Raw genomic sequence first — 53,341 nt, forward strand, 5'->3', positions numbered from 1 at the left:
TGAATTTGTCCGGCGAGGTCGAGAAGATTTTTCTTGCGACGCGATCGCACAAATTCTTGCAGCGCTAGGCTAATTAGTTCTTCTTGGTTGGAAATCTTAGTAAGCTGTAAGGCTTCATTGAGAAGAGATTCGTCCAGATTGAGAGTAATTTGCATAAGCTGACTATGGGAGAATTAGCTTCAAGCGCAATTGGTCTTAAATCTATCGTATCTTTTCGAGAAACTTGATATCACGTTTAACTAGCGCAGTATTGTACTTTATATTAATCTCAGTGACTTCTACCATTCGCCATGTCTAACCCATCACCTGCTGAACCTCAACCAAAGCCACTCAGCGAATTTGAATTAGAGTTGCTCAAAGAAGAATACTTTTTTATCCAAAATACTATCGAGGACTACAATCAGCAGATTTGGGTAATCATAGCGCTGGGAATTACGGGGACTGGGGCTGTTTTAACATTGATGATACAGCAGAAAGCAAATGCAAGTGCGATAAGCGTTAGCTATGCCGTCAGGCTTATCGCTCTCATTGGTTGTGCTATACCTGCATTTTTCTGGATTTTAGAAAGTCAATGGAAACACTTTCAGCGCGGTTTCTATCCCCGTGTGTATAAGATTGAGTCTATTCTTACTAATTAGTGTGGTTTTAAGGGCCCTGGTATTTACGGTAGCTGGACTCATGCTTTTAAGCGGATCGCTACGCCGAAACGTCAAGGCTATCTCTGGGATGGGTTATTAAATAGAAGTGTTTTTATCAGCTATGTGCGAGAAATTGGTTTTTTGTTGTTTATGGCTGCGATCGCCCCTACCATTTGGAAATAATCAACACTGTCAACAAAAAAATACGCGATTTCCTTACAGAAGCCGCGTATCTGAATTAGTTAATATCAGCGAGATATAACAAATTACCTTTTATCCCCATTCGTAATAACGAATTACGAATTACGAATTACGAATTACGAATTATTTACACCCCAACCGCTTGACCAGACTTTGGCATCATCGATGGATCAATCGCAATTCCCAAACCTTGTGCCACACGACGGCCGTAATTCATATCTGCACGGAAGAAGTGGCAGAGTTGGCGCATCTGAATATCACTTCGTGCTTGACTCAAACTGCCCACAATGTTTTGGATGAGACGCTCTTGTTGATCGGGTGTCATGAGTCGATAGAGATCGCCGGCTTGGGTGTAATTGTCATTTCCTGCACGGTGATCGAAGCGATCGGCTTTGACGTTGCCTAAGTCTAAAGCTGGCTCTGCATAAGCACAATTTTGTTTTGGCGCGTTCTCATAGCTATTAGGTTCGTAGTTGGGTGCATTGCCGCCATTGTTACCCAACGCCATAGCACCATCGCGCTGGTAGTGCATTACTGGACACTTCGGTTGATTGACTGGCAATTGCTGATAGTTCGCACCGATCCGATAGCGGTGAGCATCAGGATAAGACATGATGCGAGCTTGCAATACTTTATCTGGAGAGAAGCTGATACCAGGAACGACGTTAGAAGGAGAAAATGCTGCCTGCTCAACTTCAGCAAAGTAGTTTTGCGGATTGCGGTTGAGTTCGAGAACACCCACATCTATCAAGGGATATTCGGAATGCTTCCAAATTTTCGTTAGGTCAAAAGGATTATCCCGATGACGTGCTGCTTGTTCTTCAGTCATCACCTGAATGCAGACTCGCCACTTCGGATAGTCGCCGCGCTCGATCGCTTCAAATAAGTCACGGGTTGCATGGTCTGCATCTTCTCCCTTAACCCGTACTGCTTCTTCTGCGGTAAAGTTTTCAATGCCCTGGATGGTTTTGAAATGAAACTTGCACCAAACCCGTTGTCCTTGGGCGTTGATCAGGCTGAATGTATGGCTACCATAGCCGTTCATGTGGCGATAGGTTTTGGGAGTACCGCGATCGCTAAATAGAATCGTAACTTGATGCAGAGCCTCTGGACTGAGTGACCAGAAATCCCACATAGCGTTGGCATCTTTGCAATTCGTTTGCGGATTACGCTTTTGCGTATGGATGAAATCAGGAAACTTCAGCGGATCGCGGATAAAGAAGACTGGCGTATTATTACCTGCCAAATCCCAGTTACCTTCTTCTGTATAAAACTTGACTGCAAAGCCTCTGGGGTCACGTTCGGCATCGGCTGAACCTTTTTCGCCTCCCACTGTAGAGAATCGGAGAAGAACCTGGGTTTGCTTACCAATCTCTGAAAAAACTTTGGCTTTACTGTAACGAGTAATGTCTTGAGTGACAGTGAAGGTGCCAAATGCAGCGGCTCCTTTCGCATGAACAACCCGCTCAGGAATTCGTTCTCTATTGAAGTGAGCTAGCTTCTCCATCAAGTGAAAATCCTGCATTAGCACAGGGCCACGCTCACCTGCTGTCAAAGAGTTCTGGTTATCCGCAACTGGAATACCATCAGCGGTTGTCAATGTTTTGGGGTCTGCCATACTGGGTGATTTCTCTATTAATTTACTAGGACGTCGCAATATCTATCTGTTTAGGAAGCCGAGCTTGAACTAACTCATCAACAGGGGATTTAAATGTAGTCGTTATGAGTTTGCTTTGTTATCGTAGTCGAAATGACTTCAACTTGACAACCCTTAAAGCAGAGATTGCAATGAACTGTAATATTTCCCCATTCCTGAAAAGGAACTCGCGCCACCAGTATCTGCTTGAGAATGGGATTTGGCAGAAAAAAACAGAAAAATTTTAAGAAAGTGATTGCAAATCTTATGCCTCTTAATTACGAATTGTCGCTAACCAAGCGCGCAAAACTTCTGCAACCGTCCAAGCTTGGGCAATACATCCCCGTGGAGTCATGGGAGGATCGCCATCAAAAATTTCGCTGAGGCTACCAAGCCCATGAGCCGTGAGATGATTGGCCATGGGCTGGAGAAATTGGCGAGCTTGTTGAGGATTTTGATAAACGCGTAGATGAGCTAGAACAAACGGGCCTAATAACCAACCCCAGACTGTTCCTTGATGATAAGCTCCATCTCGTTGATACTGATCGCCTCCGTAAATTCCTTGATATTGGGAATGATTGGGAGCAAGCGATCGCAATCCATGAGAAGTTAGGAGCATTCGCCCACAAGCATCAACTACATCCTTTTGTTGAACAGGCGAGAGGGGACTTTCTAGTAATGAAACTGCAAATATTTGGTTAGGACGCAAGGATGCATCATTGCCATCTGGACTGTCTATAACGTCATAGCAATAGCCTGTTTGCTGATTCCAAAAGCGAGAAAAGTTGCTTAAGCCACGATCTGCCATTGCCTCATACTCTTGATGTGGTTTACCAAGCTGTTGAGCAAACTTTGCCATTGACCGTAGCGCATTATACCACAGGGCATTTACTTCGATGGGCTTACCAATCCGGGGCGTGACTACCCAATCTCCAACTTTGGCATCCATCCAGGTAAGTTGTACACTTGTTTCCCCGGCGTAGAGCAAACCATCAGTTGCATCGAGGTGGATGTTGAAGCGTGTACCGCGAAAATGGCAATCAATGATATCTGCAAGTACCGGAAATAGTTCGTTAAGCAAATCATCATCGCCTGTGGCACTGTAGTAAGCGCGGACTGCTTCAAAGTACCATAAAGTAGCATCAACTGTATTATATTCTGGTTGCTCACCTGCATCAGGAAAGCGATTTGGTAACATTCCCTGGTCTACATACCGAGAAAAAGTGCGAAGAATAGAGCGTGCAACCTTTGGACGACCAGTAGAAATTGTCAGACCAGGTAGACTAATCATGGTGTCGCGTCCCCAGTCGCTAAACCAGTGATAACCAGCAATAATACTTTTGCCGTCGCTATCTTCTGGTACTGAACGATTGACAATAAACTGATCAGCAGCGAGTATCAAGTGATTAATCCAAGTGGGTGAGTCTTTAGATTGTAGAGGTTCGAGCAGTTTTTGCTCATAAGTGCGACGTAGGTTGATTGCTGCTTCACCATTCAAATCTGGTTGCTTTTCTGTACTGGCAACAAACGTAAGTGATTCTCCAGGTTGGAGTGTAACTTCAAAGCTAGCAGCGTGGAGGTGGTCTTCCTTGTCGTTCAGTCCGCGATAACGTTCAACCGCCAAGTCAAAGCCATAATACCAATGGTGGACGGGAGCAGCATCGCCTTTGTCACTTAGTAAATATAAGGGTACAGCACCTGGATAAGCAGTAATAGAAATTCCTTGCGTAACTCGATTAACACTCATCTGCCAACCATTACTTTGGGTATCACCATGATAATCGCGGTAGTTGACCATTGCTTTGAGCGTCAACTTTAACGGTTGGGTAGCACGACGCAGGAGATATTGTACATAAGTTGTGTTAGCTGCCTGCTGCATCCACACGCGTTTTTCTAACAAAGCATCAGCCAAGGCAAAACGCCAGGCGGGAATTGTCCCTTCTAAAGAAAAACTTTCGATGTGTCGATAACCTTGAGGACTGACAATCCCATCCACCCAACGGTTTGTGTGTAAAGAATAAGAGCGTCCATCATATACGGCAGTTTCATCAAGTTTGGCCAGCAACAAAGTGCGGCCCAGAGGTGGTTTCAATGCCGCTACCAATAAACCGTGATAGCGCCGGGTAAGTAAACCTGCAACTGTGCCAGAAGCATAACCACCAATACCGTTGGTAACTAACCATTCTCGTAACTCTGCGATATCGAGATTACCGCAGATTTCTCGTCCAAATTCAATACACATAACTCAATATACTTCCTTGAAATTGATATTTTGGAGTATTGATTATGAAACCTATGATGTGCTAAAAGTTTTATCAAAAGTTGACAAGAGCGCAAGTATTGCACAATCCACGTTAAATATTAACTCCCAATCAGGCTGATAAGTAGTGGAGATAATTAAACAAACGTATTACAGCATCGACTTGCTTCTAGCACTGGGTCGGCGTGGGGTCAGTCTATCGACGCAATGGCAAACCAAGGCTGCTGATCAAAGCAGATTGATGGCAGCTTGTTGAACTGAGAAAACTTCGTAGTTGAAAAAACTCAGCTAAAGAATTTGGATGATCACTGACTTTTTTGCACTAGGATAATGTGATTTATAAATAAAATTTTTTAATATATTAAATCGTATATTAACTGTAGTTAATAAAGACAAATTTTTAGTTATTTTTAATTTGATTAAAAATATATCTTTACGAACCTTGCTATTTTTGCTTTTTGTATACAATATTATATTTTAACTCTTATATAAAACTCCTATTTGATTTTTGCGGAACTAGGTACACATTTATTCCTTCTTTCCTGTTAAGAGTTCCCTGTCTCTACGAGCGATTCAGGAATCAAATCGGATTGCTATAATCTTCATTTAATTAGCCTGCGTAAAAATACTGGTACTATATAAAATAGTTAATAATATAACAATGGACTTAAGTGATACTGTTTTAGCGTGAGAAAAAATCATAAAAAATCAGGTAAATAATTAAAAAGTGAATCACTAAAGTAAATAGACTTAAAATCAGCTTTATAAAGTAAACCCCATAACCAATACTGGGATAATCTATTTTTGACAACCTGTGGGAGCCATAGATTTGACTTTTGAGCAAGCAATGCTGATTTTAGACATAGCTTTACAGCAAAAGCATTTAACTAACATTCAAGAGTTAGTGCTCCGTCAGTCGTGGGAAGGATACACTTATGCACAAATTGCAGAAAGCTCAGGTTATGACGATGATTACATCCGAGATGTAGGTTTTAGGTTATGGCAGACGATCTCAAAGGCACTAGGAGAGAATGTTAATAAAAGTAACATCAAATCTGTCTTGAGACGGCGTTATTCGAGTCTCTCGCCAGTAGAGTTAGAAGCTTATACCACCGCCCCTAAAGGGAAGCAGCGTCAAGACTGGGGAGAAGCAATTGATGTCTCTATCTTCTATGGACGCAAGGCCGAACAGGCAAAGCTGCAACAATGGATTATTAATGATAAATGCCGTTTGATAGCGCTGTTAGGTATGGGGGGTATTGGTAAAACAGCTTTATCTGTGAAATTGGCAGAACAGTTACAGGGCGAGTTTAATTATGTAATTTGGCGCAGTCTCCGAAATGCCCCACCAATAGTTGATCTTTTAAGGGAAATAATTTTATTTGTTTCCGATCAGCAAGAAGTGAATCTGCCAGAAACTGTAGACAAACAAATTTCTTGCCTGATGAAGTATTTACGCTCCCAACGTTGTCTGATTGTACTGGATAATGCCGAATCGATTTTGGAGAGTGGGAAAAGATCCGGTCGCTATCGTTCGGGATATCAAGAATACGGTCACCTTTTCAGGCGAGTGGGAGATGAACGCCATCAAAGTTGCCTAGTATTCACCAGCCGGGAGAAACCAAGTGGTTTCACAGCAAGGGAAGGAGCAACTTTACCCGTGCGATCACTGCAACTAACTGGTCTACCGCAAGCAGAAGCACAGCAAATTATCACAAGCAAAGGACTGGTGCATTCTGCGACTGAATACGACAACTTGATTCAGCGCTATACAGGTAATCCCTTGGCTTTGAAAATTGTAGCAACCACAATCCAGCGGCTATTTGACGGGGATGTTAGGCAATTTTTGCAGCAAGGGCCTATTGTTTTTGGTGATATTTGGGAGATTTTAGAGCAACAATTTAATCGCTTGTCTGCTAACGAAAAGCAAGTGATGTACTGGTTAGCAATCAAACGAGAATGGGTGAAGCTAACGCAATTGCAAGAGGATATCGTACCCAAAATATCCAAGCGAGAATTGCTAGAAGCGTTGTTATCTCTGCAAGGGCGATCGCTAATAGAACAGCATTTAGCTGGCTATAGCCAACAACCTGTAGTCATGGAATATGTGACTGACAAACTAATTAAACAGATTTGCCGTGAAACAATAACTGGGGAGATTGAATTATTTAATACCCATGCATTAATTGAAGCTACTGCTAAAGACTACGTTAGAGAAAGCCAGAAGCGGGTAATTTTAAAACCTATATTAAACAAGTTAAAAACTAGCTTGAGAACCTCAGCAGCAATTGAACAACGGTTAAAAAAAATCATTGCTAGATTGCGCGATAATTTTTCAGCAATACCAGGATATGGTGGTGGTAATGCAATCAACCTGCTACGTCAGATGAAAGTTGATTTGACGGGCTACAATTTTTCTGGCTTAACGATTTGGCAGGCTGATTTCCAAGGCGTTAATCTGCATCAAGTCAACTTCAGAAATACCGATATCAGGAAATCAACTTTTACTGAAGCTATAGTTAATGTCCTGTGGGTAGAATTCAGTCCAGATGGTAAATTGCTGGCTACTGGCGATGCCAATGGCGGAGTGCGGTTGTGGAATGTCATAGATGGTAGACAATTACAGAATTTTGACGGTCATATTGGCTGGGTTCGGGTAGCAACCTTCAGTCCTAATAGTCAAACTCTTGCAAGTTGTAGTGATGATGGCATCATCAAACTCTGGGATGTCAGCACAGGAATGCTTTTGCACACTTTAGAACAAGATAATGTACGTTGCTGGTCTGTGCGCTTCAGTTCGGATGGAACTCTGCTGGCTAGCGGTAGAGCAGATAACATCATCAAGCTCTGGGATGTCAGTAGCGGTCATTGTCTGAAAACATTGCAAGGACACACGGATATGATCCGCCAAGTTGCCTTTAGCAAAAATGGCGCAATTCTGGCAAGTGCAAGTCTCGACACAACAGTGAAGCTATGGGATGTTAGCACGGGTGAATGCTGGAAAACTTTGCAAGGACACACTCAAGCAGTTTGGTCTATTGCTTTCAGTCCAGATGGGCGTACCCTAGCCAGCGGTAGTAAAGATAACACCGTAAAGCTATGGAATGTGAACACAGGTGAGTGCTGGAAAACTTTACAAGGGTCGCAAATTGAATTTGTTTGGTCGGTTGCCTTTAGCCCCGATGCTCAAATTTTAGCGATCGCCAAAGAAGCGTCTTCAATTAGTTTTTGGGATGTGCAAACAGGACAATGCATCCAAACTTTGTCTGGTCATACAAGTCGTGTTTCCTCAGTGACGTTTAGTCCAGATGGGCGGTTTCTGGCCAGTGCTGCTGAAGACCAAACTATCAGGTTATGGGAGGTTGCTACCGGACGATGCATCAAAACTTTTCAGGGATATCCAAGTTTTGTTTGGGCTGTAGCCTTCAGCCCAGATGGAGAGTCTTTAGCTGCTAATACAAGCCAGTTAGTTAGATTGTGGGATATAGCCACTGGCAAGTGCTTAAAAACTTTCCATGGGCATAGGAGTAATGTGACAGCCCTGGTCTTTAGTTCTGATGGACAGACTCTTTTCAGTAGCAGTCTTGATCAAACAATCCGCGTCTGGCATATAAGTAAAGGCCAAGGTCTGAGAACATTAGAGGGGCATACAGGTTTTATATTTTCATTGTTTTATAGTCCCGATGGTAAAACTCTGGCTAGTGGCAGTGCTGATAGTACGATTAAGTTATGGGATGTAAAAACTGGACAATGCCTAAAAACTTTACAGGAACATACAGGTTTTATATTTTCATTGTCTTATAGTCCCGATGGTAACACTCTGGCCAGTGGGAGTGCTGACAGCACAATTAAACTATGGAATGTCCCAACAGAAAAAATTATTCAGGAATTCAAAGGGCATCAGGGTTGGATTTATGCGATCGCCTTTAGTCCAGACGGTCACACACTGGTTAGTGGTGGTATAGATTTAACTCTCAAGTTATGGGACATTAAAACCGGGGACTGTCGGCAAACTTTGTCGGGACACAGCAAAATGATAACCAGTGTCAAATTTAGCCCCCAAGGTGATCAGGTTGTTAGCGTTAGCCAAGATTTGACGATTAAAATTTGGGATGTTCATACGGGCGAATGTCTGAATACACTTCATGGACATACAAATTGGATCTGGGACATCGCCTTTGACCCTAACGGACAAATCTTTGCTACTGGTTCTCAAGATGAGACGGTTAGGCTTTGGGATATAACTACAGGAGAGTGTTTGCAAATTTTGCGATCGCCCCGCCCTTATGAAGGAATGAACATTCAAGGTGTAATAGGTTTAAGTAAAGCTCAAAAAGCGAGTCTGAAAATTCTCGGAGCAGTGGAGTGAGTGCTGAGTCCTGAGTCCTGAGTCCTGAGCAAAGAAGTAAAGAATTTATACCAATTCTCTAAAATTCGGCAACAGCTTCAAACCTAGAACTCTAGATGCTATTCATTAATTCGTAGCGAATTTACCAGGACTTACGCAAAATTATGAAAAAACGAACCGCAAAGAACACAAAGGACACTAAGTTATAAGAGTTTCAGAGAGTTATTGCGTAAGTCCTATTTACTTTAAAAATACTCTGCGTTACTCCGCGCCCCTCTGCGTTTAAAAAAGCTACGAACTTATTCCAAGCGGTACTAAATTTAGTTAAAAAAATGGGGATGATGAAACATTCACCTAATCCCCTCTGTTTTATCTTTGCACTTTGTAGTTCGCTTTAATATTCAGGAACTGACGGATCGACTTCCCGACTCCAAGCGGTAATTCCACCTTTGACGTTTGTTCCGGCAATACCAGCTTCTTTGAGGATGCCAAGGGCTTTTGCCGATCGCCCGCCCATCTTACAATGAGCAATTAAGCGATGACCATTGAGTATTTCCTTTACCTTGTGAACGCCATCCCCATTTTCAATATCTGGCAATGGCACTAATACGGAGCCAGGAATCTTTGCAATTTCATACTCATGGGGATTGCGGACATCTAACAGCACGAAATCTTTCGCACCGCTATCCAGCAACTGTTTTAACTCCGTTACAGTCATTTCTTGAATTTCCATCTGCTGTTTCGCCTCCTCTGCCTTAGCTTGTGGGATACCGCAGAATTCTTCATAGTCTACCAGCTTTTCAATCACTGGGCGGATGGGGTTGGGACGCAACTTCAACTCCCGAAACTTCATGTCTAAGGCGTTGTATAGCAGCAGTCGCCCGCTAAGAGTATTACCCTGCCCAATAATAATTTTGACGGTTTCTGTGGCTTGAATTACGCCGATAATTCCTGGCAATATTCCTAGCACTCCACCTTCTGCACAAGAGGGAACCATTCCTGGTGGTGGTGGTTCGGGGTACAAGTCACGATAATTGGGCCCACCTTGGTAGTTAAATACAGTGGCTTGCCCTTCAAAGCGGAAAATTGAACCGTAGACGTTGGGCTTGTTGAGTAGCACACAAGCGTCGTTGACGAGATATCTAGTGGGGAAGTTATCGGTTCCATCCACGACAATATCATAAGGCTCTAAAATACTCAGAGCATTTTCGGAACTGAGGCGAGTTTCATAGAGATCAACCTGACAATAAGGGTTAATTTCGAGAATTCGCTCTTTGGCCGATTGAATCTTGGGTTTACCTACCCAGGATGTACCGTGAATAACTTGGCGTTGCAAATTGGAAGTATCGACGACATCAAAATCAACAATACCGATGCGTCCGATACCGGCGGCTGCCAAATATAACAGTAATGGCGCACCTAGTCCACCTGTACCGATACACAGTACACTGGCAGCTTTCAGCCGTTTTTGTCCCTCCAGCCCAACTTCTGGCAAAATTAGGTGGCGGGAGTAGCGTTCGTAGTCGTCTTTTGTCAACTGGATTTCATCCAGATTGGGATTGAGCATAGCAGTTTAATGTGGAGAGCGGACTATTAATCGTAGCGAAAAATGATATCCGTATATATCAGTTGTTTAAATTATGTTTTTAATTGCTTCTGGTTGGAACTGATGACTATCATCAAGACTCCAGCTTTGAAGTGTGGTGGCTTTGCCATTTTGAACGGAAACTATTATATACGAGTATTCTGGCCAAGCATAGAGGCGATCGCATTCTGAGGGAATAGCGGGATGATCGGGATGGGAGTGGTAAATACCAATAATATTTAGTGAGCGATCGCGTGCTTTTGTTTGAGCTTGTAACATAAATTGAGGTGCGATCGCATATCGTCGCCTTTGACTCTCTACGCCATCATTTGGAAAATCAACTGTTGCTTCTGTGTTCCAGGCGTTTTCTGCTGGCATAACTTCTACTACAGTTTTGCCTTCACTGCCCAGATGACCCAGTATTATACCGCAACACTCGTCGGGATAAGCGGTTTCAGCATGGGTACGAATGATTTGCAGGTGTTCTGGGAGGAGTTGGAGAATCATCAAAAATTCCGACTCAGCTTGTCAATAAAATAGTCAAGCAGTTCTTTGACTTCCACTACATGGCTGATTAGGCGATCGTAATCGGATGATGCGAGCATATTTAACTCATAGCAGAGCAGAAGGTAATATTCCACCTCAATTGTTGCATCCTTTGCCAATTCAAGATAATCAACTTGTTCTTGGTGATCATCTTCGCGATCGCATCCCTGAGCAATTTTAATCGGAATAGCAGCACAAGCTAAACGAATTTGTTGCGTTAATCCTAGTAACTCCTCTTCTGGAAAAGTTTTAGTAACCTCATAAACTGCAACTGTCAGTTCATGGGCTTTTTCCCACTCTTTATTTTCTCTGAAGTCTGTCATTTAGATACTGATATCCCTGAAGAATTTATAGTGTGAGCAATGCCCACTTTATTACTATGCCACTAATTGTTAAAAAGATTTCTTAGATTATCCGTCAAAACTCAACAACTCACTACAAAACAAGATTTTTTGTAGCAATTTAAATATTTACAGACACAATAGCCAAATTCATTTAATAATATTAACTTTGCCAGTGTTGATATCGTAACAAGCACTAACAATTTTTAGTTTGCCTACACTAATTAGTTTAGCTAATATCGTTGAGCTTTTCTGCAACTGTTCAGCTTGATATTTAATGTTAGCTGTTACCGCATTTACATAAATATTGCCAGTACTTAAATTTACTTGAGCTAGGGCTGGTTTGATGCCCTCAACAACAAAGTTAATTTTGCCAGGGTGTGGTTCATTTTTGATAGCCTCTACCACTGCACCGCAACTTATATGGCCCAAAACTACAACCAATTGCGAACCTAACACAGCGGTAGAATATTCTAGACTACCTATAATCATGTCACTAGCTACATTACCAGCCACTCTGACGACAAATAAATTTCCCAGCCCTTGATCGAAGATGATTTCCGCAGGTACTCTAGAATCTGCACAGCCCAATATTGAAGCAAAAGGATACTGAGCTTTAGTTAGTAATCGTAGGCGTTCTAGTGATTGATCGGGATATTGCCGTTGCTGAAGTAAAAATCTTTGATTACCATCCAATAAACGTTTTAAAGCTTGATGAGGATTTACTGGATAAACATCAGCAACTGCAACTTGTTGTTTACTCCACAGTAGGCTACCGCCAAAACTAGCAGATGCAATACCGACCAAACCTGCCAATTTCAAGAAATCACGACGTCCTACAAATCCGTTAATTCGAGCCATTAATTTACCTGACAACAGTTTCGTCGTTGCCAGGAAGATATCAGAACTCAGCAGGATCTAAGAGTACCCTACTACACGGTTTAACAGTCATTTAATCATTAATAAAGAGTGCTGAGTGCTGAGTGCTGAGTGCCTAGTTGTGAGTAGTGAGGAGTCTAGTTTTCTGCACTGCTTCCCCAATGCCCAATGCCCAGTCCCCAATCCCTTAATGACCCTTCCCTGCGCCTAGATACAGTTCCCCCACTTTAGGGTCATTTAATAATTCTTGACCAGGCCCGGAGATGGCATCGCGTCCAGACTCCAGTACATAACCACGATGAGCCATTTCCAGTGCTTTACGGGCATTTTGTTCTACCAGTACAATTGCTGTACCTCCCTGGTTAATTTGCTGAATCTGCTCAAACACTTGTGTAACTAGGATGGGCGATAAAGCAGCAGAAGGTTCATCCAAGAGTAATAAGCTAGGTTCCAACATCAAAGCTTTGCCCATAGCTAGCATTTGACGTTCTCCTCCAGAAAGAGTGCCAGCACGTTGACGACGGCGATCGCTTAGTCTGGGGAACATGGTAAATATTTTATCTTTCAACGGTTTAAGGGGAGTATTAAGTACAAACGCCCCCATTTCTAGGTTTTCTTCAATACTCAGCGAGGGGAAGACATTGGCAATTTGCGGTACATAGCACATTCCCCTTTGAACTATTTGATTTGACTTAAGCCCAGCAATATTCTCACCTTTAAAAGTAATTGTGCCTGTATGGGGTGTTAAAAGTCCAAAAATAGTTTTCGCCAAGGTAGATTTTCCAGCGCCGTTAGGGCCAATCACTGTGACTAATTCTCCCGGTTCTACCCGGAAATTTACACCTTGCAGGATATCTACATCTTTAATATATCCAGCGTGAACATTTTGAACTTCTAGCAAATAGTTATTAGTCATTAGCCAATAATTAATTAGTTAATAGTCATTAATCAATTAAAAAATAAGTCTAGATCACAGAAGGATAAACCATGAAGCAATATAGATAAAATCCATAACTATTTGTGAATAGATAGGCCTTTCATCTTCATGCTTCATCCTTTATCCTTCTCCTATCGCAGACGCTGTGCGAATACGTTTCAGTTAGGGTGTTTTTTGCAATTCGGGTCTTTCTTCAGGAACAATCGCTCCTTCAACTGGGCAAACTTGGATACATATACCACAATCAATGCAAGTGGCAAAATCAATCCAGTACCAATCAGTTCCCTTGACATTCTTGCCTGGGCCTTCGTGAATGCAAGCTACTGGACAGGCATCTACGCAGTCAGCAATGCCTTCACAGACATTAGTAACAATTGTGTGTGGCATATTCTTGATTCCCTCTGTTTTGATCGGCTATTTCTAGCCTAGCAATTAGAAAAATTTCCTACGAATTTAATGGTTCTATTGTTGGTGAGCCATCAGCTTGAATCCAAGCAATTTGGGCAATGCTGCGATCGCGTGCATATTGCCGGATCGCATCTGGGTTTCTTCCTCCCAAATCCATTTCTACCCGTACTAGTTCGGTAGAATATCGTAGTTTTTGCGCGTAGGCAAAAGCAGCAGCCTCAGCACTAGCAGTCTCTGGTACTACTAACCAATCACTCGCTGGGGGAGCCTGCGGTAATTGCTGAGTAGACAAGATAATTTGGTATAAATCTTCAATGTTGAGGGCAAAGCCTATGCCAGGAATATTTTCTCCTTGGGGATGATATAGCCCCAAAAGCTGATCGTATCGACCACCTCTTCCTAAAACCTGGGCTTGTCCTTCAATATCACTGACGACTTCAAACACAATACCGGTGTAGTAATCTATGGTTTGAATTAGGCTGAGGTCGAGGATTAAAGGAACATTTCCTTTTGATTCGAGTAACTCAACTAAAGACGTGAGGTTTTTGACAGCTTCTTGTTGCTCTTTGTCTAAATCTAGATTATTGACTTGTCGCAATACTTCGGTACTCGTACCACGCAAATCCAAAATCATTTTGGCACGATCGCGCAGTTCGCTGCTGAGGGGTAAATTATCTATGGTAATGCGGTCGAGATTGGCGATCGCACTGCGAATTTTACCTTGTAAATGACTCGGAAAAGCATTCAATAGCGATCGTGTGATTCCCGCCTCACCTAAAATTAAATGCCACCCCTGCAACGAAAGCGCGGCTAAACAGTCTGCCACTAACAACAGCACTTCGGCGTTTGCTAGTAATCCAACAGCTCCCAGCAACTCAACTCCAGCTTGATAAAACTCTTGCTGACGATTATGCCTGTTTTCCCAAATCCGGCGAAATACATTGGCATTGTAGTATAGCCGTTGCGGATAAGTAGCACCTGCCATCCGAGTGACAACAGTGCGAGCAATAGAAGCTGTGAGTTCTGGACGTAGCCCTAATTCTTCATCTTCAGCATTTTGGAGTTGAATTACCGTTTGACGCTGAATTGCTTCCCCCGCCATCAGGGTATCCATGCGCTCCAGCGTCGAGGTGATAATTCTGTGATATCCCCAACGGTGAAATACTTGCTGCAACCTATCTTCAATCCAGCGTTTTTGAGCCACATCCAAAGGTAATAAATCCCTGGCTCCCGCTGCTGGTTGATACACCATTATTTTTTCTTCCCACCAAACAAACCACCAAACAAACCACCATTCCCAGAGTTATCTGATTTACCAACTGTCTTGGATGGTGAATTAGTGTTAGAACCACTAGATTTTTGCCCCAAAGCCTTGTCTAATTTGGGTTTCCATTCCAAAGCTATTTGGTCTTTGGGGTCTAACTTCAGCGCATTGTCAAAGTGAATTTTTGCCATTTTCAGCTGATTTTGCTTTAAGTACACCAATCCTATCAGGCTATGGCAACGACTATTCTTTGGTTCTAGTTTGAGAGCATCTTGCAACTCTACCTGAGCTGGGGCGAATTGGTTTTTGTCGATCAAACTTTGAGCGCGACGAAAATAGTGTTCTAGTGCTGAATCTTCTTTGACAGGTGCTGGTGGTGGTACATCCTGATTTTTTTTTGTCGGATTTGATGTTGGCGTAGCTGAAGTACTCTTGGGTTGAACAGGTGGTGGCGCTGCTAATGATTTGGCAGCAGTTCGCATTAAGTAAACTAAATTCAACTCACTAATTTGGGCAATAATTTGCGGTACTGGCTGCAATGAATCATATTGGGTTTCTGCAATTTTCGCGATCGCAGTTTTATAAAGGTGATCTATATTTGCTTCCGGGGCAGTAGCTAGCTGTTTACCCAACTCAGTGTGAATTTCTACCGAAGTAGCTTCTTGTACTAAACGCTTACCCATTTGAGACAGAACTATAATATACTCTGCGCGATTGCGTTCCACAGAAAGTTTTTCATAAGCTGGGTTAACCAACTTTGATAAAAACTCGCTAGATGCCTCCTTGTCCGCAGCATTTGCAGCAGCATTGGTATCAGGATGCAAGCGACGGGCAATTTTGAGATAGCGTTTGCGGATCTCTGTGATATCCGCATCAACGGGAACGCACAAAACTGCGTGATGATCTGTCAAATCATATTTAAAAAGTCCGCGCTCTATTTTCAACAACATATAGGGGTATGCACCAAAGGAGCAAAAAGATTCTTTCTAGTTTACTTCGGTGCATTAGTGATTTGTCAGTAGGCAATTGTTAAAAGTCATACAATTAATTAGTTATTTTTCCATCACCTCATTTCCAAGTTGATAGTGGTGGAATTTGCATCAGTTCACGGCTGAGGGTGTCGTGAATATAACCATTCGTAGCGAGAATTCTACCAGACTCAATTTTTAAGGGAGAACCATCGTAAGCGGTGACTTTCCCTCCAGCCTCTTGTAATAAAATGACACCCGCAGCAATATCCCAAGGAGAAAGTCCCCTTTCCCAGTAGCCATCAAAACGCCCACAGGCAACATAAGCCAAATCCATTGATGCCGAACCACTGCGCCTGACTCCTTGAGTCAGATGGGTGAGGTGACAAAATTCTGCGTAGTTGTTGTCAGAAGTTTCGCGGCGATCGTAGGCAAATCCTGTTACTAACAGACTCTTACCTAATTCAGAAGCCCCTGAAACTTGAATAGGGCGACGATTGCGTGTTGCTCCTAAGCCAGCAGCAGCACGGAATAACTCATCATGAAAAGGGTTATAAATTACACCGACTTGTGGAACGCCATTAATTAATAGCCCGATGGAAACAGCAAAACAAGGATATTGGTGGGCATAGTTAGTTGTGCCATCTAGAGGATCAATTGCCCAAAGATATTCATTGTCTTGATTTCCTAGTTTCCCTGATTCCTCGGCCAAGATGGAATGCTGAGGAAAGTGACGACGCAAAATTTCTAAAATCACAACTTCCGCAGCTTTATCAGCCGCTGTGACTAAATCACCAGGGCGTCCTTTTTCTGTAATTGCATCTTCTAATTTACCCCAGTACCCCTGCAACACAGCACCCGCAGCTAACGCCGCTTCGGTCGCAATGTCTAGAAAAATTTGTAGATTAGTCATTAGTTATTAGTTCTCTTGTAACCCTTGTCTACCCAGTCCCCAATCCCCAGCCCCTAATCCCCCTTTAACGATATTGGCGACGAAACTCAGCAGGAGTAAGACGCATGGGTTTTTCTGATTGCCAAATTCCTTGCCCCATGAGTCTAGCCCATTGTTGAGCGCGTTCTAAACGCTGGTCATATTTATGATTAGGCGATCGCCCGACAAATAGTGCATACCCTTGTTTCACTATTTCTTCGTTCAACAACACCTTATCTTTCCACACATAGGCTAAAGTCCGGTTAACTTTGTCTTTTGCCTCTAGATCAAACTCCAGCGTTACAACTTGTTCTGCACCGCCAATTAGCGTTTCTAACGCTTGTCTGGCGTTCTCTCCCCAAGGACGCTGACGTATATCTGGTGCATCAATACCAATTAACCGCACTTGGGAAATCAAGTTTGGTTGTTCAGCTACACCTAGAACTTCCAAACTTTGCCCACTGACCACCCGCGCTACTTTCACCTGTATCTGATTAGCTGTAGGCTGATTTTTGGCTTGGCAACTGACTAGCAGTAATAGACAAGCCAATATAATTATTCTGCGCGTCCAAATGCCAAGACGCTTCACCAAAGCCTGAATTTGCATCTTTGCGCGAACCAAATCTTAATCCTCATCTAACGGTAAACCCGCCTTAACTTTCCCCCTAGCAAAATAGCGCCCAAACTGGAGTTCATAGACTTCATCTTCGTCTTGTGTCTCCACCTCCAAGTCAGAACGGGGATAACTCACACATAATAGGGCATAACCTTTCCGCCGTAACTCAGGCGACAATCCAATTGCCTCTGGTTGGTAAATTTCTCCTGATAGCACCCTGACAGCACAAGTAGTACAAGCACCATTGCGGCAAGAAAATGGCAATTCTGATCCTTGTTGTTCAACACTGTGCAGGATGTAGCGGTCTTCTGGCACTCTTAGGGTGTATTCTTTGCCTGTAGTGCGATCGTGAACTTTAATTGTGTATGTTTGGGACATCTTGATTCGGGATTTTAGCTTTACTCTCAAATGTCTTCTTTTATCTTTGCATTTTCTGCGATTTCATTGTAGAATTGTAAATCGTGGCACCTGGAGAGGTGGCCGAGTGGTTGAAGGCGCAGCACTGGAAATGCTGTTATGCAGCAATGTATACGAGGGTTCGAATCCCTCCCTCTCCGTTTAAAAAGCTTGTTTAAATATATACTTTGAACCCATGTTCTACAAACATTAGGGTTTATTTGCACTATTAGCTATCAGATAATGACAGTAAATCACTAGAATCGATAGACTGGAAAAAGCAAAAGCACTGAACTGTCCGGCTTAACTGATATGGTTTTAGGTATTCGCCTGTTAACAGTTCAAGACTATCACCGCATGGCGGAGGCTGGAATTTTTCATCCAGAAGAACGGGTTGAGTTAATTGCGGGGCAAATAATTCGGATGGCAGCCAAGGGAACCGCCCATGAGTCAGCGATTACTCGCACGGAAAGATTATTGCGGAACCGCTTAGGCGATCGCGTTTTATTGCGATTTCAGTCTCCTGTGCAATTGAATGATTATTCTGAACCAGAACCAGATGTGGCTGTGGTAATTCCCGATTCCTTGGATTACGATGACCACCATCCCACTCCATCTGAAATATTTCTGATTATTGAAGTAGCTGATACCAGTCTCAAATATGACCGAGAGGTGAAAGCATCTATCTATGCCAAGTCGGGTATTTTAGATTACTGGGTTTTAGATGTAAATGGGCGGAAGCTTCATGTTTATCGCTTACCGAGCCAAGAAGGTTATCAAAGTGAGACAATTATTGCAGAGGATGTGCAAATTTCACCCTCAGCTTTTCCTGAATGCATAATTACGGTGCGGGAAATGTTAAGACCCATGATTTAAATAATTTTATTAGCGATCGCCTGAATATTTGCGAGTAATAAAAATAGGCGATCGCACTTGACATCAATATAAAAAAATCAGTGCGATCGCTACATGACAAACTTATTTAATAATCCTAAAATTTTTGTTTGCATTCATCATTCATGCGGCTTTTCCTTATCAAATTGTCCATTCATGCTGTGGATTGTCGAGAGCCGCTCTCACTGATGTCAAATCTGCAAAGTCTTTAAATGGACTAGATTTTGCTAGTTCAGTGATGGAATGCAGGAATAAACTTAATTGCTTATTATCACCCTGTGCAATTGCCTGATCGACTTTCTCAAACAGAAAACGAAAATTATTTGCTCGTTCATCAAATGAGCTTTCAAGATACTTTATCAGAACATCACGATTAGCTTGAACCTGGGCAATTGTTGTTTTTTCCCAGGCTTCGATATCACGTCGTTTAGTCTGTTCTTCTTGTGCAACTTTCTTGTAATCAGTGTAGGCTTCAATAATAGCGTGTAAGCTTTGAAGAGCATCTGCACCTGTTCCCAATACTTCTACATGAACTTTCTTAGCTGTCATGTTTATTTACCTGGTAGGGTGCGGTATTTTTCTAAAATGGTGACAGTGCCAAGATTAAGTTTTCCTTCACTGTTCAAGACTGGGGTTTTCAGAATTTCTACAAGTGCTTTCATCAGAAGTCCTACCTGTTGAAACTTCTCGGCATCTCTGTTTGAATCAAAAGCTTGAAATTCAAGTTCGTTCAGTCCTTTAACAGCAAGAGTGTTTAGGGATTCAAAAACAGTTTTTAACTCAGTAATGCGCTGTTTTACTTGTATTGCATAATCATCGGCAGCGTAAATTTCAGTAACTGCTTCATTGACTTTGGCTACATATTCTTGCGCTTTGGTCATGGCTTTTTCACCTTCACAAGCCGCAAAAAAGCCACCAATAGCCAAAGCTGGAATAGCAGTGATACCACCTAGCACCCACACACCAAGAGCCATACCACCGCCGAACCATGCCAACATTGCATTAGTGGCTGCGGCTCCACTGAGGCTTGAGATAGCTGTTCCGGTGCTTGCCACTCCTATAGAAGTAGCAACACCTATAGCACTCCCATAACCTGCTGCTGCGGCTCCAGCGGCTTTAGCACCAGCCATGAAATACTGTTCTGCTGCTATGGCAGCAGCTTTATATTCTTGTATCTGCTGAACTGAAAAGTCTAGACCTTCTAAAAGCCGCTTCTCGCTTTCGGAAGCTTTTCTACCAGTGCGTTCAAGAAAATCAACAAAACGCTTAATCGTGTCTTTAATGACCTTGAGTTGGAGTTGGCCATACTCAGCTGCTAACTTGTTAGTAGCTTCTTCCTCTTCTTTCAACCATTCAACAGCACGTTCATATCGCTCTTGAGCGCCTTTGGCAAGTTCATTAGCTTTATGACCAAGGTAAAATGAAACCATCAAATGCTCCTTAGTGTAATTTTTAGTAATGTATTATCACTGAAGCTAAACGGCTAACAAGTGTTAGTGGTTAAGTTAGCCTAGCTGTAGGAATCAGCCATAAAAAGCTTTTGTGGAACACAAGCAAAACTCGCCCATAACATAGCGCCATCAATTTTTATACGTATTATTACGCATTTAAATTTAAAACTAATATTTTTTAATGCTAAATTTAAAAATAATCAGAATGTACTAGCAACAATTAGAGCTTAGGCTAGGATAAGGCTAGGAACTTCTATATCAAGAATCAGAGCAATGACATCTATTGATCAGCAATTCACCCAGGCTGCAAAGTACTGGGATTTGGAAACGCTGTACACAGACATTTCATCCGCCAAGGGAAAGCGTTTGACACCAGTCGAAAAACTACACTTGCGCGGGTTGCTTTGTGGTTACAGTCCGGCTGAAATAGCTGAAAAGCTCAATAAGAACATCAAAGGTGTCGAAGTTGACCTTTGTAATACTTTGTATAAGTATGTGAAGAATTTAGTGGATAAATCTGATGAAAAGGTAGAAAACTGGCGAAATATTACTGAATGGCTTGAAGAAGCAGGATATAAAAATCAAATATCTAATCAAATTAAATTAAGTGATAATCTACCAGTAGAATTATTAGTTAAAAAAACAAATATAAGTTTCGACAACAATAAAATAATAGTTGACATTAATCTTAGAATAGTAGCCTCATCAATTTCAGAAGAGCTAATCATAGAAAAATTTAACACCAATGGCAAGAGTTGATATTCAAAAAACACGAGTTTTACAGAGTATCCTAGAAATAAAATCACAACTAAAAGGCATATCTTATGGCTGTACATGATGAAACTATTGCAAAGATTCGCCTTCTTCCAGATTCTCTGGTTCAAGAGGTCAGTGATTTTATAGACTTCCTTGTTTGGAAGTATGGCACTAAAGACTCTTCATCATGGTTTCAATCTATGGAATCTTTAGATCTAGTAGAATCAGACTTTTCTGACTACCTATCCAATTTAGAAGACTATGAGAATCGTTTAGCCCGTGGGGAAATCAAGTGGTAGAAATTATGCGGGGGGATGTGATTCTTTGCGATCTAAATCCAGTGATAGGTACAGAACAAGCAGGAATTAGACCTGTTGTGGTTCTACAAATTGATCAAGCGAATGCTGTTAGTCCTCACACAATAATTGCACCTTTTACATCTAAGATTCGGCGTGCTCTTTTACCATCTCATGTATTTGTTTCTTTAGGAGTTGCTGGATTAAACCAAGACTCCGTAATACTTTGTGAGCAAATTCGAGCCATTGATAAATCCAGAATCATTAGAGTTATTGGTCATCTAGATCATGATTATATAGAGCAATTAGCATTGGCATTGTGTACAATTCTCGGTTTGCAGTAGATGTAAGATGCGTTAACGACAGCGTAACGTACCCTACAAAAATTGCAGGTTCCCAAGTGATGATATTAAATAGCTTTGTCTATCATTCCATGCCCTTTTCCTTAAATAATCCCATCAATTTACGCTTGCGTCCGTGGATTTCCATCAACTCGGCTTTATAGCTAGCCCAATCTGCTTTTCTCCCAGATTCTAAATAGGCGGCGCGTGCCTTTTTTAACCACTGAACTGCATGATCATAATATTCTGCCTTACCTGCATCTATAATTAACTCGGCACGGCGACAGGCATTAGAAATCACCCAGTCAGGATTGTGAGATATTGCAGCATCCATGACTCGATAAATTAACTCAGAATTGTAGGAACTAAAATCATTTACAGTTGCGATCGCATCATCAATTAGTCCTTCATGTAAATAAATATTCACCTTGGCTGACTCCGTTCCCCAGCCATTATAGGTGCGGATGATTTGCAACAATTCTGCTTTGACACTTGCCCAGTTTTCCCCTGCCAATTCTTCTAACTTCTGGTAGTCAAATAAAGAAGGCTTGGCTTGAAAAGCAGCCTTTCTTGCTAATAAAGCAGCCTCCCGATTACCCAACTCTTCAGCTAAATCACTCATCCATAGCCCCAAGCTATACTGACAATTTCCTGGTAACTTTAATCCACTTTCAGCAATGTCTAATGCTTGTGGCAACGATTTCTGTTCTGTGAGTGTTTTCGCTAGGGCAAAAGCTTCTTCCATTGTGTTCATCTGCGTTTGAGCAGCCTCAACTGCTTCCTCTACCCTACCTAAGCGCCCTAACATGGTCAAATATTGTTGAGTTTGTCCTTCCGCTTCTGCCAGATACAAGTATTCTTGGTAACGTTCCTGACGTTCGAGAATTTTTAGCCGAATCAATGCCAAATCATCGGCATAGTCTGGTATTTCTCCTTCCCAAACTCCTCTTTCTGTGATGTTACCCTGGAGAACCTGCACCAGTGGCGGGTAATCCCAGCCTTGGCGCAAAGCTTCTGAAACTAATCCAAAATCAGCGTCCCACTCATCTTGCCATGCTTCCAAATTTATTTGGATATCAACTTTTTCTTCTGGGGTGAGTTCGGCGGTGAGAATTGCTTCACACCAAGCATCATTTAATTCCTGAACAATCTCATCGTTATCAGCACCGTACTCTGCAACATCATCCCAATTTTCTACACACGCAGAGGTAATCGCTTCTAAAATAGCGATCGCATTATTACCATCTCCCCGTTCGCTCAAATCTACAGCAGTTTGCACAACACCGAGCAATTCTTCGGTAATCGGGTCATCATCATAACCATCTTCCCAAGCACGCACCGCATCCCGAAGAATCTGGCGCACTTGCTGCCCAAAAGGTTTGGGATTAATGGTAGCTTGGCGTACAGGTTTAGCTTTTTTGGCACTTTGTTGTTTGGCAACAGGATGTACAATCAAATTGACATGGCGATCAATTGCCTCTATCAGTCTGGGGTATTCTGCCACCAACTCTTGCAGTAATCTTTGGGTTTGAAGATGATCCAGACGATTCAGGAGTTGCTCTAAAGTAGGACGCTCCTCTACAATTTCTGGCCGACGCATACAGACGAGCATTGTGGCTACGATATGTTTACACCAACCATCTAAATCGTAGGCACAGGTGCAGTTGGCAGAATTCAGCCCCTCATTATTGAGACAAAGGCGGACTTGATAGGGCTTAACTTCATTCCCTTCTACTTCTGCTTGTAGCAGATTGCCACGTTGGGTGAGGGAGATGACAGCATCTGCTTCATAATATGCCTCGCCACGCTGAAAAGATTTGGCGTTGGCATTGCGGCGGATAGTAAATTCACTAAAATTAGGAATTAACATTGAGCGATCGCTTACTTCAATCCTGTGCGTGCCAAGATTTTAAACCCTGGTTGAGCGTGAAGTTTAAACGTTGCAAACAAACTCAAAGGTTGGGGATTGGGTATTGGGGATTGGGGATTGGGGACTGGAGATTGGGTATTGGGTGAAGAGAACAAGGAGCATGGGGGATGGGGGAACAACTTGGAGCAAGATTTAATCATAGTTCTTTCCCCTTGTCCCCTTGTCCCCTTGTCCCCTTGTCTCCCCTGCACCCCTGCTTTTTCCCAGTCCCCAGTCCCCAGTAACTGGTAAATTTAAGTATTAAATGAAGTGAGTATACAAGTTTGGCTATGATACTGAAGATATTCAGTCTCTTTGCCTGCTAGCGTAAATCATAAATTTGATTTAGCAATAGCCGAACCTCAAAGGGGTTGCACTGGTTGCTAGTCAAGTTGAGAATAAAAAGGCGAAGCACACGGGGAAACTAACGTGAGTCATGGATTCGATTACGATTTAGTTATTATAGGCGCTGGTGTAGGTGGTCATGGCGCAGCCCTACACGCCGTAAGCTGCGGTCTCAAAACAGCGATTATTGAAGCAGCTGACATGGGGGGAACCTGTGTCAACCGGGGTTGTATTCCGTCGAAAGCGCTGCTAGCGGCATCAGGACGTGTGCGAGACTTACGTAATGCCCACCACCTCAAGTCGCTGGGAATTCAAGTCGGAAATGTGGAGTTTGATCGGCAAGCGATCGCCAATCATGCCGACAATCTCGTTGCCAAAATCCAAGGCGATTTAACAAATAGCCTCAAACGTCTGGGAGTCGATATCATTAAAGGCTGGGGAAAAGTAGCTGGCACACAAAAAGTTAGTGTCAGTGGTGATGGTGGTGAAAAAACTATCACAGCTAAAGACATCATCCTTTCTCCCGGTTCAGTACCCTTTGTTCCTCCGGGGATTGAAGTAGACGGCAAAACTGTTTTTACTAGTGACCAAGGTGTAAAGTTAGAATCGCTACCAAACTGGGTGGCAATTATTGGCAGTGGTTACATTGGCTTGGAATTTTCTGATATTTACTCGGCTTTGGGCTGTGAAATCACGATGATTGAAGCCCTAGATCAGCTAATGCCAGGATTTGACCGCGACATTGCCAAACTTGCCGAACGGGTGCTGATTACTCCCCGCGATATTGAAACTAAAGTGGGAATATACGCCAAAAAAGTCATACCTGGTTCTCCGGTGGTGATTGAGTTAGCAGATTTCAAAACCAAAGAAGATGTAGATGTGATCGAGGTGGATGCTTGCTTAGTAGCTACCGGACGCATCCCAGCTACTAAAAATCTCGGTTTGGATACTGTAGGTGTGGAACTTGATCGGCGCAATTTCATTCCCGTCGATGACCGCATGGCAGTGTTGTCATCTGGTGAAGTTGTACCGCATCTCTGGGCTATTGGCGATGCCAACGGTAAAATGATGCTGGCTCACGCTGCTTCTGCTCAAGGCATTGTTGCGGTGGAAAATATAGTTGGTCACCAGCGTGTCGTAGATTATCACAGCATCCCAGCAGCAGCGTTTACTCACCCAGAAATTAGCTATGTCGGCATGACGGAAACAGCAGCTAAGGAATTGGGTCAAGCTGAAGGCTTTGAAGTAGGAACTAGTAGGAGTTACTTCAAAGGTAATTCTAAAGCGTTGGCAGAAAATGAAGCAGACGGTATAGCAAAGGTAGTGTATCGCAAAGACACAGGAGAAGTCTTGGGTGTTCACATTATGGGAATGCACGCCTCAGACTTAATTCATGAAGCGTCAGCAGCGATCGCCAACCGTCAATCTGTTAATACCCTCGCTCATTTGGTTCACGCCCACCCAACACTTTCAGAAGTTCTGGACGAAGCCTATAAACGAGCGATCGCCAGTTAGGTATTGGGCATTGGGCATCGGGTGAAGAGGACAAGGAGCATGGGGGATGGGGGGACAAGGAGCAAGAGAGTTATTTATAGTTCTTTCCCCGTGTCCCCCTTCGGGTACTCTTCGAGAACCCCTTCGGGGAACGCAGTCGCCTGCGGAGGAGCCAGCGCGGTCTTGGGGGTCTCCCCCATGAGCGACTGGCGTTGGAAACCCTCCCCGAAGTTGCCACAACGCGGGTTCCCCGCGCAAGGCACTTCTCTTCGCAGCGCTGTCTCACCTTGTCCCCTTGTCCCCTGCCTCGAAGCTGCCCCCTGCTCCCCTGTTTTTTCCCAATCCCCAGTCCCCATCATGCAAATCCGTCGCCGTTCACCTAGCTCAACTGTTTCTGTCTCCGTTATACGCTATGAGGTTGCTATGCCAGATGCCACCCCCAACAACATCTTGGAGGAAATTGTCTGGCAAAAAGAAATAGAAGTTGACCAAATGCGCGAAAGAATGCCTTTGCGAGAATTGCAGAAGCAAGCACTTACAGCACCGCCAACTCGTGATTTTGTGGAGGCGTTACGACAAGGTAAGACAAAACCAGCGTTAATTGCAGAAGTCAAAAAAGCTTCTCCTAGTAAAGGTGTTTTACGAGAAGATTTTGACCCAGCAGCGATCGCTCTTTCATACCGACAAGGTGGTGCTAGTTGTCTTTCTGTACTGACAGATGTGAAGTTCTTTCAAGGCAGTTTTGACAATTTAGCTAAGGTTCGTACTGTCGTAGATTTACCGTTATTGTGTAAAGAATTTATTATCTATCCTTACCAGATGTATTTAGCCCGAATTAAGGGCGCAGACGCAGTTTTACTGATTGCGGCTATACTAAGCGATCAAGATTTGCAATACTTTATCAAAATTGCCAAGTCTCTCAATATGGCAGTCTTGATTGAGGTTCATAGTTTGGCAGAACTTGACCGAGTGTTAAGTTTAGATGGTGTCTCCTTAATAGGAATCAATAATCGCAATTTAGAAGACTTCTCCGTTGACCTGCAAACAACTTGCCAATTATTAGCTGCAAGAGGTCAGCAGTTGCAAGAACGGAACATCTTGGTGGTTAGCGAGTCAGGATTACATAACCCAGATGACCTGAGTTTAGTAGCAACAGCTGGCGCATCCGCAGTACTCATTGGTGAATCTTTGGTAAAACAACCAGATCCAGAGTTAGCGATCGCCCGTATAATACCGAGGGATTTATAAAATGCCTCTTTTGTACCTTTATAGCCACCTAATGGCGCTTAGTGCGATTGGGTACTAGGGCACGTTACAGACTCACCAATGACTTTGCTAAATCTTCATAGCCTAAACTCCCACAGGGATCAACAAATACTTGTTGCCTATGTAACAATTTACTTAGAAACACAACAACCTTGGCTTATCTAAAAATCACTAATTTGAAAAACAAGATTAACTTCATGGAGCAAATTCCTCTGCCCTCACCTATCCATTACGAACTTATACTGCAACTTTTAGAAAGACAAACTATGTCAGCAGTAAATCAAAATCCGGATTTGCGGCATCAGGTAAATCAGCTAATTATTACTCTGCGTAAAGCGGCTGTCCAACAAAAGCGCCTAGAAGAAATTTGCAAGTTTTCGTCTGTAGCGATTGACCATCGTTGGTCTATTAACCATCATGCTGAAAAAGCTGCCGCCCCCGATTGATCGGTGATAGCTTGATAGCCATTCCCAACCTCTACTTCGACATCTTTGTTCGATTTGCCTACGATTTTTGTTGAGATGTTTTCCTCAATTCTTAATCCCAGAAGTGGCAATCAGCAAGTAGACTGAGTAGGGGTACGGAATTATGAATATTATTCGCCTAACCTATATATCTCGCACCAAGCCAAATCTATAGTTTTTCTACAGATAATGCTCCTGGTAACGGAGGCAAAATTTAAACTATCCATCTATATTTTTATTTTTGAATTTTGAATTGTTAATCTGGCGCTGACTTGCAAACAAGCAAGTTTTTAGCATTGTTTATAAAAAAGTATATCCTCTTGGCTACTTTTATCTCAAAAAAGAGCTTTTTATATTAAAGTGCATTGCCATAATTTGCTTTTCATGCCGACTGTTTCGGTTGTGTGTGAATAGGCTTTTCTTTAGACTTAGACGGAGTAAGATATGCCGCCGTACCAAGCCCAACCATTCCCGCACCCATAGCATACATAATATTTTTATTGAAGTATTGAGAGCCGACATAGCCAAAGGCAATTGCCGCGACAGTTGTGACAATCAATTGAGGTAGTTTCATTATGCCGCCCTTATAAATGCATTGATATTAATAATGGTCACATAGTAAACTTCCGCCAGAGCTTGTACTACATTCCACAGATAGGGAATCAAACATCTTTGGGTAGAAAAGCAAGAGCGAGCGCTTACCAAACAAACATGAATTGAACTACCTTGGTCAACAGGTACGCAGCAAGGTAAAATTTGATAACTCATTGTAGCTGTACCCACATTTGTGAGATTCTAGATAATCGTTCTTACAGAAATTAGACAACCTGGACAATAATTTTGATGTCTCCCTTACGCTCGCCTACGATCAGCTACTGCTCTAGGGGATTAGAAGCCCAAAGCGCGTCTATGGGTTTGGTGATATTCCTTCAGGTAATATCAGGTAAGCCGGAGTGTCAACAAGTTTAGCTCCAATAATCCTTTTCCTCTGAATGGGGAGAATATGCGAAACAACTGGTGACAAACTTAATTGTGTATATAGACGAATGTCTAGAATTTACTACCAGAATTAACCATCCCCAAAATTTTGACTTTTATTTAATAGGACAAACACATGGACGATAAGTTGATGCTGATGATTCCTGGCCCTACACCAGTGCCAGAGGCTGCCTTACTTGCATTGGCCAAGCACCCAATTGGACACCGTACTGGTGAATTTAGCAACATCTTGGCAGAGGTAAACGAAAACCTCAAATGGCTGCACCAAACTCAAAGTGATGTGCTGACGCTGAATGTCAGCGGTACGGGTGCGGTAGAAGCCGGAATAATTAATTTTTTGTCTCCAGGCGATCGCATTTTGGTAGGCTCTAATGGTAAGTTTGGCGAACGCTGGGTAGAAATTGGTCAAGCCTATGGTCTGAATGTCGAACCAATTATTGCTGAATGGGGACAACCTTTAGATCCAGCAGTGTTTGCAGAAAAATTAGCAGCTGATAAAGAAAAACAAATCAAAGCTGTCATCATCACCCACAGCGAGACTTCAACGGGTGTACTCAATGACTTAGAAGCCATTAACAGTCATGTCAAAGCCCACGGTGAAGCTTTAATTATTGTTGATGCTGTCACAAGTTTAGGCGCGTTCAATTTGCCTGTAGATGCTTGGGGATTGGATGTAGTCGCTTCCGGTTCGCAAAAAGGTTATATGATTCCCCCTGGATTGGGATTTGTCTCTGTCAGCCCCAAAGCTTGGGAAGCTTACAAAACCGCTAAATTGCCGAAATATTATCTGGATTTAAATAAGTACCGTAAATCTGCGGCGAAAAACACTACTCCATTTACTCCGCCTGTGAACCTAATCATGGCACTGCACACCACGTTGCGGATCATGAAAGAGGAAGGATTAGAATCGATATTTGCCCGACACCAGCGACTTAAGAATGCTACCCGTGCTGCTATTCAGGGGTTGAATTTACCGCTGTTTGCGGATGATAGTTATGCTAGTCCAGCGATTACGGCTGTAGCACCTCAAGGTATTGAAGCGGATAAAATTCGGTCGTTTATGAAAAAGCGCTTTGATATTGCCCTAGCAGGTGGCCAAGACCATCTGTCAAACAAAATTTTCCGTATTGGTCACTTGGGCTTTGTCAGCGATCGCGATATTCTCAGCTGCATAGCATCCTTGGAAGTTGCCCTTACTGAACTCGGCTACGAAAACTTCACCCCAGGATCTGGTGTAGCGGCAGCAGCTAGAGTATTTAGCCAGTCGTGAGTATTGTCAGTTTAAAATTCAAAATCTCAACTTGGCATTGTGCTAAGGAAAAAAACCATCCTCAGCACTAAATTAAAAGAGCGAGTTAAACTTTTAACTCGCTCTTTTAATGTGAATGTCATCAAGTAGTAATGCTGAAAGTCTGTTTCCCTATCTATTAGCCTTTGTACAAGGCATAGTTGATTTGACATACCTCAATTCTCCTGCTTGAGCTACTCATTACTATGCTGTCTCCAGCCAATCATAAATTTGTTCCAACTGATCGAGAGTAATCAATCCATACTGCCAAAGAATCATTGGTAAAGGGCCTGGATCTTGTTCTCTGTGTCGCAGCGCCACTGCCAACGACGCTGTAGAAATTGCCAAATCTTCTTGCAAAAAATGAATCAGCCGAGAATATGTTGATGGTGCCATTTGTATCTCACCTCCTAGCGCAGAGTGTATTGTCATATATCAGTTCACCGTTGCTCAGTAGCTAGTTGCCAGTATTTAATCTGTCACTGTGGCATTATTACTGAAACACCGCAGTAGATTTAGTCTCAATTTATCTCGAAGAAATTGACTTCTTCAAAGAGGGGAAAAGGTTAAAAATTTATCGCTACTTGTCTGCCCAATTTTCCAAACTAGACTTTCCCCAAATCAAATTGGTTTCGTCTTTATTTACGGCAGCGTTTTATTTAATTGCACATTTGGTAACAAAGTTACCATAGCTTATAGTCTCTTATTAGCAAATATTTATCCGTACTCCAAAAGGAAGATTTTCTGTAGATAAGCTTGAAAGCTCTGATTCTACCGTGGATACAAAAATATTTCCCATTTATTGGCAATATCTTAAATAGTAGGTTTGTGATCCGACATTATATCACGGTACTTAATACTTTTTTTACAAAAAAATAATTGAGTGAAATTAAGGATTATTGAAATAGTAATCAACCCGATTGTGAGCTACGCAAAGCTTCGGACTTTAATAACTCAATTTTGACACGGTTACCTACCTGCAAATTTAATTCGGCAGCTCGTCCAGACCGCAGTTCAATTACTGTATCAATTGGTGTATTGGGCCCATAGGTAGGGCAAGGCTCACTAGCGCAGGGAGGAGCAGAAGCTTGAATATACTTTATCACCCCATTTTGGAGAAATATCATATCTAGCGGTATGAGTGTATTTTTCATCCAAAAGCTAACTGGTTGTGCTGAAGGGAACTTAAACAACATTCCCTGGTTATCTGCCAAATTTGTGCGATACATCAACCCCATCGCTTGCTGTTCCGGTGTCTTTGCTACTTCCAATTGAATCTTTGTGCCGTTGGGAATAGTTGCTACAGCAGAAATTGGTAGTTTTTGACCAGCAGGTACTGGTGCTTGAGTTTGAGAGCCGGAAGTGGGAGTAGGAGGTTTAGCTGTTGTTGGTGGAGAACAACCCATTAACAAAACACTCAGCAATATTGAGAACAAATTTAGCCTACGTAGCATATAGTTATCGATTTTGTAATTTAGATTTCGATTTTACAAATTTTAAAGAAGAAAGCCCACAAATTATACTATTTCACTTTTAATTAAGAATCCCACCCTGTTGAGAGGTGGGATTGTCGAATGTTGCTTTGTAGCTTTTGTTGCTCCTGCCATTGGCTTCTAGGACTCTCTTAGAACGTACCCTACACCTCGCACTGTTTGAATTAGGCGCTTTTGACCTTCATCTTCGATTTTCAGGCGCAAATAGCGTATGTACACTTCAATCACATTCGACTCACCCATAAAATCGTAACCCCAAACATTTTCAAGAATTTGTTCACGAGTTAACACCTCACGGGGGTGTTCCATGAGGAACTTTAAAAGTTCAAATTCTTTCATAGTTAAGTCAATTACCCGTGCGTTATGTATAGCACGACGAGTTGCTATGTCTAAAACCAAGTCTCCAAAGCGTAACTGCTCTGTGGTATCGACATCGGGTTTTAAGTAGAGGCGAATCAACTTCAAAAAGTCTTCTGAACGGTAAGGCTTGAGGATGTAATCATCAGCTCCAGCTTCTAAACAAGCAACACGATCATCAACTGTATCACGTGCCATAAGTACCAGCACAGGCGATCGCATACCCGCACTTCTAAGATTTTTGCACAACGAGAGTCCTGATTCTCCTGCCAGCATCCGGTCTAAAACAATTAAAGCCGGTTGGCGATCACGACTGTATTGTAAACCGCTGGCTGCATCATGAGCCAAAATGGAGTCATAGCCAGCCTCTTGCAAATCGAAAGAAAGCTGATTGGCTAGGCTCTCATCGGTTTCAACCACCAAAACACAGGGACTGTGAGCAACTGTCATATTAATTTGCGATGTAGGATTTGGAATTTTGGATTGTACTAACGTTCTAGAGAAAGTCTGTACATGAGTTAGAGATCTAATTTATGAGTTTCTGATACGGGAGCAATTCTGACTTGATACCAAGAAAAAATTGTAGCTCTGAACTTTATTTTGCTATGAGATGCTGCTTCGGATGTTTTAGCACGTTCAGGTATCGCCCATCAAATTCCCAGATGCAATTTTCATCACTAATTCCAAATACCATTACTACAACAACAATTCTGGAAGAAAATCTTTCAAAAGCAAAGATCAGTGCTGAGTACTGAGTTGTAAGTTATGAGTTGTGAGTGCTGGGTGTGGACAGTAAAAAAGAAAAAATCAAACCATTTCTTCACTGCTCTTTTTTAATTTTTCATACTTTCTTCATTACTCAGCACTCAGTACTCTTAACTTCATTTAAGGTAATTCTACAGAAGTAGGTTTAGCAATATGCGGTAGACCCCAGCCTAATTTTTCTCGTAAAATTCTAAAAAATTCTGGCGGTTGCAGGCGAATAAATCGAACGCTGTAGTGCGATCGCTCTATATGTACCCGATCCTCTGGTAGCACATAGCATCCTCCATTCCCATCCACTACCATCACCAACCGTGGAATATTGACTGGGTAGATGTTTACTGGTTCCGTATCTGGAAACACTAATGCCCTAGATGCTAGAGAATGGGGACAAATTGGTACTAGTTGCAGCACGGGTACGCCAGGGGTGACTACCGGGCCACCAGCACTCAAAGAATAAGCTGTAGAACCAGTTGGTGTGGAGATAATTACACCATCTGCTGCTATATCAACTGGCGCATGACGCCCTACGGCAATTTCAAAATGGCACATAGAGGTCAATGGTTCCCGATGCAGTACCATTTCATTCAAGCAGAGTGCTTCCCAAAGCACTGATTCTCCCCGCAGCACTTTGACGGTGAGCATTGCTCGCTCTTCAATTTCATACTTACCCGACATCACCTGCTCCATTGCTTGGGGCAGTTGATTGAGGTAAGCTTCTGTCAAAAACCCCATGTGACCGGTATTCACCGTTAGCAGTGGAATACCACAGGGGGCTACTTGACGAGACGCTGCCAAAACAGTGCCGTCTCCCCCTAATACCACAGCAAATTCCATGTCTGAGTCAAACCCAGGTGGCGTCAGACCATCAAGTGGGGTATGGCATACAGGACTATCGGGGTTAGAGTAGCCCAGTATGCCACCGATACTTGTTGTGATGCATACATTCCAACCGGCAGCGGTTAGTTTGTCTTTCAGTTCGATAGCGATGCGACCCGCTATCGGTTTGAGGTCATTGTAGATAATGCCTGCTTTCGGCACATTCAAATATCCAAGTTTAGGCGATGCTCTGTATTATGTTAATCGTGACACATTTTGGACAATGTAGTCATTAGTCTCGAATCTATTGACTATTGACTTTTGAAGATTGTTTAAACGGAGTCTTTTTAGATTTCTGCTTTTTAGTTTTATTTTTCTCGTAGTCTAGCTCTTTAAGTTTTTTCATAATTCTGCTGAAATACTCTTGCAGATAGCTTTCTAGGGTTGTGGTTTGTTGTTGGTCTAACCCAAAGACTTGGTACACCTGCTCCATTGAGGCATTTAACGGTTTCCCGCTTGCCAAAACTTCTGTAAATGCCAGTCTATCTGCTACGTTCCATCCCCACTGAAAGAACCGCATGACGTGCCGCACAGTACGCAGCAAGTTTATCGGCATTCTTGTTACCCTGGCTTCTTTTCCAGACAAGCGCTCGCATAAACTAATAATTTCTTCTGCACTCCAAGCACGAGTACCCACTACTGGGAAAGCTTGTCTTTCTGTTTCTGGGACATTTAAAGCACGAATAGCAAATTTAGCAATGTCTTGAGTATCCATATAGGCAACAGGAGAAGAATTACCAGTTACCCAAACAGGCTGGTTTTCTAAAATGGGAATTCCGTATTGACCAATTAAGCCTTGCATAAAACCAGCTAGGCGTAAGATGGTGTAATTTAAGCCAGACTCAGCTAAGAAAAGTTCTGTACATCGCTTAATTTCCATCAGCGGTACTTCTGGGTACTTCTCAGCATCCAGAATCGAGAAGAAAATAAAACGCTCTACACCCGCAGCCTTTGCTGCTTGAATCAATGCTACCTTGCCGTCCCAGTCCACCTGTTTAATGCTTAGTGAATCTGTAGGACGAGAGGTTGCTGCATCAATGATTGCGGTTATACCTTCTAGCGCTCCTGTAAGGGTTTGGGGATAACATAAATCTCCCGATACAAGTTCTGCACCCCACTCTTTAAGAAAAGCAGCTCTTTTGGTACTCCGGACAAGACAGCGTACCTTATACCCCTCATCGATAGCACGACGAGCCACTTGTCTTCCCAAGGTGCCAGTGGCACCGACGATTAATAATGTCATGAGGGTTGTAACAATTTTTTAAGTTATATGATAAAGAATCTTATCAGAATCGCCAAGTAAACAAAAGTTTACATTTTTTTTTTAGAAACTCAATTGCCACAGGCAAGCTAGCAAAAACAGCATTGTCCGGAAACCGGACAAGCTATTTACCGAAAAAGTGCTGAACAAAATGAAGCACATTAGTACTTTTTGAACAGCAATTTAGTCTCAAGGAAGCGACTTTAGTCGTGGGATACTACTTATACTCAGGTTTCAGGACTATTGATACAAAAGGATTATTCTTCTGCACCCTGAATTTTTAGCAATAAAACACCCAAGGCCCAACCTACGAAGATTAAACCGAAGGACAACAGAGCTGCATTTAAAATTTCGCCGCCCATAGGTGTGATTCTCCTTAGCGAATGATATGTTTAACATTTTTCGCCGTTAAAACCTGCTTGCATTCGGTTGATAACGGCGGCGGATTCTAAAGGATGATCTTTAGATTTCCTGCTTTTCGGTCTGCTTAAGTAGACTAGACTGAATTGCTCTAATCTCATGTTGGCCAGTCCAAAAAACAGGTATTTTAGTTTTGCGTTCACCAAGCGCCTTAAGCAACTCAGATAAACTAGGTCTATCAGAAGCTTTATAACAGCCACTGTTGAATTAGACCAGTGTAAATAATTCTAAACCAGTTTGGTGGTCAAGCCCTATTATCTGTAGATGGGGAGAGGGTTAGAGGAACGGCAATATGTCTCAACTTAATCAAAATCAAAATCAAATAGTAACTCCATATCAAGAACATCGCCCACGTTTGGCACTGACGCTAGGAGATCCGGCGGGGATTGGGCCAGAAGTGATTTTAAAAGCTTTGGCAGATCCAACGGTTAGTAAAAACTGTGACGTGACAGTAATAGGTAATGTGGACTTGCTCCTAGAGGCTTATAACCAACTAAATTTAACTGGTAATTTAGCAGCTTTGGCAAATCCAGATATTTTGTCAGTTATCGATGTGCCATTAAAGGCAGAAATTAAAGAGCAAGTTATTATAGGCACTGGTAATCAAGCGAGTGGTGCAGCTAGTTTTGCCTATATGGAATATGCGATCGCCCAAACACTTGCTGGTAAATTTGATGCAATTGTCACAGGGTCAATAGCTAAATCTGCTTGGAAAGCTGCGGGTTACAATTATCCAGGGCAAACAGAACTGTTAGCAGAAAAATCTAGTGTTGACCGCTTTGGAATGTTATTTGTAGCGCGATCGCCTCATACTGACTGGACACTCCGCGCTTTACTTGCAACCACACATATTCCCCTACGTCAAGTAGCTGATACTCTAACACCGCAGTTATTAACCAAGAAACTGGATTTGCTGGTGGAGTGTTTAGAAAAAGATTTTGGCATCAAGGAAGCGAGAATTGCGATCGCGGGTTTAAATCCCCATAGTGGCGAACAGGGACAATTGGGAAATGAAGAAATAGATTGGTTGATTCCCTGGTTAGAACAAGAACGGCAAAAGCGACCAAATTTACAGCTAGAAGGGCCAATACCACCAGATACGATGTGGGTTAAACCTGGTCAAGCTTGGTATGGAAATTCTCACAGCCAAAATCCTGCTGATGCTTACTTGGCACTTTACCATGACCAAGGCTTAATTCCTGTGAAATTGATGGCGTTTGATCGTGCAGTTAATACTACGATAGGTCTTCCGTTTGTGAGAACTTCACCAGATCATGGAACAGCCTTTGATATTGCAGGTAAGGGTATTGCTGATGCTACGAGTGTGAAAGCGGCGATTGGGTTAGCGGCTGAGTTGGTGAATCAAAGACTAATTACACGATTGACTGACAACCAATGCAACGCATAGAAAATACGAGTTTAATTCCACTCACCCTGTAACAAAAACGCTGCCCAATAATAAGGCAATTTCCACTGCTTTTCTTTCAACATTTCTATCTGTGCAGCTCTCAATGCTGCGGCTGGTTTAAGCTTTTCTGATAACATTTTTTGATAAAATCTCTTCATTAACTCAGATGTCGCCTGATCTTGTACATCCCATAGACTCACAACGACTCTGGGCGCACCAGCATACATAAAACCTCTGGTCATGCCGACTAATCCTTCACCTTTAATTTCCTTACCTAGTCCAGTTTGACAAGCACTTAGCACAACTAATTCTACTGGCAGATTTAAGTTATAAATATCGTGCAATCGCAAGAAACCGTTTTGCGGATTGCCATTTTGATCGAATAGTGACAACACAATTCCTGATAGTTCTGGGTTTTTGCTGTTAAGAATGCCATGAGTGGCAAAATGCACAATTTGATATTGTGCTAATTCTGAACTGGTAGCCGCATTGCGAGAAGCAGCAAAATCTAAGACTTTTTTGGTTTGATTTGGAGGCAACAAAGCGGTAATTGCTTCGGCTTCAGTGCGGGTAAAATTTAATCTGCTGAGATTAACATCTGATTCAGCAGATGCTCTGGATAAAGCTAGTGCTTGGATATCTGAATTTTGATTTTGAGCAGATTTGACAGTAGTTTGCAATCGCTCATCATCAAGAGAAAAAACGGGATCAGCAATTAAAGCCACGGTTTTACGAGGGGCTTTTCTGTTTGCAGTCTCCTTTCTTAATACCGCTAATGTAGAAGCTGAAGGCAAACTAACAATTTCATGATTAAATATTAAATATTCCTTTGCATCCTGTGCGTTAGTGGAGGCGGGAGAAGGTAAAGCAGCAAATGGAATATATTGTAATGCTCCATCAGCCACAATGACTAATCGCTGATTGCCTAACAATTTAGCTACTGGTTGTAGCAATATTTTACTTAAGACTGTTGATGCTTTAGCATCTTGAGGTTTTCTAATTCTTTGGTGTGCGGGAACTAATTCTTCTTGCTGGAAACGCTTTGTTAGTGCTTCAATATCAGCACGTTTGGGTAATTCGTAGCTAGTAATTCCTGTTTTTGTAACTGCCCACAAATAGCTGCGTTCTTCACCCAATGAGTATTGCAATAGTAATGTATTGTCATCTAATACTTGTTGTTGAATTTCTGGCAGGGTAAGGGGTTGAGGTTGGGTTAAAGCCGCATAGCGGGGGCTGGTGGCGCGAATTTGGTCTTGAATATTTTGATATTCAGTTAGTAAGTTAGCTATTTCTGTTTCTATCGCTGTTTTTTGAGCTTGAGTATATTTGCCACCGAGGATTTGAACTCGCTGTTGTTCTTTGGCGCTGAGTTGCTGTTGCAAATTGCGCTCTTGCGCTAATAATGTAGCATCTACACCAGTGCGAATATCTGCATTCGCTTCGCTCAGTAGCTCTAGAAGTGTTCTTGCTCTGGCGCGTTCGCTAACGGCTAAAGCTTTGCTGTCATAACCTTGTGTGGGGTTAATTTTGTGCAACTGCATTAGCAAGTCAATGTAGAACTGGTAACGCTTTTGTGCTTGAGCAAAGTAAGCGGCGCAAAGTTCGGGACTAGCAACTTTAGTTCTCAAAAACTCAATAATTTGCACTGATGCTTCGATTTGAGTCAACGCTTGCTCAAGATTGCCTCTATCACGTTCTATCTTCGCCATGTCGTACAGAGTATAAGCTTCCTCTTGGCGATTGCCCCCTGCACGCCATAGGGGTAGGGATTGGTTGAAGAAATCTAAGGCTTTTTGCTTTTCTCCTAATCTTGAGTACGACCATCCTATATTAGAAAGGTTCCGACCTACCCCAAGAAGATTACCATCTGCACGGTTACGAGAAAGTGCTTGGTTAAAAAATTCTATTGCCTTTTTTCTTTCTCCCAATCTGTCATATATTACACCAATATTGTTGTAATATTCAGGATGTTCTAATTTATATTCCTCAGCCCGATCAGGGAAGAAAGCTCTGTATTGCTTGTAGAACTCTAGCATCTTTTGCTTTTCTCCTAATCTTGAGTAGATACCCACAATGTTGACAAGAGGGATGGATGCACCACGGCGATCGCCTAATGCTTGAAATAAGAGGACTGCTTGCTTATATAAAGCTAGTGCTTTTTGCTTTTCGCCTAAACTTGAGTAAGCATTGCCAATGCCATTTAGAGTACCAGCTTCACCTTTCTTATCGCCTACAGCGCGTCTCAGGGGTAAGGCTTGGTTGTAGAAATCTAAAGCTTTTTGCTCTTCTCCCAGATCTGAGTAGACATTGCCAATCTCATAGAGAGTATCGGCTTCACCTTTCTTATCGCCTACTGCCTGTCTCAGGGGTAAGGCTTGGTTGTAGAAATCTAAAGCTTTTTGTTTTTCTCCCCAATCTGAGTAGACATTGCCCATGTTGTTGAGGGTAGATGCTTCACCTTTCTTATCGCCTACTGCGCGTCTCAGAGATAAAGCTTGGTTGTAGAAATCTAAAGCTTTTTGTTTTTCTCCTAGATATGAGTAAGCTAAGCCAATGTTGTTGAGATTTTTGGCTTCACCTGAGCGATCTCCTACAGACCGAAACAGTACCAAGGATTGGTTAAATAAATCTAGCGCTTTTTGGTATTCCCCCAAGCTTCTGTAAGCACTACCCATATCTTTTAAGGTAGTAGCTTCACCTACCTTATCGCCCACCGCCCGATAAAGTTGTAATGCCTCTTGGTATTTCTCAATTGCTTGCTTCAAAGATTCTGCCGTTCCTTGTTCGCGCAGTTTATCTGCTTGTTCAAAAACTTTTTTTGCTGGTGTGCTATCTATATTTTGGGCAATTTTTACACCTATATTTTCTGGAGTTGTTGCCAGTGATAGTGGGGTAATAGCAGCTACATCCGACAATAAAATTATGCCGAGAAATAGACTGTGATTGAACTTTGCAAAGCTTGGCATTGATAATTACTATGTATAAAAAACCGCTATTTTTAAGATAGGTAATTTGTTTTTATCCTACATTCCACAGGTAAATAAAGGAATTGATGATATTTTTAAATGAATGACACAAAATCTTCACGGAAATCAATACCGCTATGTCGTATTTAAACATGTAGTGAGGTATAAATAATTATAAGGGCACAACAATGTTGTGCCCCTACCTGTTTAATGTAGAATTATCGCTGCTTACTTATGATGCAGTACTCTTTGATTTAGCCTCTAAATTCTCTAAGCGACTTCTCAATTCCTGATTTTGTTGTTTGAGTTGGTCGAGTTCCTCACGCAAATTCCGCAGCGCAGTTTCTGGGCCAATATGACTTTGTACACGCGTAATTTCTTCATCAGCATAGCGACGTACACGCCCATCTGGAGTTTGATCGGCTAGCGATCGCAAAATTCCAATGGCTTTTGGTGTCTCCATTTGTCCTAATGCGGTCACTACTGATATTCGGGTGAAGAAGAAGGTTTCTTTCGCTAGTTCTGCTAATCTTTCCAAAATCCTTTCTAAATTGACTGGACTTTGACCAACAGAAATTTTGCCTAAAGCGCGGATCGCCGCTAAACGTAAGGCTTGGGGTACACCGGGTTTGGTGTATTCCAGCAACAAGTTTAAAGCTGCTTCTGAGGTTTTGAGTTCAGCTAACCCGGCGATCGCACCACTACGGAGGACTTCATTCCAACCAGCCCTTTCTTCTAAGACAGATTTCAGCAGTTTGAGTACCTTTTCTTCCCTGGGTTTTTCGTCCAAGTTAGCCGAGGCGATCGCCCCAATTGCACGACAAGCGGCTGATTCTACATAGTAGCTGGGGTCGCCATCTTGCACTAATTCTTTCACAGCTTTATAGCTTTGGGAAGTCTTTATGTTAGCAAGTGCATCTATTACAGCGCGTCGCACATAAGCACTTTTATCTTTCAAACCAACGACTAACCCATCAAAGGCTTGATCTAATTTGACTTCTGCTAGTTGTTTAGCTACTTCGACACGCACACCCCAAAATTGCTCATTTACAAGTGCCGCAGAAAGCGCTTTAGTTACTTCCAGCCCACCCTTTTTTGCTAAGGCTTCAGCTGCATAGATCCGAGAAAGAGGATCGGGATCAAATTCTAACTGTGCTTTTAATTCTGGTATTGGATATTCCAAAGTCACAGTTTTGAGGTAATGATTCCCTAGATCGAAGCTGATAAACAGAGGTTTTTCTGCTAGTGGGAAGTAGAAACTTTGTTCCTTTTCATTTACCCGCACAGTAAAAGTCTTGAGTGCTGAGTTGGGAGTATTGAGTTGAGAATTTGAATCTTGTTGAGGATAACCAAAACCGATGGGTATTCTCAAATCAAATAAATCTTTATCTGTGGTTGCTTGGGTTTGAGTTACTGTAACTTTCGCTAAATTAGCATCGCCATCCCAAGAGTAAGCGACTTTAAAATCAGGATGACCACCACGATAAACGTATTGGTCAAATAGGAATGTAAGATTACGTCCAGTCGCTTTTTCAATCGCCCTTAGCAAGTCTACTGTCTCTACAGTTTTGTGGGCATTATCTTGGACAAATGTTTGAATTGCTTGCCAAAACAATTCTTCTCCCAAATCCGCCCGAATCATGTGATAAACACAAGATCCTTTTTCGTAAATGTGGCGATCGTAAAGTTCAATTGCTTCTCGGTAAACATGAGTTACCATCGGTCGGCGGTAGCGACCACTATCTTCGGTAAAATAACTCCGCGCTTCTAATAACCGATAGTATGCCGCCTCTTGTAAACCATATTCATGTTCTGACCACATTACTTCTGAATAGGAAGCCATTCCTTCCTTAATCCAAGCATGAGACCAATGTTTAATTACCAGCAAGTCGCCGAACCATTGGTGTGCTAGTTCGTGGACAACTAAACTTTCTGTATTGCGGTTATCTAAAGCGGCGCGTTCATCAAGTAAACATCTATCAGTTAACAATGTTGTGGAAGTGTTTTCCATCCCGCCGAAGATGAAATCATCAACACAAACTTGGGCGTATTTGGGAAAAGCATAGGAATAACCATACTTTTCGCTCAAAAATTCAATCATGCGGGGAGTTTTGCCCATGCTACGTTTAGCATCTGCTTCTCTTCCCTTTTCCACGTAGTAGGTAACGGGTTTACCGTTCCATTCATCTTTAATTTCAGCAAAGTCGCCTACTGCCAGAGTCATCAAGTAGGTAGGATGAATTTGCTGCTGTGACCAATGGTAAATTTTGTCTTTCCCATCTTCCTCAGTATGAATCAGTTCGCCATTAGAAATGGCAATTAGAGGTTTGGGGACACGGACACGAATTTCGGAAGTAGATAATTGTCCGGGATAGTCAAAACAAGGAAACCAGAAGCGGGAGTCTTCATCTTCACCTTGAGTCCAGACTTGGGTGGGTTTGTTGGGGTAGTGTTTGTCTGGTTGAATAAAATAAATACCGCGTTGGGGTTTTTCTGCTGAGTAGGCGATCGCAATCAATAACCGCTTACCAACTTGAGTCGGACTAGAAAGTCTGATTGTCAGCTTTTCACCGTCATAGTCAAACTTTTGCCCCACCTCATCCACCTGCACAGATTGAATATTCAGGTTAACGGCATCCAAAGTCAAACTGTCAATGCCAGTGCGGATTGGCAATAGGCGAATACTACAATTGCCGGTGTAACTTTGGTTGGGAATATCGAGGCTGAGGTCTAAAAAAATATGCTCTACCTGTCCGGGGCGATCGGGGTTGTAATGTGGTTTTGCCCCTGGTAACTCAAAAGATTTGTGCCCGTTGTTCTCTGTATCAAAATAAAAATGGGACATTGATGCTTACTGACCTTATAATCCTGATAAGTCTGGCTGGATGTAGTGAAGACAAACAATGAGATTGGGTGACTTGCCCAATCAAATCACCGTCTGGAAGAATTCCCCTCTGGGGTTTGGGGTTGGAATCAATCTTCCCCCTCTCTCCCGCATATACTTACCCTAACGTAAGCTTATATCTTGCACTTATGGCATCAGGACAAGAGTTCCTTGCGCCTGATATAGATGCCTTTTGGAAGTACCCCTAAGTATGCCTATAGCTTTAGGATAGCTTGCCACTGTCTAGCAGGCTATTTTTTTGAAACAAACAACACACCATTTACGGATTTGTCTCTTACCCTGTTGAAGTATATCTAGGAGTAATTTCAATGTCTTCGTGTGTAGAAATACTAATTTTATCAGCTACCGATAAATTAGTAAAACTTATTAATATTTTTGAAAACCTACAATGACGTTTTTACTACCCTGGGTGACAATTGCAGGAAGAGAGGATCATAACAATGCCCGAAAGTAAATCAAAGTTTTTAATTCCTACTATTGGTGCTGCTGTAGTTCTGACAGGAAGTTTAGCTGCCTATATGTATTTTAAAGGCGGCCCTTCTGGAGATAGCTCAGGTGCTATAGGCAGCGCTAAAGTAGTGCCTTCTACAGCATTAATGGCTACATATATTACTACTGACCCCCAAGCTTGGACGAAGTTGCAGCAATTTGGTACACCGGAAGCCCAAAATTTAGTAGCAAAAAGTCTGGCTACCTTCAATCAAAATATTTTTAAAGAAAGTAATATTTCTTACGAACAAGACTTAAAGCCTTGGGTGGGTGGTGTTATGGTTGCTTTACTGCCACCAAATCCAGTTAAACCTGCACAATTAAAAACACAACCCGCAAAGTCGCAGTCGGAACCTAATGTACTCTTGGTTGTAGGAATCAAAGACAAAATCAGCGCCTTAAATTTTGGTAACAAATTGAAGGCACAAAAAGGTATCAAATTCCAAGAATCTGATTACAAAGGCGAAAAGATTACAGAAACCATAGATAAAGGTAAAGCAACCTACAGCGTAGTGTTAAATAATAGTCAATTAGTATTGGCTCCAGAAAAACAAGCTGTAGAACAGGCTATTGACACCTTTAAAGGGCAGTCTTCCTTTGCCAATAAAGAAGGTGCTAGTAGCATTCTTGCTAGAGGTGTAGATGTAAAAAACACCCTTGCCCAAGTTTATGTGCCTGATTATGCAGGTATGGTACAGCAGTTAGCAGCCGCCAATCCCCAAGGAACCCAGTTACCACCACAAACCCTGAATCAGTTGAAGCAGGTGAAATCTATGGTGGCGGGTGTTGGTGTGGATGATGCAGGAGTGCGAGTAAAAGCGATCGCCAACATAGATCCGCAATTGAATAAATTTCAGTACCAAACAACACCCGCTAAAATCGTAGGGCAATTTCCCGCTGATACCTTTGCTTTAGTTAGCGGACAGGGTATTAGCCGCAGTTGGTCAGCGTTAATAGAACAGTCAAAAGATTATCCAGAATTTAAGCAAGCAGTTGGACAGGTTCGCCAGCAACTTAAATTAGTCAACCTGGATCTAGATAAAGAGGTTATAGGCTGGATGGATGGAGAATTTGGCTTTGGTGCTATTCCATCTAATCAAGGCGTTTTAGCCAGTGTTGGTTTTGGCGGAGCTTTATTATTTGATACCAGCGATCGCAAAACAGCAGAAGGCACTCTGAGCAAACTAGATAACCTCGTCAAAACCCAATCAATCAGCGTCGCCCAAAGAAATATTGGTGGTAAAAATGTCACTGAATGGCAAATTCCCCAACAAGGAGCTTTATTAGCTCATGGTTGGCTAGATCAAGACACTTTATTTGTAGCTCTTGGTGGCCCCGTTGGTGAGGCGATCGCCGCTTCTAAAGCTCAATCTCTTGATAATAGCGATAGCTTTAAAGCCGTTACTGCTTCTTTGCAAAAGCCTAATGGCGGCTACTTATATTTAGATATGGACAGAACAATGTCCCTGGTGAATCGTTTTGCAGCAGCTTCTCAACCGCTACCGCCTGAAGCCAGCGCTATTCTGGGATCTATTCGGGGTTTAGGTATTACTGCGACTAGTCCTGATAAATCCATCAGTCAAGTAGAAATGTTGTTAGCTCTTAAACCGAAAACAAAGTAGGAAAATTGGGGAATGTAACTGATAGTCCATTCCCCATTAATACATCGGCTGGCATTAAGCGATCGCCTTAGGCGCTGCGCTCCGCGCAATCGCTCCACTATGACAGCGCTAAAATAAACCCATAAATCGCAATGTCATAGCCATGTCCCTCGCTAAAGAATTAGACACTGACCAAGACACCCAAGAAAATGTTATTCTTCCTCCAGGTGGCTTGTACAGCGATGAGCCTCCCTTGGAAACTGAACTGCATCTACGGCAAATAATTTTGCTTTTCAAATGCCTGGAATGGTTATGGCGAGACAGAACTGATTTCTACGCTGCTGGCAATCTTACTATTTATTACAGCCTGAACAAACTCAAAACAGAAAGCTTCCGGGGGCCTGATTTTTTTGTTGTGCTAGACACCGAATGCAAAACCCGCAAAAGTTGGGTAGTGTGGGAAGAAGAGGGCAAATATCCTAACTTAATTCTCGAAATTCTTTCGGAATCAACAGCGAATATAGACAAAGATTTAAAGAAAAAGATTTATCAAGATACCTTTCGCACCCCTGATTATTTTTGGTTTGACCCCTACACACTAGAATTTGCAGGATTTCACTTAGTTGATGGTCAGTACCAACCACTAGAACCAAATACTCAAGGACATCTATGGAGTCAGCAGCTTGGTTTATATTTAGGAATTCATCAGGAACTCTTACGATTTTTTACAACAGCCGGAAAGGTAGTACCAACCCCAGAAGAAACAGCAGAGAAATTAGCGACTAAACTACGAGAATTAAATATAGATCCAGATACAATTTAAAATTCGGTGTTAAACTTTCATCTCTTAAACTCTTACTCTCTGCGCCTTTGCGCCTCTGCGTTATACAAATAATGTTTTTAATTGAATAGTGGCAGAATGCACTTATACAATGGTATCTCCTTCTAGACCGACCTCCAGCAAATATGTCATAAGTAAAAAAGACCGTTGAACGCAAATTAATCTATGACTGCTGCTGTAAACACTGCTCCTGGTTTAGCTTCCCGCTTTGTAAATGGCGTATTGGCAATCAAGCCTTTAGCCAACTTAGCCAAGCATCAAGCTAGACAAATGATGATTAAACGCGCTGAAAAAATGGGCGTGTCTTGGACGAAAGAAGTACAAAAATTACAGGCACGTGATTGGGCAATGGACTTAGCCCAAGTAGAAAATCCTCAGCTTTCGTACCCAGATTACTACCTCACCTCATTTCACGCTTACGAAACTGGAAACCTAAGCTGGCAAGCGGCTTTTGAAGTGGAGCCTGCTGCTTATGCTGTCCACGCTAAAATTTGGCAGGGTGCTGAGGCGCAAGGCGATTTCAAACTGCGTCAAAGTTACCATGAGATTCTCAAAAACCAAATTTCCAACGAGCCGCAAGACATCCTAGACTTGGGATGCAGTGTGGGTATGAGTACCTTTGCCTTGCAAGCTGTTTATCCCCAAGCCAAAATCACAGGGTTAGACTTATCTCCCTACTTCTTAGCTGTTGCCGAATATCGTTCTAGGCAACGTCAAGCACAAATCAATTGGGTTCATGCCCCAGCTGAAACTACTGGGTTACCAAATGCCTCCTTTGATTTTGTCTCGCTTTTCTTGGTGTGCCACGAATTGCCCCAGTCGGCAACCCGGCAAATTTTTGCGGAGGCGCGGCGTTTGCTGCGTCCAGGTGGACACTTAGGGATTATGGATATGAATCCTAAATCAGAAGCTTTTGAGAAAATGCCGCCTTATGTTTTGACGTTGCTCAAAAGCACTGAACCGTATTTAGATGAGTACTTCACCTTGGATATTGAACAAGCCTTAGTAGAAGCAGGTTTCCAATCTCCCACAATTACAGCTAATAGTCCCCGTCACCGTACTGTGATTGCTCAGGTGGGTGGCTGAGTTCTCTGTGCTGTTGTGGGCAGTTATACCACCGCTGCTGCTGCTTTTTTACTACTATTACCGGATTTTTCCGCCGCCATCACTGCTACATTTGCTGTTGTTATTTATTCTTGGGGCGGTATCTGGTTTTGTTGCTCTCAGTCTGGAAACAGCTTTTGAAACTGTAGCCAAATCGATTATAAACTGGCAGCAATTGGGGCGATCGCTCCCTGGTAGCGCCCTACGGCAACTTGTAGAAGTAGGGCCTATAGAAGAAGGTTGCAAGTTAGTGGCGGTAATTGCTCCAACCTACTATCTAAAACGCAAGTATCGATTACGCTCTAGCACTGTTTTCCTTTTTACCATAGCCGTTGCCCTCGGATTCACTGCCCAAGAAAACTGGATTTATTTTTTCTACAACACGGCATCTATTCTTGAGCGAAGCATCGGTACGCCAGTCCATGCGATGTTTTCTGCCCCTTGGGGTTATGCACTAGGAATAACTATTGCCTCTAATCTTCGGTTACATCGAGACAGGAAGTTAGTTACTAGGGCTTGGCTAAATTCTGTTTTCTGCCATGCCTTAGTTAATGTCCTTTCTATTGCGTGGCGTTATTCATTCCCCGTAGCTTTCCTCAGCTATGGTTTATTTCCGTTGCTGTTATGGATGTTTTGGCGACTGGAACAATTACTGCGAAGAACGCAGGGCAAACCCGCCATTACTTTAATTTCGAGTCATATCCCTAAGCATCGTTATTGGCAACGGGGTTTAGTGCTGTTTGCTTTAATGCTGGGTGGAAATGCAATTTTTGGGCTGTTTCTCCTCGCCAGAAATGTCAGCCTATTAAATTGGGCGCAAATTTTTTATCCTAATGCTTTGTGGTATATACTGAGTCGATTCCTAATAAATCTAATTTTTGCAATTGTAGCGTGGCTGATTTATCGTTATTTGCGATATTTAGCTCGGCAATGTTTTAAATATTGAAACCGCAGATTTAAACAAGGATTTGTTTTCTATCTGCGGTTATAGATGTCTAAACTCTTGCTAATACTGGCTGACTATCTCTGGTATTGACTGAATTTGATTCAGATTCAGTGCAGTAGATTTCACAGGAGTTATTCGGGCTTTCGATCAGTTTAACTTTATAAAGTTTGCTGCCCAATTCCTGAATAGGCGATCGCAGTAAATTACTAATGTAAAGTGCGATATTCTCAGCAGTAGGCACAACTTCGGCAAAGTAAGGAATATCTTTGTTTAAAAAGGTGTGATCGAATGGTTCCACCACACAATCTTCTATCACTTGATTCAAAGCGCCTAAATCAACAATCATGCCTGTCCGTTGGTCAATTTCACCTTTTACGGTTACTTCTAGATGATAGTTGTGTCCGTGTCCATGAGGTCGGGCACACTTACCGTAAATTTCAGAGTTCTCTTCATTACTCAGGTTGGGATGAGCCAGCCGATGGGCGGCGCTAAAGTGAGTGCTAATAGTGAGGTAGGCTTCCATTCCGTTTCCCATATAATCTGCCCAAAGTTCAGGATGTTCAAACAACTGCACGCGGACTAGAGGCAAGTGGGGTGCTAGCCGTTGCCAGATAACCCGTGCAATATTCTCAGTAGTGGGCAGAGTTTCAACAAACTCTGCCCACACATCATTGAGATAAGAAAAGTCGAGTTGGCTGGTAACTTCCCGCTTGATTACGTGTTTCACGTCAGACAAGTTCAGCACCATGCCATATTCATCCAATTCCCCACTCAGGGAAATAAATAAGACATAGTTATGCCCGTGTCCTGGAAATTTAGAGCAAGCACCAAATTGCTGAAGGTTCTCGGCTTCACTCAATTCTGGCAACCAATAGCGATGACTTGCCGAAAATTGAGCGCGGCGATTAACAATGCATTGCATGAGTACACTGGGGGCAAAATTTAAAATTTCTTAAGCTTTCACTGTTTCCAGCATAAACTAATTTCTTGGTCAGTGGTCAGTGGTCAGTTGTTTTATATTATTGACTACTAACTACTGTCCATTGACTCTAGACTATGTAACAGATGCTTGGGCTTCCCAATGTAATCTCGTAGCTATGCGGAATAGTTCTTGACCTGTGTGCAAATAATGCTCATCGTAGTTCAAGGGGAAATATGCCAATTCTTCCAGTCCGTCTCCTACTTGATTAAGGCTGTAGTAGAGATGGGCTGCTGCTCTGGCTAAACTAGGTGGATTGGGCAGAGAACGAAAGGTAATTTGTGCCTGTTTAAGATCATTACGACAAGTGTCTAAATATTCTTGAAATTCTTCCAATAATTCGTCATCAAAAGGATCTGCTGCTAGTTCATCGATTTGCTCTTCTAAAGAATTGAGAATGCGACTCAGCAGGCGATTAACTGGTTGATAAACTAGGCGCAGCCATTCCTCAACCTGTTCATCCGCATCTTTTCCTGTTTGCCGCGTTGCTCGGTAACGCCTTTGAGCAGATGCTGTACGCTGTTGTCGATCGCTATTTAATTTTTGCGAGTTATCCCGTAGTTGTTGGTCATAATTTAAACGGGTTGCAGTATCGCCCAAGACCTCATAAGCGGCATTGATACGGATAATCTGCTCTTTATCTGCTGTTTCCTGATGACTATCAGGATGAAATAATTTCACCAAGCGGCGATAGGCTTGCTTAATCTCCGCTTGGCTAGCTTTAGGACTAACTTTGAGAGTTTCGTAGTGGTTAGAATCGACCATCAATCCAAATTTATAGTTAGCTGATGCTAGCTACTACCCTGTCCTCCAGGTCTTGAAACAACGGTGTACTTAAATATCTTTCTCCAAAACTTGGCTGAATCATCACAATTAAGCGCCCTTCGTTTTCTGGACGTTGGGCAACCCGAATTGCGGCACATAACGCTGCTCCACTGGAAATGCCAGATAATAGCCCTTCTTCTCTTGCTAATCGCCGACCATAGGCGATCGCTTCTTCATCTGTGACAGTAATCACTTCATCAATTAATTCTAGCTTCAGCACTTGGGGAATAAAACCAGCACCAATTCCCTGAATTTTATGTGCCCCTGGTCTTCCCCCAGATAAAACTGGGCTATTACTTGGTTCAACCGCGATCGCCTGAAAGCTCGGTTTGCGTGCTTTGATTACTTCTGCTACACCTGTGATCGTACCACCTGTGCCGACACCTGCCACAATCATATCTACCTGTCTATCAGTATCTTCCCAGATTTCCTCAGCTGTGGTTTCCTGATGCACTTTTGCATTCGCTGGATTGCGGAACTGTTGCAACATATAGGCATATGGTGTTTTGTTAACTATCTCCTGTGCCCGTCGAATTGCCCCACTCATGCCTTCAATTCCTGGTGTTAATTCCAGTTCAGCTCCATAAGCCCGCAACATTGCCCGTCGTTCGCCACTCATCGTTTCGGGCATTGTCAAAATTAACCGATAACCCTTGGCTGCTGCGGCCATCGCTAGAGCAATTCCTGTATTCCCAGAAGTCGGTTCCACCAATACAGTCTTTTGAGGAGTAATTAGTCCCTCTTGCTCGGCGGCATTAATCATACTAACTCCTATCCGGTCTTTAACTGATGCGGATGGATTCATACTTTCCAGTTTGACTACAATCTGAGCAACACAACCTTCTGCTTGAGGGATACGGTTCAGTTGTACTAAAGGTGTATGACCAACAAGTTCTGTAATGTTACGAGCAATTCGCATAATTAATCCTTATCTATTATTTATTTGTTATTGGACACTGAAAAACCGAAAACTTACTAAATGTAGTACATGATATCCAACTGTCGTCGGGCATCTCTTTTTTCACAAAGATCCCGCAAAGTGTAATTTTTTAACACTGAGTTAGCCGCTGCACAAGCTTCCTGCCAAATCTCTTCAATCACAGAACTATCTACAGTTCTGAGATTGATGTCTTCTTGACAGGTTCGTACATCTAACCCTTCCAAACATTCCACAATTTCGTAGAGTGTGATTTTCCAAGGTTCGCGTGCCAATAGATAGCCACCTTTAGCCCCGCGTTGGCTCTTGATGATACCCCCACGCCTCAAAGTTGCTAATAACTGCTCCAGGTAGCGATCAGGTATATTTTGTTGAGCTGCAATTTGTCGAATTTGCTGCGGTTCGCCGCTTTGATAATGAGTTGCCATCTCTAATAAGGCAAGAATTCCGTATTCAGATTTACACGATATTTCCACGGACAGTAATCAAGAATGAAGGATAAAAGATGAAGGATCAAGTTTTTCCATATCCTTCATCTTTTATCTAGTATACTCCGGTTCTCCACTGGGGTTTGTTTGTTACCGCTACCAAAAACAGAAAGCCCCACCTGATAGTGGGGCGAAATTTTTCAAATTTTTAGGTCTACTATCAACGCTAAAACAACTTTCTAGAAGGTAAAGGTTGTTCTGAGCGTACCGATAAATGCATTTTCGTCAGCGTCGTTTTGACCAGGAGATCTCAGCCAAATAACACCGGGAGTAACGGAGATATTATCAGACACGCGATACTTGTAAAAGCCTTCTACCTGAATTGGCGTATTACCACCAGTAGCACCTGGAACTGTACGTCCTAGCGCATAGGGTTGTGCGCCGCCGAAAATACCTAATACGTTTCCTCTCTTACCGAAGTCAGGTAAGGCTATACCAGCACCATAGCTCCATGCTTCAAAATCATTAGCAGCGCCAGGGCTTGTGAGATCGTGGTAAGTGACGAAGCCACTAATCGACAAATTGTTACTGGGTCTGAATGCCGCTGATATACCGTAGGAATTACTATTGTAACCATTTCCGGTAATGTCTCCTAGAAAGTTGGCTTGACGAGTACCAACTACACCACCCGCAGGTAGACCATTATTGTTCGTGATACCAGCACCGGCATCAAATAAAGAACTACCTGGAGAGTGATAACCATGGACGTAGGTTGCAGCTAAGGCCAAGCGATCGCCAACAGCAAAGTTTAACTGTCCTAGAGCAGCATAGTTACCGTTAAACAAACCTGTATCAATACCAGGAGCATTCGCATCTGATGCCAAGTAACCTAGAGTGATAGAACTTGGTTTGAAGATACTGCCACCGCTGCTAAAAGGTATATTGAGTGCTATACCAGATCCACCCCCAATCCGATAGATAGGACTTTCAGAAGCGAAGGTAGTCAAAGCACCATTACCGCCGTCAGTTCTATCGAAGAAGTAAGGGTTGTTGACAGCAGCATAATGGCTATGACGTCCACCACTCGCTGCAAGGTAAACTTGACCTGGGCCTATAGGAGCTTCATAAGTCAAGCGGTCAATTCTGACAGAATTGTTACCCGTGCTACCGACTTGATAGGTTTGTGTACCTTCTGCGGTACTGACCGGCAGATTATTTTGGTCTCTAAAATCGAAAGCTGTTGCGTTACCAGCAGACAGACGGGTAGTTAAAACGTCTCTACCAGTGAAGCTGCTTTCCAAGCCTAAACGTACTCTGTTTTGGAAGACGGTGTTGTTAACATCGCCTGTATTACCGCCAAAAGCGTCGCTAACTGCGAAAATAGCTTCACCGACAAGCTTGGTGGTAGTAGAGAACTGATTGGCTTCCAATTCCGCAGTGCGTGCTTCTAAGGAGTCAACGCGACCGCGCAGAGTAGCCAGTTCTGCGGAAAACTCTTCTTGCAAGCGCTGTAAGGTAGCCAAGTCTTGTTTGGTCACCAAATCAGCTGTAGCTGTGGCAATCAATTCGTTAACCCGATCCAAACAGGCATTTAAACCAGCAGCAAATTCATAACGGGTTAAAGCACGGTTACCCCGATAAGTGCCATTGGGATAACCAGCAATACAACCATAGCGCTCAACCAATGATTGCAAAGCTTGGAAGGCCCAGTCGGTGGGTTGTACATCGGAAAATTGGGAAACCGATGTTACTTGAGCTTGAGAAGTATTACCTTCTTTGCTGTAGCGGTTAACTTGGTCTAAAACTTTGGCATCATTGCTTGTGGGGTTTGCTTGAGCCAATAATTCTGGCTTTGGAGCCAATTCAGCAGTAGCTTGTTGTTCAGATGACAATCCTTCAACGGTAACATTTGGAGCCGCCATCGCTGTTGCCGAAACTAACAGTGTCGCTCCTAAAACTGCCGGACTGACTACCAGGGATTTCCACAAAATATTAGACATTTTTACTTTTTCTCCTCACACCTTGTATAGATAATTGTGTTCGTTGCACCTAATTCTCAAAAATGCTACATCTTGTTGGGATTGGATGAGGCATAGTTGCCACTAATACAATTTTAGTTTTTGCAAAGCTAATAACTGATTAACTTGATGTTAAAAATTGATGCAATTAACTTATGCAAAAACACACCTTCATAGCATAACATTATAAAACATTTGAGACAGATGGCAAGATATAAGCGATCGCCTGATTAACCGTCACACACATAGTCTGTATAACCCAAACAAAAGAAGGATTTAGTGGATTCTACACTTCCCATTTACATAATTTTTTGCCATTTTAGACCCTAAGCTACTTGCCAAGGGAAATCACTTAGTTTATTCGAGAAATTACCTCTGCAAGATCAAAGTCTTTCTGCGTTAAACCACCAGCATCGTGTGTTGTTAAGTTAATCCTAACTTTGTTATAAGAAATCTCTATGTCTGGATGATGTCCTGCCGACTCAGCAGGTTCCACTAATTGATTTACAAATTTAATTGCTTGAATAAAATCCTTAAAGGTACGGGTAGTCTGTAATTTAGATCCTTCAACTGTCCAACCTGACAGAAAACTTGCCCGTTCTTTAATTTCTGTCTCAGTAAGTAGCTGCGCCATATTCAAAAATCCTATTGCATTTACTGGGGCAATCTACATCTATTTTGTTTGCTTCTGATTGAGGTCTATTCAGAACTTTGACTTGATGCTCATCTGAAGTTACACACCTACAAAAAACTATCCGCTCTGATTTTGGATCGGTTGATCTAAATCAGAGCGGTCTAGCGGGTCTTCAGGTTGCAACCAGACTGCCGGAAGGAACTCCGAGCTTGCCTAGCCACTTGAGCTAAACTTAGTATCTCAAGGTTACTAAGGCTAACTTTATTAGAGAACAGCCCCGGCGCACAGCCGGCTAACTGCAACCTGATGACCCATGGTTTTACTACTTTCAATCATGGGCATCACCTCCTTGTTGCCTAAGCGGTCTTAGTTTCAATAAGGCAGAGTTTTTTACTCTGGGTTTTAACCTTCTATGAATATAGCATATAGATTTATCAAATTTAGCAAAATTTTAAATAAACAATAAAAAATCCCCCACTCACAGGCGGGGGATAACTAAAAAGTGGAGAATGATGGATGTTAAAGGATTAAATCACCATCTATCTTTAGAGAGCGTTACCACGAGGTAGCACTTCTTCAGGGAATACAAATTGTTCGTGGGGTTGATCTTGAGGAGCCATCCAAGCACGGA

48 protein-coding genes and 1 tRNA gene (1 of these 49 running past the window's edge) are annotated in these 53,341 nt (G+C 42.6%); 16 read left to right on the forward strand and 33 right to left on the reverse strand.

From position 1 onward, the window contains the following. Positions 1-155, reverse strand: partial view of a type II toxin-antitoxin system VapB family antitoxin gene (locus AC5JL8_RS10800; protein ID WP_495879774.1) — the 5' portion only. 58 nt of this gene lie to the left of the window's left edge; only the first 155 of its 213 coding nucleotides appear in the window; the start codon lies at positions 153-155; the stop codon falls past the left edge of the window. Between the two features lie 135 nt (positions 156-290). Here AC5JL8_RS10800 and AC5JL8_RS10805 point away from each other — a divergent pair, with 135 nt between their 5' ends. Continuing rightward, positions 291-638: a hypothetical protein gene (locus AC5JL8_RS10805; protein WP_495879775.1), complete on the forward strand. Its 348-nt coding sequence runs from the start codon at positions 291-293 to the stop codon at positions 636-638. A gap of 328 nt (positions 639-966) precedes the next feature. On the opposite strand, the gene AC5JL8_RS10810 is transcribed toward AC5JL8_RS10805, so the two are convergent. Beyond that, positions 967-2,457, reverse strand: a complete 1,491-nt coding sequence (locus tag AC5JL8_RS10810; protein ID WP_495879776.1) for a catalase — start codon at positions 2,455-2,457, stop codon at positions 967-969. Positions 2,458-2,749: 292 nt separating this feature from the next. Beyond that, on the reverse strand, positions 2,750-4,717 hold the full coding sequence (locus AC5JL8_RS10815; RefSeq protein WP_495879777.1) for an amylo-alpha-1,6-glucosidase: 1,968 nt from the start codon (positions 4,715-4,717) through the stop codon (positions 2,750-2,752). A gap of 832 nt (positions 4,718-5,549) precedes the next feature. Between AC5JL8_RS10815 and AC5JL8_RS10820 the strand changes: the two genes are divergently transcribed. After that, positions 5,550-9,104, forward strand: coding sequence for a WD40 domain-containing protein (locus AC5JL8_RS10820; protein WP_495879778.1), 3,555 nt, complete (start codon positions 5,550-5,552; stop codon positions 9,102-9,104). Between the two features lie 373 nt (positions 9,105-9,477). Here the strand turns inward: AC5JL8_RS10820 and moeB are convergent, their stop codons facing one another. From moeB to AC5JL8_RS10875, 11 genes are all read right to left on the reverse strand, one after another. Next, the gene (gene moeB, locus AC5JL8_RS10825) at positions 9,478-10,650 is read right to left on the reverse strand and encodes a molybdopterin-synthase adenylyltransferase MoeB (protein WP_495879779.1); all 1,173 of its coding nucleotides are present in this window, start codon (positions 10,648-10,650) and stop codon (positions 9,478-9,480) included. Between the two features lie 66 nt (positions 10,651-10,716). Next, a complete protein-coding gene (locus tag AC5JL8_RS10830; protein WP_495879780.1) occupies positions 10,717-11,175 on the reverse strand; it encodes a M67 family metallopeptidase in 459 nt (152 codons plus the stop codon). After that, on the reverse strand, positions 11,175-11,537 hold the full coding sequence (locus AC5JL8_RS10835) for a four helix bundle protein (RefSeq protein WP_495879781.1): 363 nt from the start codon (positions 11,535-11,537) through the stop codon (positions 11,175-11,177). The genes AC5JL8_RS10830 and AC5JL8_RS10835 overlap by 1 nt, the downstream gene beginning before the upstream one ends. Positions 11,538-11,705: 168 nt before the next feature. Then, the gene (locus tag AC5JL8_RS10840; protein ID WP_495879782.1) at positions 11,706-12,416 is read right to left on the reverse strand and encodes a carbonic anhydrase; all 711 of its coding nucleotides are present in this window, start codon (positions 12,414-12,416) and stop codon (positions 11,706-11,708) included. Positions 12,417-12,621: 205 nt separating this feature from the next. Then, a complete protein-coding gene (locus AC5JL8_RS10845) occupies positions 12,622-13,350 on the reverse strand; it encodes an ABC transporter ATP-binding protein (RefSeq protein ID WP_495879783.1) in 729 nt (242 codons plus the stop codon). Between the two features lie 183 nt (positions 13,351-13,533). After that, entirely contained in the window at positions 13,534-13,758 is a 225-nt protein-coding gene (locus tag AC5JL8_RS10850; RefSeq protein ID WP_495879784.1) for a ferredoxin family protein, read from the reverse strand. Positions 13,759-13,816: 58 nt separating this feature from the next. After that, on the reverse strand, positions 13,817-15,031 hold the full coding sequence (locus AC5JL8_RS10855; protein ID WP_495879785.1) for an ATP phosphoribosyltransferase regulatory subunit: 1,215 nt from the start codon (positions 15,029-15,031) through the stop codon (positions 13,817-13,819). Further along, a complete protein-coding gene (locus AC5JL8_RS10860; RefSeq protein WP_495879786.1) occupies positions 15,031-15,993 on the reverse strand; it encodes a J domain-containing protein in 963 nt (320 codons plus the stop codon). The genes AC5JL8_RS10855 and AC5JL8_RS10860 overlap by 1 nt, the downstream gene beginning before the upstream one ends. A 118-nt stretch (positions 15,994-16,111) precedes the next feature. Continuing rightward, entirely contained in the window at positions 16,112-16,924 is an 813-nt protein-coding gene (locus tag AC5JL8_RS10865; RefSeq protein WP_495879787.1) for an inositol monophosphatase family protein, read from the reverse strand. A gap of 64 nt (positions 16,925-16,988) precedes the next feature. Then, complete coding sequence (locus AC5JL8_RS10870; protein WP_495879820.1) at positions 16,989-17,549, reverse strand: thermonuclease family protein; 561 nt, start codon at positions 17,547-17,549, stop codon at positions 16,989-16,991. 18 nt (positions 17,550-17,567) lie between these two features. After that, positions 17,568-17,936 (reverse strand): 2Fe-2S iron-sulfur cluster-binding protein, encoded by a 369-nt coding sequence (locus AC5JL8_RS10875; protein WP_495879788.1) that lies wholly within the window; start codon positions 17,934-17,936, stop codon positions 17,568-17,570. Between the two features lie 92 nt (positions 17,937-18,028). Here AC5JL8_RS10875 and AC5JL8_RS10880 point away from each other — a divergent pair. Together AC5JL8_RS10880 and AC5JL8_RS10885 are read left to right on the forward strand one after the other, a co-directional pair. Then, positions 18,029-18,115 (forward strand) — tRNA-Ser (locus tag AC5JL8_RS10880). A 151-nt stretch (positions 18,116-18,266) separates the two neighbouring features. Continuing rightward, on the forward strand, positions 18,267-18,830 hold the full coding sequence (locus AC5JL8_RS10885) for a Uma2 family endonuclease (protein WP_495879789.1): 564 nt from the start codon (positions 18,267-18,269) through the stop codon (positions 18,828-18,830). 159 nt (positions 18,831-18,989) lie between these two features. Here AC5JL8_RS10885 and AC5JL8_RS10890 read toward each other — a convergent pair whose 3' ends face one another. Together AC5JL8_RS10890 and AC5JL8_RS10895 are read right to left on the reverse strand one after the other, a co-directional pair. Then, complete coding sequence (locus tag AC5JL8_RS10890; protein ID WP_495879790.1) at positions 18,990-19,397, reverse strand: hypothetical protein; 408 nt, start codon at positions 19,395-19,397, stop codon at positions 18,990-18,992. 2 nt (positions 19,398-19,399) lie between these two features. Further along, positions 19,400-20,278 carry a hypothetical protein gene (locus AC5JL8_RS10895; protein WP_495879791.1) on the reverse strand — a complete coding sequence of 293 codons (879 nt, stop codon included), beginning with the start codon at positions 20,276-20,278 and terminating at the stop codon, positions 19,400-19,402. Positions 20,279-20,572: 294 nt separating this feature from the next. Between AC5JL8_RS10895 and AC5JL8_RS10900 the strand changes: the two genes are divergently transcribed. The 3 genes from AC5JL8_RS10900 to AC5JL8_RS10910 all read left to right on the forward strand — a co-directional run bounded on the left by AC5JL8_RS10900 (position 20,573) and on the right by AC5JL8_RS10910 (position 21,695). Then, a complete protein-coding gene (locus AC5JL8_RS10900; protein ID WP_495879792.1) occupies positions 20,573-21,058 on the forward strand; it encodes a helix-turn-helix transcriptional regulator in 486 nt (161 codons plus the stop codon). Positions 21,059-21,123: 65 nt separating this feature from the next. Beyond that, positions 21,124-21,354: a DUF2281 domain-containing protein gene (locus AC5JL8_RS10905; protein WP_495879793.1), complete on the forward strand. Its 231-nt coding sequence runs from the start codon at positions 21,124-21,126 to the stop codon at positions 21,352-21,354. Beyond that, entirely contained in the window at positions 21,348-21,695 is a 348-nt protein-coding gene (locus AC5JL8_RS10910) for a type II toxin-antitoxin system PemK/MazF family toxin (RefSeq protein ID WP_495879794.1), read from the forward strand. Before AC5JL8_RS10905 ends, AC5JL8_RS10910 begins: the two co-directional genes overlap by 7 nt. An 82-nt stretch (positions 21,696-21,777) precedes the next feature. Here AC5JL8_RS10910 and AC5JL8_RS10915 read toward each other — a convergent pair whose 3' ends face one another. Then, positions 21,778-23,562 carry an SWIM zinc finger family protein gene (locus tag AC5JL8_RS10915; RefSeq protein WP_495879795.1) on the reverse strand — a complete coding sequence of 595 codons (1,785 nt, stop codon included), beginning with the start codon at positions 23,560-23,562 and terminating at the stop codon, positions 21,778-21,780. Between the two features lie 468 nt (positions 23,563-24,030). Between AC5JL8_RS10915 and lpdA the strand changes: the two genes are divergently transcribed. The 3 genes from lpdA to AC5JL8_RS10930 all read left to right on the forward strand — a co-directional run bounded on the left by lpdA (position 24,031) and on the right by AC5JL8_RS10930 (position 27,152). Beyond that, positions 24,031-25,461, forward strand: a complete 1,431-nt coding sequence (gene lpdA, locus AC5JL8_RS10920) for a dihydrolipoyl dehydrogenase (RefSeq protein WP_495879796.1) — start codon at positions 24,031-24,033, stop codon at positions 25,459-25,461. A gap of 336 nt (positions 25,462-25,797) precedes the next feature. Continuing rightward, positions 25,798-26,688, forward strand: coding sequence for an indole-3-glycerol phosphate synthase TrpC (trpC, locus tag AC5JL8_RS10925; RefSeq protein WP_495879821.1), 891 nt, complete (start codon positions 25,798-25,800; stop codon positions 26,686-26,688). Positions 26,689-26,903: 215 nt separating this feature from the next. Then, positions 26,904-27,152 (forward strand): DUF5340 domain-containing protein, encoded by a 249-nt coding sequence (locus AC5JL8_RS10930; RefSeq protein WP_495879822.1) that lies wholly within the window; start codon positions 26,904-26,906, stop codon positions 27,150-27,152. Between the two features lie 400 nt (positions 27,153-27,552). Here the strand turns inward: AC5JL8_RS10930 and AC5JL8_RS10935 are convergent, their stop codons facing one another. Then, a complete protein-coding gene (locus AC5JL8_RS10935) occupies positions 27,553-27,744 on the reverse strand; it encodes a hypothetical protein (RefSeq protein WP_495879797.1) in 192 nt (63 codons plus the stop codon). Then, positions 27,744-27,938 (reverse strand): hypothetical protein, encoded by a 195-nt coding sequence (locus AC5JL8_RS10940; protein ID WP_495879798.1) that lies wholly within the window; start codon positions 27,936-27,938, stop codon positions 27,744-27,746. The genes AC5JL8_RS10935 and AC5JL8_RS10940 overlap by 1 nt, the downstream gene beginning before the upstream one ends. Positions 27,939-28,284: 346 nt before the next feature. Here AC5JL8_RS10940 and AC5JL8_RS10945 point away from each other — a divergent pair, with 346 nt between their 5' ends. Next, a complete protein-coding gene (locus tag AC5JL8_RS10945) occupies positions 28,285-29,439 on the forward strand; it encodes a pyridoxal-phosphate-dependent aminotransferase family protein (protein WP_495879799.1) in 1,155 nt (384 codons plus the stop codon). Positions 29,440-29,661: 222 nt separating this feature from the next. On the opposite strand, the gene AC5JL8_RS10950 is transcribed toward AC5JL8_RS10945, so the two are convergent. From AC5JL8_RS10950 to petM, 6 genes are all read right to left on the reverse strand, one after another. Next, positions 29,662-29,889, reverse strand: coding sequence for a DUF2949 domain-containing protein (locus AC5JL8_RS10950; RefSeq protein ID WP_495879800.1), 228 nt, complete (start codon positions 29,887-29,889; stop codon positions 29,662-29,664). 479 nt (positions 29,890-30,368) lie between these two features. Further along, entirely contained in the window at positions 30,369-30,911 is a 543-nt protein-coding gene (locus AC5JL8_RS10955) for a DUF192 domain-containing protein (RefSeq protein WP_495879801.1), read from the reverse strand. A gap of 159 nt (positions 30,912-31,070) precedes the next feature. Further along, positions 31,071-31,757, reverse strand: coding sequence for a response regulator transcription factor NblR (gene nblR / locus AC5JL8_RS10960; protein WP_495879802.1), 687 nt, complete (start codon positions 31,755-31,757; stop codon positions 31,071-31,073). A 435-nt stretch (positions 31,758-32,192) separates the two neighbouring features. Then, a complete protein-coding gene (locus AC5JL8_RS10965; RefSeq protein WP_495879803.1) occupies positions 32,193-33,110 on the reverse strand; it encodes an NAD(+) kinase in 918 nt (305 codons plus the stop codon). 82 nt (positions 33,111-33,192) lie between these two features. Further along, positions 33,193-34,191, reverse strand: a complete 999-nt coding sequence (locus tag AC5JL8_RS10970) for an SDR family oxidoreductase (RefSeq protein WP_495879804.1) — start codon at positions 34,189-34,191, stop codon at positions 33,193-33,195. 275 nt (positions 34,192-34,466) lie between these two features. Next, positions 34,467-34,571 carry a cytochrome b6-f complex subunit PetM gene (petM, locus tag AC5JL8_RS10975; RefSeq protein ID WP_495879805.1) on the reverse strand — a complete coding sequence of 35 codons (105 nt, stop codon included), beginning with the start codon at positions 34,569-34,571 and terminating at the stop codon, positions 34,467-34,469. Between the two features lie 350 nt (positions 34,572-34,921). On the opposite strand from petM, the gene pdxA reads away from it, so the two are divergent. Next, the gene (gene pdxA / locus AC5JL8_RS10980; protein WP_495879806.1) at positions 34,922-36,037 is read left to right on the forward strand and encodes a 4-hydroxythreonine-4-phosphate dehydrogenase PdxA; all 1,116 of its coding nucleotides are present in this window, start codon (positions 34,922-34,924) and stop codon (positions 36,035-36,037) included. An 11-nt stretch (positions 36,038-36,048) separates the two neighbouring features. Here the strand turns inward: pdxA and AC5JL8_RS10985 are convergent, their stop codons facing one another. After that, positions 36,049-39,003 (reverse strand): CHAT domain-containing tetratricopeptide repeat protein, encoded by a 2,955-nt coding sequence (locus AC5JL8_RS10985; protein ID WP_495879807.1) that lies wholly within the window; start codon positions 39,001-39,003, stop codon positions 36,049-36,051. A 232-nt stretch (positions 39,004-39,235) separates the two neighbouring features. Continuing rightward, positions 39,236-41,848 carry a M1 family aminopeptidase gene (locus AC5JL8_RS10990; protein WP_495879808.1) on the reverse strand — a complete coding sequence of 871 codons (2,613 nt, stop codon included), beginning with the start codon at positions 41,846-41,848 and terminating at the stop codon, positions 39,236-39,238. A 500-nt stretch (positions 41,849-42,348) separates the two neighbouring features. Here AC5JL8_RS10990 and AC5JL8_RS10995 point away from each other — a divergent pair, with 500 nt between their 5' ends. From AC5JL8_RS10995 to AC5JL8_RS11010, 4 genes are all read left to right on the forward strand, one after another. After that, positions 42,349-44,019 (forward strand): DUF3352 domain-containing protein, encoded by a 1,671-nt coding sequence (locus AC5JL8_RS10995; protein WP_495879809.1) that lies wholly within the window; start codon positions 42,349-42,351, stop codon positions 44,017-44,019. A 142-nt stretch (positions 44,020-44,161) separates the two neighbouring features. Beyond that, on the forward strand, positions 44,162-44,821 hold the full coding sequence (locus AC5JL8_RS11000; protein WP_495879810.1) for a Uma2 family endonuclease: 660 nt from the start codon (positions 44,162-44,164) through the stop codon (positions 44,819-44,821). Between the two features lie 183 nt (positions 44,822-45,004). After that, positions 45,005-45,925: a class I SAM-dependent methyltransferase gene (locus AC5JL8_RS11005; protein WP_495879811.1), complete on the forward strand. Its 921-nt coding sequence runs from the start codon at positions 45,005-45,007 to the stop codon at positions 45,923-45,925. Then, positions 45,918-46,889, forward strand: coding sequence for a PrsW family glutamic-type intramembrane protease (locus AC5JL8_RS11010; protein ID WP_495879812.1), 972 nt, complete (start codon positions 45,918-45,920; stop codon positions 46,887-46,889). Before AC5JL8_RS11005 ends, AC5JL8_RS11010 begins: the two co-directional genes overlap by 8 nt. 49 nt (positions 46,890-46,938) lie before the next feature. Here AC5JL8_RS11010 and AC5JL8_RS11015 read toward each other — a convergent pair whose 3' ends face one another. From AC5JL8_RS11015 to AC5JL8_RS11040, 6 genes are all read right to left on the reverse strand, one after another. After that, a complete protein-coding gene (locus tag AC5JL8_RS11015; RefSeq protein ID WP_495879813.1) occupies positions 46,939-47,811 on the reverse strand; it encodes a 6-carboxytetrahydropterin synthase in 873 nt (290 codons plus the stop codon). 132 nt (positions 47,812-47,943) lie between these two features. Then, positions 47,944-48,633, reverse strand: coding sequence for a J domain-containing protein (locus tag AC5JL8_RS11020; protein WP_495879814.1), 690 nt, complete (start codon positions 48,631-48,633; stop codon positions 47,944-47,946). Between the two features lie 16 nt (positions 48,634-48,649). Next, a complete protein-coding gene (gene cysK, locus AC5JL8_RS11025) occupies positions 48,650-49,612 on the reverse strand; it encodes a cysteine synthase A (RefSeq protein ID WP_495879815.1) in 963 nt (320 codons plus the stop codon). Between the two features lie 56 nt (positions 49,613-49,668). Then, positions 49,669-50,106 carry an RrF2 family transcriptional regulator gene (locus AC5JL8_RS11030; protein WP_495879816.1) on the reverse strand — a complete coding sequence of 146 codons (438 nt, stop codon included), beginning with the start codon at positions 50,104-50,106 and terminating at the stop codon, positions 49,669-49,671. Positions 50,107-50,297: 191 nt separating this feature from the next. Then, positions 50,298-52,058 carry an iron uptake porin gene (locus AC5JL8_RS11035; protein WP_495879817.1) on the reverse strand — a complete coding sequence of 587 codons (1,761 nt, stop codon included), beginning with the start codon at positions 52,056-52,058 and terminating at the stop codon, positions 50,298-50,300. Between the two features lie 370 nt (positions 52,059-52,428). Next, on the reverse strand, positions 52,429-52,710 hold the full coding sequence (locus tag AC5JL8_RS11040; RefSeq protein WP_495879818.1) for a 4a-hydroxytetrahydrobiopterin dehydratase: 282 nt from the start codon (positions 52,708-52,710) through the stop codon (positions 52,429-52,431). Between the last annotated feature and the right edge of the window lie 631 nt (positions 52,711-53,341).

It is taken from the genome of Mojavia sp. (assembly GCF_059505145.1).

Excerpts from the sequence above, each read along its gene's own strand:
- AC5JL8_RS10815 (WP_495879777.1), bottom strand. The coding sequence starts at position 4,717 with ATGTGTATTGAATTTGGACGAGAAATCTGCGGTAATCTCGATATCGCA.
- AC5JL8_RS10835 (WP_495879781.1), bottom strand. The coding sequence starts at position 11,537 with ATGACAGACTTCAGAGAAAATAAAGAGTGGGAAAAAGCCCATGAACTG.
- AC5JL8_RS10995 (WP_495879809.1), top strand. The coding sequence starts at position 42,349 with ATGCCCGAAAGTAAATCAAAGTTTTTAATTCCTACTATTGGTGCTGCT.
- AC5JL8_RS10830 (WP_495879780.1), bottom strand. The coding sequence starts at position 11,175 with ATGATTCTCCAACTCCTCCCAGAACACCTGCAAATCATTCGTACCCAT.
- AC5JL8_RS10970 (WP_495879804.1), bottom strand. The coding sequence starts at position 34,191 with ATGACATTATTAATCGTCGGTGCCACTGGCACCTTGGGAAGACAAGTG.
- AC5JL8_RS11035 (WP_495879817.1), bottom strand. The coding sequence starts at position 52,058 with ATGTCTAATATTTTGTGGAAATCCCTGGTAGTCAGTCCGGCAGTTTTA.
- AC5JL8_RS10810 (WP_495879776.1), bottom strand. The coding sequence starts at position 2,457 with ATGGCAGACCCCAAAACATTGACAACCGCTGATGGTATTCCAGTTGCG.
- AC5JL8_RS10950 (WP_495879800.1), bottom strand. The coding sequence starts at position 29,889 with ATGACAATACACTCTGCGCTAGGAGGTGAGATACAAATGGCACCATCA.
- AC5JL8_RS10990 (WP_495879808.1), bottom strand. The coding sequence starts at position 41,848 with ATGTCCCATTTTTATTTTGATACAGAGAACAACGGGCACAAATCTTTT.
- AC5JL8_RS10870 (WP_495879820.1), bottom strand. The coding sequence starts at position 17,549 with ATGCAAATTCAGGCTTTGGTGAAGCGTCTTGGCATTTGGACGCGCAGA.
- cysK (WP_495879815.1), bottom strand. The coding sequence starts at position 49,612 with ATGCGAATTGCTCGTAACATTACAGAACTTGTTGGTCATACACCTTTA.
- AC5JL8_RS10900 (WP_495879792.1), top strand. The coding sequence starts at position 20,573 with ATGACATCTATTGATCAGCAATTCACCCAGGCTGCAAAGTACTGGGAT.
- AC5JL8_RS11040 (WP_495879818.1), bottom strand. The coding sequence starts at position 52,710 with ATGGCGCAGCTACTTACTGAGACAGAAATTAAAGAACGGGCAAGTTTT.
- AC5JL8_RS10805 (WP_495879775.1), top strand. The coding sequence starts at position 291 with ATGTCTAACCCATCACCTGCTGAACCTCAACCAAAGCCACTCAGCGAA.
- AC5JL8_RS10935 (WP_495879797.1), bottom strand. The coding sequence starts at position 27,744 with ATGAAACTACCTCAATTGATTGTCACAACTGTCGCGGCAATTGCCTTT.
- AC5JL8_RS10850 (WP_495879784.1), bottom strand. The coding sequence starts at position 13,758 with ATGCCACACACAATTGTTACTAATGTCTGTGAAGGCATTGCTGACTGC.
- AC5JL8_RS11020 (WP_495879814.1), bottom strand. The coding sequence starts at position 48,633 with ATGGTCGATTCTAACCACTACGAAACTCTCAAAGTTAGTCCTAAAGCT.
- AC5JL8_RS11015 (WP_495879813.1), bottom strand. The coding sequence starts at position 47,811 with ATGCAATGCATTGTTAATCGCCGCGCTCAATTTTCGGCAAGTCATCGC.
- trpC (WP_495879821.1), top strand. The coding sequence starts at position 25,798 with ATGCAAATCCGTCGCCGTTCACCTAGCTCAACTGTTTCTGTCTCCGTT.
- AC5JL8_RS11000 (WP_495879810.1), top strand. The coding sequence starts at position 44,162 with ATGTCCCTCGCTAAAGAATTAGACACTGACCAAGACACCCAAGAAAAT.
- AC5JL8_RS10855 (WP_495879785.1), bottom strand. The coding sequence starts at position 15,031 with ATGGTGTATCAACCAGCAGCGGGAGCCAGGGATTTATTACCTTTGGAT.
- AC5JL8_RS10895 (WP_495879791.1), bottom strand. The coding sequence starts at position 20,278 with ATGGTTTCATTTTACCTTGGTCATAAAGCTAATGAACTTGCCAAAGGC.
- AC5JL8_RS10940 (WP_495879798.1), bottom strand. The coding sequence starts at position 27,938 with ATGAGTTATCAAATTTTACCTTGCTGCGTACCTGTTGACCAAGGTAGT.
- AC5JL8_RS10985 (WP_495879807.1), bottom strand. The coding sequence starts at position 39,003 with ATGCCAAGCTTTGCAAAGTTCAATCACAGTCTATTTCTCGGCATAATT.
- AC5JL8_RS10890 (WP_495879790.1), bottom strand. The coding sequence starts at position 19,397 with ATGACAGCTAAGAAAGTTCATGTAGAAGTATTGGGAACAGGTGCAGAT.
- AC5JL8_RS10865 (WP_495879787.1), bottom strand. The coding sequence starts at position 16,924 with ATGACTAATCTACAAATTTTTCTAGACATTGCGACCGAAGCGGCGTTA.
- nblR (WP_495879802.1), bottom strand. The coding sequence starts at position 31,757 with ATGACAGTTGCTCACAGTCCCTGTGTTTTGGTGGTTGAAACCGATGAG.
- AC5JL8_RS11005 (WP_495879811.1), top strand. The coding sequence starts at position 45,005 with ATGACTGCTGCTGTAAACACTGCTCCTGGTTTAGCTTCCCGCTTTGTA.
- AC5JL8_RS10930 (WP_495879822.1), top strand. The coding sequence starts at position 26,904 with ATGGAGCAAATTCCTCTGCCCTCACCTATCCATTACGAACTTATACTG.
- petM (WP_495879805.1), bottom strand. The coding sequence starts at position 34,571 with ATGGGCGGCGAAATTTTAAATGCAGCTCTGTTGTCCTTCGGTTTAATC.
- AC5JL8_RS10845 (WP_495879783.1), bottom strand. The coding sequence starts at position 13,350 with ATGACTAATAACTATTTGCTAGAAGTTCAAAATGTTCACGCTGGATAT.
- AC5JL8_RS10955 (WP_495879801.1), bottom strand. The coding sequence starts at position 30,911 with ATGCTACGTAGGCTAAATTTGTTCTCAATATTGCTGAGTGTTTTGTTA.
- pdxA (WP_495879806.1), top strand. The coding sequence starts at position 34,922 with ATGTCTCAACTTAATCAAAATCAAAATCAAATAGTAACTCCATATCAA.
- AC5JL8_RS10885 (WP_495879789.1), top strand. The coding sequence starts at position 18,267 with ATGGTTTTAGGTATTCGCCTGTTAACAGTTCAAGACTATCACCGCATG.
- AC5JL8_RS10875 (WP_495879788.1), bottom strand. The coding sequence starts at position 17,936 with ATGTCCCAAACATACACAATTAAAGTTCACGATCGCACTACAGGCAAA.
- AC5JL8_RS10905 (WP_495879793.1), top strand. The coding sequence starts at position 21,124 with ATGGCTGTACATGATGAAACTATTGCAAAGATTCGCCTTCTTCCAGAT.
- AC5JL8_RS10840 (WP_495879782.1), bottom strand. The coding sequence starts at position 12,416 with ATGGCTCGAATTAACGGATTTGTAGGACGTCGTGATTTCTTGAAATTG.
- AC5JL8_RS10945 (WP_495879799.1), top strand. The coding sequence starts at position 28,285 with ATGGACGATAAGTTGATGCTGATGATTCCTGGCCCTACACCAGTGCCA.
- AC5JL8_RS10860 (WP_495879786.1), bottom strand. The coding sequence starts at position 15,993 with ATGTTGTTGAAAATAGAGCGCGGACTTTTTAAATATGATTTGACAGAT.
- AC5JL8_RS10915 (WP_495879795.1), bottom strand. The coding sequence starts at position 23,562 with ATGTTAATTCCTAATTTTAGTGAATTTACTATCCGCCGCAATGCCAAC.
- moeB (WP_495879779.1), bottom strand. The coding sequence starts at position 10,650 with ATGCTCAATCCCAATCTGGATGAAATCCAGTTGACAAAAGACGACTAC.